Genomic DNA, 43,901 nt, shown 5'->3' with positions numbered 1-43,901 from the left:
CCCGCCCCCGCCCCGTCCCCTGGCGGATGCGGGATCAAAATCGCACCTCTGAGGGGCGTTTCACGTGCGAATGTGATCCCGCACCGGGAAGGACTCGTAAACGAGGGGAAATATCCTTCACAAAAGTCTTCCGCTGGTGCGGTCCGGGATGAAAGGATCGTGGCACGACCGGGGGGCGGCGTCGTCTTGCCGACCTCCCACATCCCTGCGAGGTTGCCATGTCCCGTTCTCCGCGCCGTGCCGCCGGATGGGTCGTCGCTGCCGTCCTGGTGGCTTCCGCCGTGTTCGCCGGCAGTGCGGCGACGGCGTCGATCCGTGCGGAGGCCGCCGACGACCCGGTGCCGCCGACCGGGGCCCCCGACCGAACGGTCTCGATCGCCCGCGCCTACGAGTTTCTCAACGCGCGCACCGACCAGTTCTGCGACGGCGACGGCATGTGCCTGCCCCGCAGCTACGAGGGCGGCTTCTTCACCACTCCCACGTGGGACTTCACCCCGTCGTTCGTCTACGACGACGCCCTCGTCGTCATCGCGTACACCGCACGCGGCCTGCCCGACGACATCCGCCGCGCCGAGTCGATCGGCGAGGCCCTGCTGTTCGTGCAGGCCAACGACCCCATCGGCGATGGGCGCGTGCGCACCCACTACGAGCCGCACGGCATCCGCGAGGGGCGCATGGTGATCACCGGGCCCGGCACCTTCACCGGCAACCAGGCATGGGCCGGCCTCGCCCTGACCCGGCTCTTCCACGCCACCGGCGACCAGAGCTACCTCGACGGCGCGCTGCGCATCGCCAACTGGATCCAGACGAACACCGCCGACATGGTGCGCGCGCCCTACGGGTACACCGGCGGGCAGACGGATGCCGGTGTCTCGCTCGAGTGGAAGTCCACCGAGCACAACAGCGACATCGCCGGTTTCTTCACGCAGCTCGCCCAGCTCACCGGCGACCAGGTCTGGGCGGAACGCGCAGCGGTCGCGGCCGACTTCGTCACCGCCATGCAGAGCGCAGACGGTCACGTCGACACCGGCACCCTCAACGACGGCAGCACGGTGAACATGCGTCCGATCCCGCTCGATGCCCAGACCTGGAGTGCGCTCGCCACCGGTGACCCCCGGTACTCCACGGCACTCGACTGGACGCTCGCGCACCTCATCGCCACGGACGGCCCGTACCGCGGCCCGGGCATCAGCAATGTCGACGTGTCGAAGGTGTGGTTCGAGGGGGCAGGGCACCTCGCCCTCGCCCTCAAGCTGCGCGCCCAGCCCGGTGATGCGGAGGAGGCCGAGTCGCTGCTGGCGAGCATCCGTCTCGGTCAGCGCGACGAGCCGAACGGCGACGGCAAGGGCATCACCGCCACGTCGACCGACGGGCTCGACTCGGGGTTCGGCGACCTCTACTACGCCAGCCTGCACACGGGCGCGACCGCCTGGTACCTGCTCGCCGAGGCCGGCGACAACCCCTTCACGCTCCCGGCCGACTGACGGCCCCCCGCGCCGGTCCGCGCGATTACGCGGTCTCGCAGGGTCAGGCGGCGACGCGGGCGACCGCGGCGATCGCGCTCGCGAAGAAGCCGACGCCGTCGATGCCCGAGCGCATCGCTGCGGAGGTGTTCGGGCCGAAGCCGGCCTCGGTGGCGTGCTCGGGGTGCGGCATGAGCCCCACGACGTTGCCCGCCTCGTTCGTGATGCCGGCGATGTCGCGCAACGATCCGTTCGGGTTGACGCCCGCGTAGCGGAAGGCCACGAGCCCTTCGCCCTCGATGCGGTCGAGGGTCTGCTCGTCGGCGATGTAGCCGCCGTCGGCGTTCTTCAGCGGGATGACGATCTCCTGCCCGCGGCGGAACTCGTTCGTCCACGCGGTGTCGGAGTTCTCGACGATCAGGCGCTGGTCGCGGCGGATGAAGTGCTGGTGGCTGTTGCGGATGAGTCCGCCGGGCAGCAGGTGCGACTCGACGAGCATCTGGAAGCCGTTGCAGATGCCGAGCACGGGCATGCCCTTCGCTGCCGCATCCTTGACCTCGGCCATGATCGGCGAGAGGGCGGCGATGGCGCCCGCGCGCAGGTAGTCGCCGTAGCTGAAGCCGCCGGGCAGCACGAGCGCGTCGACCCCCTCGAGATCGTGCGAGCCGTGCCACAGGGCGACGGGCTCCGCGCCCGCGATGCGGACGGCGCGCTGCGCGTCGCGATCGTCGAGCGAGCCCGGGAAGGTGACGACGCCGATGCGGACGGTCACTCGACGACCTCGATGCCCACGACGTCTTCGATCACCTGGTTCGAGAGCACCTCGTCGGCGATGCGGCGGGTCTCGGCGAGCAGTTCGTCGGTGACCTCGCCCTCGACCGTGAGCTCGAAGCGCTTGCCGATGCGCACATCGGTGAAGCCCTCGACGCCGAGTCGGGCGAATGCGCCGGTGACGGCCTTCCCCTGCGGGTCGAGCAGTTCGGACTTGGGCATGACGTCGACGACGATGGTGGGCATGAACGGCTCCAGAAGTCGCGGAAGGGCTGGCGCGATCAGTCTACCGTCCCGGGCGGGTCGCCCCGCCGCGCACTGCGGCGTCGGTCGGAGGGCTCAGGCGTGGAAGACGGTGTGCAGGTCGCCGATCAGATCGCGGCCTCCGAGGCCGTCGATCTCGAACAGCACCGAGATGCCGGCGACGTGGCTCCCGAGGCGCTCGACGAGCTGCCGCCCCGCGGCCAGCGTTCCCCCGGTCGCGAGCACATCGTCGATGAGCAGCACGCGCGAGCCCGCGGGCAGGTCGTCGTGCATCTCGATCGTCGCGGTGCCGTACTCGAGCGCGTAGTCGACGGAGGCCGCGGGCCGGGGCAGCTTGCCGGCCTTGCGGATCGGGATGAGCCCCACGCCGGCCGCGATCGCCGCCGCGCTCGCGAGGATGAACCCCCGTGCCTCGATCCCCGCGATCACGTCGAACTGCCCGGCGAACGGCTCGATGATCGCCTCGGTGGTGACGCGCAGCGCCTCGGCGTCGGCGAGCAGGGGCGTGATGTCGCGGAAGACGATGCCGGGCTCGGGGTAGTCGGGAACGCTGCGGATCAGGGCTTCGGCTCGGCGGAGGGCGGGGGAGAGTTCGGCTTCGGGCACCGAGCAAGGCTACCCCCCGATGCGCGGTCCCTCCCTCCACGAGCGGCTCTTGACACGTTTGGGAGCGCTCCCATACAGTGGCCGGAACGTCGTGGGAGCGCTCCCATCGTGAGCCGCCCCCACGCCGTACCATCGGCGCCGCACCATCAGCGCCGCACCTCCCGCACCATCACCTCGCACCACCTCACAAAGGAGTGAACAGTGAACGCACGCGCCCGCCACCGGGTCTTCACCACCGCCGCCGTGGCATCCGCCTCGGCCCTCGCCCTCGCCGGCTGCGCCGGAGGCGCGACCGACGGCCAGGCCGGAGCCGACGAGAAGATCACGCTGACCGTCACCACGTTCGGCACCTTCGGCTACGACGACCTGTACGACGAGTACGAGAAAGCGCACCCGAACATCACCATCGAGGCGACGAACATCGACACCGGCGGCAACGCCCGCACCGACGCCTTCACCAAGATCGCCGCCGGCTCGGGCCTCAGCGACATCGTCGCGATCGAGGAGGGGTGGCTCGGCGCGGTCATGGACGTGTCCGACACGTTCGTCGATCTGCGCGACTACGGCATCGAGGACCGCAAGGACGACTGGGTCGATTGGAAGTACGGCCAGGCGACGGATGCCGAGGGCCGGGTCATCGGCTACGGCACCGACATCGGCCCCTCGGGCATCTGCTACAACGGCGCCGCCTTCGAGGCGGCGGGTCTGCCGAGCGACCGCGAATCGGTCGCCGCTCTGCTCGAGGGCGACTGGGAGAACTACTTCCAGGTGGGCGCCGACTACACCGCGGCGACCGGCAAGGCCTGGTACGACCACTCCGGCTTCGTCTGGAACGCGATGGTGAACCAGCTCGAGGAGGGCTACTACACCTCCGACGGCGAGCTGAACGTCGAGGGCAACGCCGAGCTGCAGGAGCGCTTCGAGCTGCTGGGCGCCGCGACCGAGGGCGGTCAGTCGGCCGCGCAGACCGCGTGGGACTGGAACGGCGGCAAGTCGTTCGTCGACGGCACCTTCGCCACCTTCGTCTGCCCCGGGTGGATGCTCGGTGTCGTGCAGGGTCAGGTCGAGGCCGGCGGCGGCGACGCGTCGACCGGCTGGGACTTCGCCGATGTGTTCCCGGGCGGCGCGGCCAACTGGGGCGGCGCGTTCCTGTCGATCCCCGAGAGCTCGCAGCACAAGGAGGCGGCGGCCGAGCTCGCCGACTGGCTGACGCAGCCCGAGCAGCAGGTGAAGCAGTCCGCCGCGGCCGGCAACTTCCCCTCGACCGTCGAGGCCCAGGAGTCGCTGGCCTCCGACGCCACCCCGAACGCCTTCTTCAACGACGCCCCGACCGGCGCGATCCTCGCCGAGCGCGCGAAGGGCGTGGTCGCGCAGTTCAAGGGCGCGGACGACTCGGTCATCCAGGAGAACGTCTTCGGCCCGGCGCTCACCGCGCTCGACCGCGGCGAGACCGACACCGAGGGCGCCTGGAAGCAGGCTCTGTCCCTCCTCGACGAGCTGGTCGGCTGACCGGACCCCTTCCCGTCGCAGTTTCTGTCGGTCGCGCCCGCGCGAGCCGACAGAAACTGCGACCGGAACGTCACGAGGACACCCCATGACACTCACTGCACCGCCTGCGCAGGCGCAGACAGCGGCGGCATCCGGTACGACCCCGGATGCCCTCCCCCGGCGCTTCTGGCGCCACCGGGCCTCGCGGTTCGACCAGCGGGCCTCGCCGTACCTCTACATCTCGCCGTTCTTCCTGCTGTTCGGCCTCGTCGGCCTGTTCCCGCTGCTCTACACGGTCTACGTCGCCGTGCACGAGTGGGACCTGCTGAAGGGGGAGGGCGGCTTCGTCGGCCTCGGCAACTTCGTCGAGATCCTCGGCGACGGCATGTTCTGGAACTCGATCCGCAACACCCTGAGCATCTTTCTGCTCTCCGCCATCCCGCAGCTCGGCATCGCCCTCGTGATCGCCGCGCTGCTCGACCGCGGCCTGCGGGCTCCGACGTTCTGGCGCATGAGCGTGCTCATCCCTTTCGTGGTGACCCCGGTGGCGGTCGCGATCATCTTCTCGAGCGTGTTCAACGAGGCAGACGGGCTGGCCAACAATCTGCTCAATCTCGTCGGCATCGCCGATCAGCAGTGGAAGCACGACACCCTGCTGTCGCACCTCGCGATCGCGATCATGGTCAACTTCCGCTGGACGGGGTACAACGCGCTCATCCTGCTCGCGGCGATGCAGTCCGTGCCTCGCGACCTCTACGAGTCGGCGGCGCTCGACGGGGCGGGTGCGGTGCGCCGCTTCTTCTCGATCACGATCCCGACGATCCGCCCCACGCTCATCTTCGTCGTCATCACGGCGACGATCGGCGGGCTGCAGATCTTCGCCGAGCCCCGACTCTTCGACGTGTCGACCGCCGGCGGCATCGGCGGCAGCGATCGGCAGTTCCAGACGACGGTGCTGTTCCTGTGGGAGCTCGCCTTCTTCCGTCGAGACCTCGGTGAGGCATCCGCCGTCGCGATCCTGCTGTTCCTGCTGATCGTCGGCATCGGCGTGATCAACTTCCTCATCTCGCGGCGCATCGCCACCGGGGATGCCGCCACCAGCCGTCGCGCGCGCCGGCGCGCCGCACGCACCCGCGTCGAGGAGGACGCCCGATGACCGCGACCATGGCGCTCAGCGTCCCCGAGAAGATCCGTCGCCGCCGCGCGGCATCCGGCGGCACCGCCGGCATCGGCAGCCGCCCCGGCTTCCTCACGTACGGCCTGCTCACCGCCTTCGTGCTCGGCAGTGCCTACCCGCTGTGGTGGTCGTTCGTCGTCGCGAGCGGCACGAACGCGACCCGCGGCGAGACGGTGCCGCTGATCCCCGGCGGCAACTTCCTCGCCAACGCGGCGAAGGTGCTCGACGCGATCCCGTTCTGGCTGGCCCTCGGCAACTCCTTCCTCATCTCGGGCATCATCACGCTCTCGGTCGTGACGTTCTCGACGCTCGCGGGATACGCCTTCGCCAAGCTGCGGTTCCGCGGACGAGACGGGCTCATGGTGTTCGTGATCGCCACCATGGCGATCCCCACGCAGCTGGGCATCATCCCGCTGTTCATGCTCATGCGGGAGCTGGGCTGGACGGGGTCGATCGGCGCGGTGATCGTGCCGACCCTGGTCACCGCGTTCGGGGTCTTCTTCATGCGCCAGTACCTCGTGGACGTCATCCCCGACGAGCTCATCGAGGCGGCGCGCATGGACGGCGCGAACCAGTTCCGCACCTTCCTCACCGTCGGGCTCCCCGCCGCCCGCCCGGCGATGGCCATCCTCGGCCTGTTCACGTTCATGACCGCGTGGACCGACTACCTGTGGCCCCTCATTGTGCTCTCCCCGCAGAACCCGACCCTCCAGACCGCACTCAGCCAGCTGCAGTCCGGTTACTACATCGACTACTCGATCGTGCTCGCCGGCGCGGTGCTCGCGACCCTTCCCCTGCTCGTGCTCTTCGTGGCCGCGGGCAGGCAGCTGGTCAGTGGCATCATGGCGGGCGCGGTGAAAGGATGACCTCTATGACCCGTGCTTTCCCCCGGAATTTCCTGTTCGGAGCCGCCACGGCGGCCTATCAGATCGAGGGGGCGGCGTTCGACGACGGGCGTACGGCGTCGATCTGGGATGCCTTCTCGCGGGTGCCCGGAGCGGTGATCAACGGCGACAACGGCGATGTGGCGTGCGACCACTACCACCGCTACCGCGACGACGTCGCACTCATGAAGGATCTCGGGCTGCAGACCTACCGCTTCTCGACGTCGTGGTCGCGCGTGCGCCCCGACGGCGGCGCCGTGAACCCCGCGGGCGTCGACTTCTACAGCTGCCTCGTCGACGAGCTGCTCGCCGCCGACATCCTGCCCTGGCTCACCCTGTACCACTGGGACATGCCGCAGGCGCTGCAGGAGAAGGGCGGATGGACGAACCGCGAGGTCGTCGACCGGTTCCTCGAGTACGCCGGCACCATGCACGACGCACTCGGCGACCGCGTGAAGGTGTGGACCACGCTCAACGAGCCGTGGTGCTCGTCGTTCCTCTCGTACACGAGCGGGGAGCACGCGCCCGGTCACACGAGCATCGCCGAGGGTCTGCTCGCCTCGCACCACCTGCTGCTCGCCCACGGCGAGACGGTGCGCGAACTGCGCGGCCGTGACTCGTCGCTGAACCTCGGCATCACGCTCAATCACACGGTGGCCGACCCGGCGAACCCCGACGACCCGGCCGACGTTGACGCCGCGCGCCGCGTCGACGGCCAGTTCAACCGCTGGTTCCTCGACCCCATCTACCGCGGTGAGTACCCCGCCGACATCGTCGACGACATCCGGGCGGTGGATGCCGAGGCCGTCGCCGCCTTCGAAGCGGCGATCCACGACGGCGACCTCGCGACCATCGCGCAGCCGATCGACACGCAGGGCGTGAACTACTACCACGGCGACCTGCTGTCGGGAACGGCTCCGGCCGAGGCGGCGGTCGACTTCGTGCCCGACACGGAGCGCAAGACCCGCAGCCCCTACCCGTCGCACGAGAACATCTTCAACGTGGAACGCGGCCTGCCTCGCACCGCGCAGAACTGGGAGGTGCAGCCGGAGGGCCTCACGCGCCTGCTGCAGCGGGTGTGGACCGAGTACGCGCAGCCGGCGGGCACCGTGCTCTACATGACCGAGAACGGTGCGGCGTACGACGACGAGGCCGTGGTCGAAGACGGCGAGACCCGCGTGCACGACGCCGATCGCACCGAGTTCCTGCGCCTGCACCTGGGAGCGGTGCTCGACGCCGCCGAGGCGGGGGTCGACGTGCGCGGCTACTTCTACTGGTCGCTGTTCGACAACTACGAGTGGGCGTGGGGCTACGACAAGCGCTTCGGCATCGTGCGCGTCGACTACGACACCCAGGAGCGGAGTCTGAAGGACTCGGCGCGGGAGTACGCTCGCATCATCGCCGCTCGTTCCCTCTGAGCCCGCGGGCTCGTCCTTCGAGCACGGGCGGCGACGGCGGGTCGGGCATCCGATCCGCCGTCCGCCCGGAAGGAGAGCCGTGTCGTCGCGAGCCACGATCGAAGAGGTCGCGTCTGCCGCAGGAGTGTCGCGCTCGACCGTGTCGCGCGTCGTGAACGGGTCGACCGCGGTGAGCCCCGAAGCGCTCGCCGCGGTGCAGCGGGCCATCGAGCAGCTCAGTTACGTGCCCAACCGGGCGGCCCGCTCGCTGGCGTCGCGGCAGACCAGGGCGATCGCTCTCATCGTGCCCGAAGACACGTCGCGCTTCTTCGGCGACCCGTTCTTCGCGGCGATCGTCGCGGGCATCACGGGTGCGCTGCACAGTTCGGATTACCTGCTGAACCTGCTGATCGCGAGCGACGACCCGGGCGACAAGATGACCGGCTTCGTGCGCAACGGCGGCGTCGACGGGGCGCTCCTGGTCTCCCATCACACGAGCGACGCGTTCGTCGAGCGGGTCGCCGACGCCGTGCCCGTGGTCTACGGCGGGCGTCCGGTGACCTCGCGTCCCAGCGACTACGTGGTCGACGTCGACAACGTCGCGGGTGCGCGGGTGGCCACGCAGCATCTGCTCGACATCGGCCGCACCCGCATCGCGACCATCACCGGGCCGCTCACGATGGAGTCGGCGATCGATCGCGTGCAGGGCTACCGTGCCGCCTTGGCGGATGCCGGGCTCTCGCCGTTCGTCGAGGAGTCCGGCGACTACAGCGAGGCGAGCGGGGGCGAGGCCGCGCGGCGGATCCTGGCGGCCGGGCGGCCCGACGCGCTGTTCGTCGCGAGCGACCTGATGGCGCGGGGTGCGCTCACCGCGCTGCGCGCCGCCGGGGTGCGCGTGCCCGACGACATCGCCGTCGTGGGGTTCGACGACTCGTCGGTGGCCGTGAGCTGCGATCCGCCGCTCACCACGATCCGCCAGCCGATGTACGCGCAGGGCGAGGCGATGGCGCAGGTGCTGCTCTCGCGGCTGGCGGGGGAGGACCCGCCCCGCACGACGATCCTGCCGACCGAGCTCGTCGTGCGGGCATCCGCCTGACCTGGTTTCGCGGGCTGGGACCCGAAGCACCCACCACGCGGAACTGGTTGTGCGGCTACAGGCTGCTGCGCAACGTGGCGTGGCGCGGGTAGGGGCTGGAGGTGACCCGAGGTTTGACGTCGGGGATGTTTTGCAGCGCCACCTCGACGATCTCGGGCGGAGTGATCACCCCGTACTGCGCGTTCGAGGCGAACGCCGGTCGAGTGAGCTCATCGACATTCCGACTCGACTCCGCACCGTCGCTCTTGCGGATCACCGGACCCCACACGTCCACTGCTTCTAGAACCCACGAACCGTGTCCGAACCACCAGTGAATCTTCGCCTTCTTGATCCGCGCGGTACGACCTTTCACTCTCATCGTGAAATCGTCGAGTCGCAAAGGAGTGTATGCGTGCACCGAGACCTGAGTCGTGGTCTCGAGGTGGGTGACATTCACCGAAGGGCTTCCCGCCCGCTCCGACCGCGGGAGATCGGCACGAGCGGCCCGTGCCGCCGCCCGCCCCCCAGGCGTCTTCCGTGATCCTTTTCGTGCAGGAAGGAGGGTGCGCCAAGACCGCTGTGATGGTCCGATGAGGGAGACCTCCGGTGTCCAGTCCGGTGTGTGCGACAGTGCTCCCGCGGCGATCTCCGGCGGCGTGACCGTGCGATAGGCGCGCCCAGATCCGTCCTCGAGGTGGGTGGTCACATCGAGGCGCTGCCGGGAGTCCTTGCCATCCTTGTTCAGGTAGGCCCCCCTGAGCTGGATGAAGATGATCCGCCAAGACGCCCCCTCGAAGGCCCAGTACACCTCCGCTTCGGTGACGCGGGTGCCGCGGCCACGCACTTCGAAATCGATGCCCTCCACCCCCAGAGTCGTGTACGCGCTCACCGTGACTTCTGTCGTGGTTTCACCAATGGTGATCGTCATGCGTATCCTTCGTCGGTTCGGGATCGCGCTCGCGAGCAATCTCTTCTGTGGTCGACACACTCGGCCCACTAGATGACGATGAAGCTGTGAAAATCTGACGGTTTCTCGGGGTGGGACCCTTCGACAGGCTCAGGGACCCAGTGTCGAAACGGGTGTACCGAACCCGTCGTAGTCCCTGCCGCCGAAGATGGGTGCGGCCCTGTCGCCCCCTCGTGGACAGGGACGCACCCGTGGGCAGAGACGCCCGAACGTGTCGCTGCGACGCACCCTCCGGGGAAACTCGTAGCTTGAATGTACGTTCAGTGTTTACTCTATACCCCGGGGGGTGTGTTCCGACACACGCATCGGGGAATGGGAAGTGAACAGCACATGGCCCGATCAGAGGATCAGAACCGCCTGGCTCGACAGCGCGCCAAAGAGGTGATCGTGCAGGCCGCGATCGAGGTGTTCGAGGAGCGCGGCGTCTCGGGCGCGAGCATCGCCGAGATCACCAAGCGCGCAGGCGTCGCGCAGGGGCTGGTCAGCTACCACTTCGGCGGCAAGGACCAGCTCATCTCCGCCGTGATCGACCGGTGGTTCCAGACGCTGCTCGGTCTGCCGAGCGTCGAGGGCACGCCCGACGAGGTGCTGGCGTCGATCATCGACGCGGTGTTCATGGCCACGGCGTACGCGGTGCCCCTGCAGCGCGTGGTGATCGCGATGCAGCAGCAGCCGGCCACGCGACGGCTCTTCGCCGACTCCGAGGAGCGGCACGACGACGCAGTCACGGTGGCCGAAGACGCGGTGCGCGAGCTGTTCCGCGCCCGCGGTGCCGCCGACCCGGCACTCGAAGAGGTGATGCTGCGCAGCGTTCTCGAGGGTGTCTTCGTGAAGTACTCGGTGTACGGCGACACCTACCCGCTCGAAGACGCCCGCATGTGGGTGCACGATCTGTACCGGCTGCCGGCACCGACCGAGCCGCTGCCTCTCTCGGTCCCACGGCATACCGGCGAGCCGCGGCCGCGCGCCCGCGGCGCCGTCCGCGACGACACCGCCGGGTGACGCCTCGCCGGGTGACGCCGAAGGCCCCGGATGCTCGGGCGGAGCATCCGGGGCCTTCCTCGTCTGCCGGGCGCGGCCGTCAGGCCGGGTCGCCGCCCAGCGGGCCCACCGGCTCGAGCGGCTTCGGGTCGTCGGCGCCGGTCTTGCGCGCGCGGGCGATGAGGTTGCCCACGTGGTAGATCAGCAGCGCCGCGACGGTGCCGAGCACGATGCCGCCGAAGGCGAAGTCGCCCAGGTTCATCGAGAACCCGGCGATGCCGATCACGAGCGACACCGCCGCCGTGTACTGGTTCACCGGACGCGAGAAGTCGACCCGGCTGTCGACCCAGATCTTGATTCCGATGATGCCGATGAGTCCGTACAGCGCGGTGGTCGCGCCGCCGAGCACACCCGCCGGGATGGAGTTGAACACCTCGCCGACCTTGGGCGAGAAGGCCAGCAGGATCGCGAAGAGCCCCGCCACCCAGTAGACCGCCGTCGAGTAGACGCGGGTCGCCGCCATCACGCCGATGTTCTCGCCGTACGTCGTCGTGCCCGAACCGCCGAAACCGCCGGCGATCGTCGTCGCGACACCGTCGGCGATGAGCGCGCGACCGGTCTGCTTGTTGATCGCCGGGTCGTCGGTCATGGTGGCGACGCCGCGCACGTGCCCGATGTTCTCGGCGACCAGCACGAGAACCACCGGCAGGAACATGGCGATGGTCGACCACGTGCCCGGGTCGACGAAGTCGGGGAAGTGGAAGTCGGGCAGGCCGATCCACGGCGCCTCGTCGATGAGCTCAGCGGGGGTCTTGCCGCCGCGCAGGGCGTTCGGCACCTCGAACGAGCCGTTGAACGCGGCCCAGACGAAGCCGACGGCCACGCCGAGGAAGATCGAGATGCGTCCCAGGAAGCCCTTGAACAGCACCGCGAACAGGATGATCGCAACGAGAGTGATCGTCGCGGTCACCGGATCGAGCGCGAAGTTGTTCCACGCGGTCGGGGCCAAGTTGAAGCCGATGAGCGCGACGATCGCGCCCGCGACCACCGGGGGCATGAGCGCGTCGACCCAGCGGAGGCCGGCGAACTGCACCACGAGGCCGACGATCGCGAGCAGGATGCCGACGGCCACCACGCCGGCGAGCGCCGAACCGAAGTTTCCCGAGGCGGTCGCCGCCGTGATCGGGGCGATGAACGCGAACGACGAGCCCAGGTAGCTGGGCAGGCGGTTCTTCGTGATGAGCAGGAAGAGCAGCGTGCCGATGCCGCTGAAGAGCAGCGTGGTCGAGACGGGGAAGCCCGTCAGCGTGGGCACGAGGAAGGTCGCGCCGAACATCGCGACGACGTGCTGCGCACCGATCGCGATCGTGGCCGGCCAGTTCAGGCGTTCGGTCGGGCCGACGACGGCACCGGGCGCGACCGTGCGGCCGTTTCCGTGGATGTTCCACAGGGGCATGCGGGCTCCTCAAGAATCGGGGTGGGGGAGTGCTGGAGCCACACTACCGATTCCTGAGTGTTCCCTGGGTGCGCGGGAACCGATGCGGTCAGGCGCCGAGGCGTTCGATCAGCTCGCGGTAGCGGTCCGCCGTGCGGTCGACGACGTCGTCGGGCAGCACGGGGGGCTCGCCCTGCTTGTCCCAGTTCGCGGCGAGCCAGTCGCGCACGATCTGCTTGTCGAAGCTCGCCATCCGCTCGGCGGGGCTCGTGCCGGTGCGCCACGCCTCGGCATCCCAGTACCGCGACGAATCGCTCGTGAGCACCTCGTCGGCCAGGCGCAGCGTGCCCTCTGCATCCGTTCCGAACTCGAACTTCGTGTCGGCGAGGATCAGGCCCTTCTCCTCGGCGATCGCCGCCGCGCGCGAGTAGATCGCCAACGAGGCGTCGCGCAGCTCGGACGCGCGCTCGGCGCCGACCAGCTCGACCGTCTTCTCGAAGGTGATGTTCTCGTCGTGCTCGCCCAGCGGCGCCTTGTAGGCCGGGGTGAACAGGGGTTCGGGCAGGCGGTCGCCGTTCTGCAGACCTGCCGGCAGGGGGATGCCGCACACGGTGCCGTTCTGCTGGTACTCGGCCCACCCCGAGCCCGTGATGTATCCGCGCACGACGCACTCGATCGGCAGCATCTCGAGCGACTGCGCGAGCATGGCACGGTCTGCCACCGCCTCGGGGATCTCGCCATCGGCGAGGTGATTCGGGGCATCGAGCTGGGCGAACCACCAGCGGCTGAGGCGGGTCAGCAGCGCGCCCTTCTGCGGGATGCCGGGCTCGAGCACCACGTCGAAGGCGCTCACCCGGTCGCTCGCGACGACGAGGATGCGGGTGTCGGCGGGGTCCTCCGAGGCGTACAGGTCGCGGACCTTGCCCGAGTAGAGGTGACGCCAGCCGGGGATGCTCTGTGCCGTGCCTTCTGCAGGAGTGCTCACCCGCCCCATTATCCCGGTCGCGCGCCCCCGGCGGTGTCAACCCCTGGTGCGGGGACCGCGCGTGGGCGACTCTCGGAGAAAAGAGCGGAGGAATCATGGCGAAGGATCTTTCGAAGGGCGACCGGGTCAGCTGGAGCACCTCGCAGGGGCGCACGCAGGGCACGGTCGAGGAGAAGCGGGTCAAGGACTTCGAGTTCGCGGGGCAGAAGTTCACGGCATCCGACGACGAGCCGGCCTACATCGTGAAGTCCGAGAAGAGCGGCGACAAGGCCGCCCACAAGGGATCGGCGCTGCGCAAGCTGAAGAGCTGACCTTCCGCCGCAGCCGCACTCTGGCGCGAACTGCAGGCGCAGGTGCGAGATGCAGGCCGATTCCACCGGATGCCGCCTGCATCTCGCCACCGTGCCTGCAGATGGCCGGGCGGCGAGTCGGATGCCGAGGCGCATCCGACTTGCCGGACCGGGCTGCACGGGCGTATAGTCCACATGGACTAATCGAGGTGGAGCAGGTGGCGAAAGAACCGATCGACACGCTCACCCCCATGGGGGTGATGGTGCTCGCGCTGCTGCGCGAATCCGACATGCACCCCTACGAGATGGTGCGACTGCTGCGCGTGCGGCAGGACGACCGGCTGATCACGATCACCAACGGCACGCTGTACCACACGGTCGCGCGCCTGCAGCGGACGGGCCTCATCGACGAGGTGGGCACCGACCGTGACGGCAACCGCCCCGAGCGCACCACCTATACGTTGACGGAGACCGGCCGCGACACCGTCGTTGCCTGGGTGCGGCGCGAGCTGCCGCGCATCGACCGCGAGACCGACTTCCGCATCGCACTCGCCGAGGCGCACAACCTCGAGCGCGACGACACCGCCGCCCTGCTGCGGGAACGCCGCGATGCGCTCGCCGCCGCACACACCCGTCTCCGCGACGGGCTGCACGAGGCGCACGCGAAGGGCGTGCCGCCGCAGGTGCTCGTCGAGATCGAGCGCGAAGAGGCGCTCCTCGACGCCGAGCTGCGATGGCTCGACGCGTTCCTCCTCCGCCTCGACGGCGACGACCTCCCGTGGGGTCCCGATGCCTTCGACGACTCCGACCGCTACCTCGCTCAGCGAAAGGCTGCCCAGCAATGACCGAAACCCGTCAGACCGCGAATCCCGAGACCGGGCCGTTCGCGGCCGGGAACGAACCCAAGAGCCCCTGGCCCGCGCTGTGGGCGCTCGTCATCGGCTTCTTCATGATCCTCGTCGACACGACGATCGTCTCGGTCGCGAACCCCGCGATCAAGGCCGCACTCGACCCGAACACCAACAACCTCGACAACGTCGTGTGGGTGACCAGCGCCTATCTGCTCACCTACGCCGTGCCGCTGCTCATCACCGGGCGCCTCGGCGACCGCTTCGGTCCGAAGAACATCTACCTCATCGGCCTCGCGATCTTCACCGCGGCCTCGCTCTGGTGCGGTCTGTCGACCTCGCTCGAAGGACTCATCGCGGCGCGCGCCGTGCAGGGACTCGGGGCGGCGTTCATGACCCCGCAGACCATGGCGGTCATCACCCGCACCTTCCCGCCCGAGCGGCGAGGGGCGGCCATGGGGCTGTGGGGCGCGACGGCCGGTGTGGCGACCCTCGTCGGCCCGCTGCTCGGCGGCGTGCTCGTCGACGGGCTCGGCTGGGAGTGGATCTTCTTCGTGAACCTGCCCGTCGGCGTGATCGCGTTCGTCGCCGCGTGGATCCTGGTGCCGCGCCTCAAGACCCACCCGCATCGCTTCGACATCCTCGGCGTGGTGCTGAGCGCCGTCGCGATCTTCCTCGTGGTCTTCGGGCTGCAGGAGGGCGAGAAGTACGACTGGGGCGTCATCTGGGGCCCGATCTCGGTGTGGGGCATGATCATCGCGGGCATCGTAGTGCTGGCGATCTTCGTGCTGCAGCAGTGGAAGACGAAGAGCGAGGCGCTCGTGCCGCTCGAACTCTTCCGCGATCGCAACTTCTCGGGTGCGAACATCGCGATCGCCGCCGTCGGCTTCACGGTGACGAGCATGTCGCTGCCGCTGATGTTCTTCCTGCAGACCGCCCGGGGGCTGACCCCGACGCAGTCGGCCCTGCTGATGATCCCGACCGCCGTGCTCTCGGGCGTGCTCGCTCCGGTCGCGGGCAAGATCCTCGACCGTGTCGACCCGCGCCTCATCCTCGTCCCGGGTCTGCTCGCGGTCTCGGGCGGCCTGTTCTGGTACTCGTCGCTGGTGAACATGGACACCCCGGTGTGGATGTTCCTGCTCCCCTCCGCCCTCATGGGCATCGGCAACGCCGGCATGTGGGGTCCGCTCGCGACGACCGCCACGCGCCGCCTGCCGATGCGTCAGGCCGGCGCCGGTGCAGGCATCTACAACACCACCCGCACCATCGGGTCGGTCGTCGGATCCGCGGCGATCGCGACCTTCATGCAGGCGCGTCTCGAGGCCAACCTGCCCGGCATGGACGACGCGTCCGGCACGATCGGCGCCGGAGGCGGAACCCTGCCGGATGCCGTTGCCGAGGGGTTCGCCGCGGGCATGTCGCAGGCGATCCTGCTGCCGGCCTGCGCGATCCTCGTGGCGCTCGTGGCGTCGTTCTTCCTGCGCGGCGCGGACAAGCATCCGGCGTCCTGACCCCGCACCCGCTCCTGCCGTCGCGCAGGAGCGGGGCGGGGCTGCCCGCGAGCGGCGACTAAGGTAGGTGGGCGGCGATCGTCCGGTCGTCATCCCGACCCGAGGAGCACCCGTCGTGATGCGAACCCCCTCTTCCCTGCGCGAGCGGCTGCGGCAGCTCGGCCGCACGACGAGCGCGATCGCGCTCACGGCGCTCGTGGCGGGCGCGTCGCTGTTCGGAGCCGCCGCTCCCGCGAACGCCGCCGGCGACGGCGAGACGTACGTGATCGGCACCGACACGACCTTCGCGCCGTTCGAGTTCACGAACGCCGACGGCGAGCTCGTCGGCATCGACATGGACCTGCTGCGCGCGATCGCCGAGGACCAGGGCTTCGAGGTCGAGATCCGTCAGCTCGGTTTCGACGCCGCGGTGCAGGCGCTGCAGGCCAACCAGGTGGATGCCGTCATGGCGGGCATGTCGATCACCGACGAGCGCAAGCAGGCGTTCGACTTCAGCGACCCGTACTTCACCTCGGGCATCCAGCTCGGCGTGCTCGAAGCGAGCGACGTGGAGTCGCTCGACGACCTCGACGGCAAGACCGTCGCGGTGAAGACCGGCACGCAGGGCCAGACCTTCGCCGAGGAGAACCAGGAGAAGTACGGCTTCGACATCGCGCCGTACTCCGACACGACCGACATGGTCGACGCCGTGAAGGCCGGTCAGGCCGTCGGCTACTTCGAGGACTTCCCGGTGCTCGCCTACGGCATCCAGCAGGGCTCCGGCTTCCGCCTGGTGGGCGAGCCCGAGCTCGGCGGCGAGTACGGCTTCGCGGTGAACAAGGGGCTCAACCCCGAACTGCTCGAGATGTTCAACGCGGGCCTGGCGAACCTGCAGGAGTCGGGCGAATACGACGAGATCGTCGACACGTACCTGAGCGGCGAGGCATCCGAGCAGCCCACCGACATCGTCTCGGTCGCCGTGAAGTACTGGCCGCAGCTCATGCAGGGCCTGTGGCTGACGATCCTGTCGACGCTGGTCGCGCTCGTGGCCGCCTTCATCCTGGGCATCGTGTTCGGCTTCGGCCGTCTCTCGCGGTTCCTGCCGTTCCGGTGGCTCGCGACCGCGTACGTGTTCGTCTTCCGCGGTACGCCGATCCTGGTGCAGGCCTTCTTCGTCTTCTTCGCCATCCCGCAGCTGTTCCCCGGTCTCACGTTCAACCCGTTCGTGGCGGGCGCGATCACGCTCTCGCTCAACACCGGTGCGTACATGACCGAGATCATCCGCGGCGGCATCCAGGCCGTCGACCCCGGCCAGAACGAGGCCTCGCGCTCGCTCGGTCTCGGCCACTGGAAGACGATGCAGAAGGTCGTGCTGCCGCAGGCGTTCCGCATCATGATCCCGTCGTTCGTGAACCAGGGCATCATCACCCTCAAGGACACGTCGCTCATCAGCGTCATCGGCCTCGCCGAGCTGACCTTCCAGTCGCGTCAGATCATCGCCTCGACGTACCTGTCGGCGCAGGTGCTGACGATCGTCGCCATCATCTACTTCGTCGTGATCACGCTGCTGACGCTGCTCGCGAACCGCCTGGAGAGGACGTTCAACGCATGAGCAAGATCGCCGTGCAGAACCTGCACAAGTCGTTCGGGAGCAACGAGGTGCTCAAGGGCATCGACCTGACCGTCGACGACGGCGAGGTCGTCGCCGTGATCGGTCCGTCGGGGTCGGGCAAGTCGACGCTGCTGCGGTGCCTCAACAAGCTCGAGGAGCCCACCTCCGGCCACGTCGTGATCGACGGCGTCGACCTGACCGACAAGAGCGTCAAGCTCGACGAGGTGCGTCAGCGCATCGGCATGGTCTTCCAGCACTTCAACCTGTTCCCGCACATGACCGTGCTCGAGAACATCACCCTCGCCCCCATCGAGCTGGGCCGTCTGTCGAAGTCGAAGGCGCGCGAGCGCGCGCTCTCGCTGCTCGAGCGCGTGGGTCTGTCGGAGAAGGCGGATGCCAAACCCGCCTCGCTGTCCGGCGGGCAGAAGCAGCGCGTGGCGATCGCGCGCGCGCTCGCGATGGACCCCGAGATCATGCTCTTCGACGAGGCGACCAGCGCCCTCGACCCCGAGATGGTGGGCGAGGTGCTGCAGGTCATCCGCGACCTCGCCGAGGGCGGCATGACCATGGTGCTGGTCACCCACGAGATGGGCTTCGCCCGCGAGGTCTCCGACCGCACGGTGTTCATGGACGGCGGCGTGGTGGTCGAGGAGGCCGCCCCCGCGGAGCTGTTCGGCGCGCCGAAGAACGAGCGACTGCGGGAGTTCCTCTCGAAGGTGCTGTAGCCGCCGCGGCCATTTTGCATCGGCGGGCGCGACCTGATGGGGTGGGTCGATGACCGTTCGTCTCGTTCGTCCGACTGCCGACCTCTTCGACTCGTGGGCTGCGGCCGTGAGCGAGTTCGGCGACGGGCACGTCGACGGATCCGGTCTCACGGCGCCCGTGACGCCCGATCGCGCCACGCTCGCGGCGTTGATCGCGGACGCCGAGCGCCTGGCCGACACCGCGATCGCGCCGCCCGAGGATCTGGTGCACAACGACCTGTACTGGGTCGTCGACGGCGACGAGGTCGTCGGGTTCCTGTCGTTCCGCCACGCGCTCAACGAGTGGCTCGCCGAAGCCGGCGGACACATCGGCTACGCCGTGCGGCCCTCGCGTCGCCGAGAGGGAATCGCTTCGGCGGCGCTGCGTCTGGGCATGCAGCACGCTCGCGAGATCGGTCTCGACCGGGTGCTGCTCACCTGCGACGTCGACAACGAGGCGTCGTACCGCACGATCGAGGGCGCGGGCGGAGTGCTGCAGGACGTCAGCGATCAGTCGGCCCGCGGCATGGGGATGCTCCGCCGCTACTGGATCGCACTCTAGGTCCGCGCGCGCCCGCTCTGGCGCCCGCCCGACCGTCCGGACACGTTCGGACGGTGTCCGGGATCGTCCGGAAAGCCCCGGACGCGTCATCCGCTCCTCCGCGCGCTCTCTAGCGTGATTCCCGGCGCGCTCGTCCCACCCGGGACCCCGCGCCGCAGGAGCAGCGGCCGTGCCGCGGACGGAAGGGGCGACGGTGGGACGAGCTGTCGGCATTGATCTCGGGACGACGTACTCGGCGGTGGCCATCGTCGACGAGTCGGGGGAGCCCGTGATCCTGAGGGATGCCGGCGGTCGGTCGACGACGCCCTCCGTCGTGCTCTTCGAGACCGCAGGCGGGGCGGATGCGCCGATCGTGGGGCATGAGGCGAAGCACCAGGCGGGGGTGCGTCCGGACGACGTGGTGCAGCACGTCAAACGGCACATGGGGGACCCCAGCTGGCGGTACGACTCGCCGGGGGACGAGCAGTACCGGGCGGAGGAGATCTCGGCGATCATCCTGCGCGCACTCGTGCGGCAGGCCGAGGCGGCCCTGGGGGAGCCGATCGAGGACGTCGTCATCACGGTGCCGGCGTACTTCGACGACTCGCGGCGCACGGCCACGAAGCAGGCGGGGGAGATCGCCGGGCTCAACGTGCTGCGCGTGCTGAACGAGCCGACGGCCGCCGCACTCTCGTACGGCGTCGCGGCGCAGGCCGACGAGATCACGCTGGTGTACGACCTGGGGGGCGGCACCTTCGACGTGAGCATCCTGGGCATCGAGGGGAACGAGTTCGTCGTGCTGGCCACCGAGGGCGACCGCAACCTCGGCGGGTTCGACTGGGACAACGCGCTGATGTCGCTCGTCGTGACGGAGCTGGAGGAACGTCATGGCGCGAGCGACTTCTACGACGACCTCGACGCGGTGGCCGCGCTGCGCGAGGCCGCCGAGCAGGCGAAACGCGCGCTCTCGTCGGCGGAGTCGACGCAGATCGCCGTCGTGCACGGCGGCGTCGAGCGTCGCGTCGGGGTGACGCGCGAACAGTTCGAGACGGCGACGCGATCGCTGGTGCGGCGCACGCAGGAGCTCGTCGAGGACACCCTCGATGCGGCCGGGATCGGCTGGGGAGACGTCTCGAACGTGGTGCTCGTGGGCGGATCGACACGGATGCCCGCCATCCGGTCGCTCATCGAGCGCCTGTCGGGTCGCACGCCGGTGGAGGGCGTCGACCCCGACCTGTCGGTGGCGCTCGGCGCGGCGATCCAGGCGGCGCTGGTGGGCGGCCAGCCGCCCGCGGCGCTTGCCGACGTGCGCATCGCCGACGTCACCTCGCACGCCCTCGGCACGCTCGCGCTCGACGAAGACGAGAACGAGCGCAACTGGGTGCTCATCGAGAAGAACACCAAGGTGCCGGCGCAGGGCGTGAACGTGCTCTCGACGCGCGCCCCGCGCACGCGGCTCGTCGTCACGGTGACCCAGGGCGACGACCCCGACCCCGACTTCACGACCGTGATCGGCGAGGGCGTCGTCGAGCTCGACGAGGAGTGGCCGGCCGGCGTCGACTTCGCCGTGGTCTACCGCTACGACGTCGATCAGACGGTGACGGTGGAGATCTACCGCCTCCCCGACGACCTCTACGTGGGGGCCTTCTCGATCGAGCGCGTCGCGAATCTGACGGCCGAGAAGGTCGAGGAGGCGGTCGAGCGCATCGACCGCCTCGCCGAGCCGGCCCCCGTCGCGGCGCCCGCGTCCGCGGCTCCCGCCGTGGCGATGAAGCCCGCGGCCCTTCCGCGCACCATTCCGACCCCGCAGACGACCGCAGCTGCGACGTCCGCCACGCCCGCCCCCGCGCCGTCCGCGCGCTAGGGCCGACACCCACCCGAACTGAGAGAAGAAGCGCATGAGTGTGACTGCTCCTGTGGTCGACGACTACTACACGCTGTTCGACATCGACGCGGCCGCCGACGCCGACACGATCCGCGCCGGCCTGAAGGCGGCCCGACGCAAGTGGCGGCAGATGACCGGCTCGCCCGACAAGAACCGCGCGCGCACCGCCGAGCAGCGCATGGAGCAGATCGAGGCGGCCGAGAACACCCTGCTCGACGAGTCGTCCCGCGCGGCGTACGACCGTGAGCTGACGTCGGCCCGCAACGCACCCGCCCCGGCGGCACCCGCGGCCCCCGAACCCGTCGCGAGCGGCTGGGGAGAGCGCGCCAAGGCCTATTACGACGCCGGCGACGTGCGCAACGCCTTTCTCGCGGCGAAGAAGGGGACCGACGCCGACCCGGCGGGGCTGCTCGCCTGGTTCGTCTACGTCTGGGCGGCGACCGACCTGAAGCGGCACGAGGACGCCGACTTCGCGTCGGCCGAGCTGGTGCACCGGATGCCCGGTGACCCCGTGCCGTTGGAGATGCGCGCGGGTGTGCTCGACGGCATGGGGCGGTACGCCGAGGCCGAGCGCGCCTTCCGCGAGGCCGTCGCACTCGCCCCGGCGAACCCGTACTACCAGGGCCGGGTCGCCTGGGCGATGCTCGACCAGGGCCGTGTCGAGGAGGCGGTGCGCGAGGCATGGACCCTCGTCGACCGGTTCCCCGACGACACCTTCGCGCTCAAGGTGCTGCGCGCCGCCGCGGAGTACCTGCGCGACCGCAAGCGTCCGAAGGAGGCGCTCGCACTCGCCGGATCGCTCCTCGGACGCTTCCCGGGCGACCGCGACGCCGTGCTGCTCGTCGTGCTGGCGGTGCAGGACATCGAGGCCGCGGGCGAGATCCAGACCGCGGTCGCCGAGGCGTGGCGTCTGCACGATTCCTACCCCGACGACGAACGTGCGCAGCGGCTCATGCGTTACGTCATCGCCGGGCTGCGCCAGCGCGGGATGGCCCGCGAGGCGCTCGCCGAGTCGCGCCGTCTGCTCGCCGCCCACCCCGGCGACGAAGAGGTGCGGGCGGCCTTCGCGCTCTCGCGCATCGCCGAGGCCGAGACGCGCCTCAGCCCCGCGGGACCCCGCAGCCACATCATCCTCAACAAGGCCCAGGCGACGTACTACGACGAGGCCATCCGCGAGGTCGAGGCGATGGCGCCGCAGGATCCCGACGTGCGTCGGGCGCTCGCCGGGATGCGGGAGTACCACACCGCCCAGACCAAGACCAAGGTGCAGCTGGGCCTCGGCAAGATCGTCCTGGCGATCGTGGCCGTCATCCTCATCCTCGTCGGGCTCGCCAACATCGCCAGCGGAGGCTTCATCTGGCTGCTGTTCGGCGCCCTGCTCGGCTGGGCGTTCTGGGGACTCGCGTTCCGCAAGCAGTATCAGCTGAACTACAAGGCCGCCGACCCCGCGAACCGCACGAAGGGTCTGCGATGATCGAGCTGCTGCAGATCCTCGGGTCGGTGTTCGCGCTGATCGGCGGGTTCTTCCTGTTCCGCGCGCTCATCACGCCGCGTCGCTTTCGGGCGAAGCGTCCGTGGCTCTTCACCGCCGGCTGGGGCACCATGGCCATCGCCGCGTTGTGCTTCTCGCTCGCGGGCGGCTGGATCCCCGACCTGTTCGTGCCCGCCGAGGGGATGACGCCCCCGGTGGCGCCCTGAACGGCGGTCGGGTCGGAGGCGCAGGGGGCGCCGACGCCCGGTGGCGACGCGCGCAGTCGTGGGGCACGCTGCGCGCGGGCGACCTGATCCTCGCGCTGCAGAAGCTGGCGCCGGCGCGGTCCGACGACGCCTCGTCGCCGCAGAGCGGCACCATGCTGCACGCCTCGCCCGACGGTCTGGTGGCCTGGGCCGCGACCGACGCCGGGCTGGCGGTGATGACGGTGCCGGCGCAGATCGCCACGGGAGCATCCGGCGCGGCGGTCGTTCCCGAGGGGTGTGCGGCCGCCCTGCGCGAGGAGTTCGACCGCTCCGAAACCGTGGAGGTGGCCAGGGCCGACGGCGAGCTGCTCGTGCGGCGTCCGAACGGCCCGCGGGTGCTGGTGCAGCCGCTGTGGGACGAGCGGTCGGCGATCGACGCCTACAACGCTCTCGCGATCGTGGGCACCGCGACCGGGGCGCTGAGCCTCCGCGGCGACGACCTGCGGGCTGCCCTCCGCGAGCTGGCGTCGGCGGGACGCATCGCCCTGCGCATCCGCGACGACTCCCTCGACGTCATCGGAGCGGACGGACGGGCCGTCGCGGTCGAGGCCCGGTCGTCGGCCGCGGCCGAGGTGCCCTGCGAGCCGCGCGCGCTCGACGCCGCGGTCGCGACGGTGACCGACGTGAAGTTCCCCCGGGTGCAGATCGAGTTCGGTGCACCCGACGACGCCGTGCGCCTCTACGGGGCGAGCCGCAGCGAGCCGCCGACGTTCGGCGCCGTCGAGTTCCTGCTGCCCACGCGGCCGGGGTTCCGGCTGCCGATCGGTTCCGGCATCCGCCCGACGGCGCCTCCCGCCGCGGCGTTCGTCGACGAGCCGGAGCCGGTCGAGCCGGTCGACGTGATCCTCGCCGAGCTCGACGCCATCGTCGGCCAGGCGCAGCTCAAGCGCGAGGTGCGCGGCATCGTGCACCAGGTCGAGATCAACAAGCTGCGCGAGGCGCAGGGACTCAAGCCCAGCCGTGTCGGCAGTCACCTGGTCTTCGCCGGCCCTCCGGGCACTGGCAAGACCACGGTCGCCCGGCTGGTCGCGCGGCTCTTCCACGCGCTCGGCGTTCTCGAGGCGCCGGTCGTGCACGAGGTGTCGCGCCCCGACCTCGTCTCATCGAACGTCGGCGGAACCGACGAGAAGACCAGCCAGGTCATCGCCGACGCCATGGGGGGCGTGCTCTTCATCGACGAGGCGTACACGCTCGCCGAGGGAGGGGACAACGACTTCGGCACCCAGGCGATCGCCGTGCTCATGAAGGAGCTCGAAGACAAGCGCTCCGATTTCGTCTGCATCATCGCGGGCTACAGCGACCGCATGTCGGCCTTCATGAAGGCGAACCCGGGGCTCGCGTCGCGCTTCCGCCCGCCCGTCACCTTCACCGCGTACGCACCGGACGAGCTGCTGCGCATCGCCGTGCACATGGCGGCCGGCATGGACAACGAACTCACCGACGACGCGCGTGCGCGGCTCACCGCACGCCTCGCCGACGAGGAGCGGCGCGGCGGGCTGGAACGGGCCGACTGGGGCAACGCTCGCGCGATGCGCAACGTCGTCGAGGCCGCGATCACCCACCGCGACCTGCGCATCAGCATGTCGGGCGCGCGCGATCGCGCCTCGCTCGTGGAGATCGGCGCGGACGACGTCGACGCGGCATGCGACGATCTGGCGATCGGCCGCATCTCGGGCCTCGAGGAGTCGGTCGACGACGTGCTCGCCGAGCTCGACGCCCAGGTCGGGCAGCCGGCGCTCAAGCGACAGGTGCGAGCGATCCTCGCCCAGGCGCGGGTGCAGCAGCGGAAGATGGCGCACGGCGGGGCGGGGGGAGCCTTCCCGCTCGACCACATGCTGTTCGTCGGCCCGCCGGGGACGGGCAAGACCACGGTCGCGCGACTGATCGCGCGCCTGTACCGGGCGATGGGCATCCTGCCGCGCAGCGAGATCGTCGAGGTCGACCGGCAGGCGCTCGTCTCGGGTTTCGTCGGCCAGACCGCGACGAAGACCACCGCCGTGATCGACGACGCGATGGGCGGCGTGCTGTTCATCGACGAGGCGTACACCCTGGCCGAGGGCGGCGACAACGACTTCGGGCGCGAGGCCATCGCGACGCTGCTGCCACGGCTCGACAACGACCGCGGCAAGTTCGTCGCGATCGCCGCGGGCTATCCAGACGACATGGATGCGCTGCTCGCGACGAACGTCGGGCTGGCGTCGCGCTTCGTGACCCGTATCGAGTTCACGGCGTACACCGCGGCAGAGCTCGTGCGCATCGCCGAGGCCATGGCCCAGGCGCGCGGCGAGCAGCTGACGGCGGATGCCCGCGCGCTGCTGCTCGATCGCCTGACCGCCGCTGAGGCCGCCGGCGCCTTCTCGTCGAAGGACTGGGGCAACGGACGGTCGGTGCGCAACGTGCTCGACCGCGCCGTGCAGCAGCGCGACCTGCGGGTGGCCGATCAGGGCGGGCCCGACGACGCCCACCCGGCGATCGACGCGCTGTTCACGATCGAGGTCGACGACATGCGCGCCGCCTGCGATATCGAGCGCATCGCCGTCGTCGCCGCCGCCGAATCGGTCGACGACGTGCTGGCCGAACTCGACGCGCAGATCGGTCAGCCGGCGTTGAAGACGAAGATCCGCGAGCTGCTCGCTCAGGCGCGCTTCGACCTGCGTCGCCGCGAGGCGGGGATCACCGCCGGCCCCGTTCCCCTCGAGCACCTGCTGTTCGTGGGCCCGCCGGGCACCGGCAAGACCACGGTCGCCCGCCTGCTCGGACGCCTCTACCGCGCCCTCGGCCTGCTGCCCACCGGCGCGATCGTCGAGGTCGCGCGCGGCGATCTCGTCGGCGCGCACATCGGCAGCACCGCGCCGAAGACCAACGAGCGCATCGACGCGGCGATGGGCGGCGTGCTGTTCATCGACGAGGCGTACACGCTCGTCGGCGGCGGACCGCAGGACTTCGGGCAGGAGGCGATCGAGACGCTGATGCCGCGCATGGAGAACGAGCGCGGAGCATTCCTCGTGATCGCCGCCGGGTACCCCGCCGACATGGACCGCTTCGTCGCGTCGAACTCGGGGCTGGCATCGCGGTTCACCGACCGCATCGAATTCCTGCCGTACACGGTCGACGAGCTGGTGCGCATCGCCGAGAGCATGGGGCGTCGTGCCGGTCAGCACATCGACGACGACGCTCGTGCCGTGCTGCAGGAGCGGTTCGCCGCCGCCGAGCGCGCCGGAGCGTTCGCCGCCGAGGGCTGGGGCAACGCGCGGCAGGCGCGCATCGTGATCGAGGCGGCGATGAAGGCGCGCGACCTGCGATTGAGCCTCGGCGCGGAGGCGGGTGCGGACGACCTCGTCGCGTTGCGCGCGGACGACCTGCGCGCCGCCTTCGACCGCCACGGGATCGGGTGACGGCGGTGGCGATGGGGGAGCGGCTGTCAGCGGTTGCCGCGGTCGGACGCGCGCTCGCCGCGACGCCGCAGCAGGGCCGGAGGCATCCGCTCGGTTCCCAGGCCCCCACGCAGGAACAGGCCGGCGATCAGCAGCCCGACGGCTCCCGAGATCGTCTTGTCGACGATCGAGACGCCGATGTTCACGCCGAAGGTGCCCGCCCACGGGTCGCCGATCGCATGAGCGAGCGACGCGAGGAGGAACCCGGAGTGCAGCGACGGCCCTCCGTACATGAGCACGTTCAACGGGGCGCCGATGATCGAGCAGGCGAGGGCGACCGCCACCGTGAGCAGGACGAACCGGGGGAGCGTGTGCGCGAAGCGACGGATGCCGAATCCCCATACGAGCGCACCGGTGATGTTCACCAGCGCGAACACGATCGTCTCGGGGGTGGCGACGAGCGACCCGAGCAGATTCGTGGCGAGCGCGACCCCGGCGCCGAACCAGGGGCCGAACGCGAACGACGCGGCGGCCGTGCCGATCATGTCGAGGTAGAGCGGCACCTCGTGGCGGATGATGAGGGTGCCGAGGTACACGTTCAGCCCCACGCACGCGAGCAGCGCCCCGAGGAGCGCGCCGGGGTGCGCGCCGAAGCGCGACGCGCGCGCCGGGGTGTCGGCGCCATCGGCGGCGTCTCCTGCGGCGGCGGCCGGGGCATCCGTCGACCGATCGGGGCGTCGCGCATCGAGGTACCGCATCCGCCACCGCTCCGCCTCGTCGGCGTCGTAGCCGAGGGCGAGCACGATCTCGCGAACCAGCGCCGGGTTGATGCGGCGGCGACCGGTCTGGAAGGCGTCGAAGACCGTCGACCGCGCGATGCGCGCGGCGCCGGGATCGCGCCCCTCCGACACGCGGCGGGCGGCGATGCGCGCGGCGATCTCGGCGTACGAGACGTCGCCGGCGTCGAAGCGCAGCCGCCGGAGGTCTTCGGCGAGGGCGTCCAGACGCGCGGTCGCCGCCGCCTCCGCCGCCGGGGACGCGGCGCGTGCGGCCGCGCCGACCGGGTCTGCGTCGGTCATCCCGCGACGCGCGCCGCGATGTCGCTGCGGTAGTGCGCGCCCTCGAGCGAGAGGCGCGAGATCGCGTCGTAGGCGCGCTCGCGGGCCGTCGCGAAGTCGGATGCCGTCGCCACCACGTTCAGCACGCGGCCGCCCGTCGCGATGAGGTCGCCGCCCGGAGCGTCCGGTCCTGCGGTCGCGGCATGCACGATGCGCACACCCTCCACGGCCGCGGCGTCGGCGAGGTGCTCGATCGGGCGACCGGTCTGCGGCGCTTCGGGGTAGCCCTCGCTCGCGAGCACGACGGTGATCGCGACCTCGTCGGAGAACACGGGCTCGGGCTGGTCTTCGAGGGTGCCGGATGCCGCGGCGAACAGCAGCTCCGACAGCGGGGTGCGCAGACGCGGCAGCACCACCTGGGTCTCGGGGTCGCCGAAGCGCGCGTTGAACTCGATCACCCGCACGCCGGCCGGGGTGAGGATGAGTCCGGCGTACAGCAGCCCGATGAACGGGGTGCCCTCGGCGTCGAGCTGACGCACGACCGGCAGGGCCACGTCGCGGGTGACCTCGGCGACGAACTCGTGCTCGCTGCCGAACTGCTCGGCGAGCCACGGCAGCGGCGAATAGGCGCCCATGCCGCCGGTGTTCGGCCCGGCATCGCCGTCGAGCGCGCGCTTGAAGTCCTGCGCGGGGCTGAGCGCGCGCACCGTGTCTCCGTCGCTGAGGAAGAAGAGCGACACCTCGGGGCCCGAGAGGAACTCCTCGACGAGTACCGGACCGGCGGGAAGGTACTGCTCGGCGTGAGCGCGGGCCTCGGCGCGGTCGGAGGTGACGATGACGCCCTTGCCCGCCGCGAGCCCGTCGGCCTTCACGACGTGCGGAGCGCCGAGGTCGTCGAACGCGACCTCGACCTCGGCGAGGGTCGCCGCGCGCACGGCACGGCCCGTCGGCACCCCGGCGGAGTCCATGATGCGCTTGGCGAACGCCTTCGACCCCTCGAGCTGCGCGGCCGCCCTGCCCGGGCCGAACACGGGGATGCCGCGCTCGCGCAGCGCGTCGGCGACGCCCGCCACGAGCGGTGCTTCCGGGCCCACGACGACCAGATCCACGGCGTGCTCGTTGGCGAAGGCGGTGACGGCCCCGCCGTCGAGCATGTCGACCGACACCGTCGTCGCATCGGCGGCGATGCCGGCGTTGCCGGGGGAGACGAAGATCTCGTGCTCCGTCTGCTCTGCTCGCAGGGCGAGGATGATCGCGTGCTCACGGGCACCGGAACCGAGGACGAGGATCTTCACCCGTCCAGCCTATCGAGCAGCCCCGGCGCGTTTCGGGCGGATGCCGCGGGAGGGAAGGGGCGAGGTGCTCAGACGGGGCGCTCGTCCGCCGTGTTCCAGGGCACCGTCCAGCCCGCGGCGTCGAAGATCCCGTTCAGCACCATCGCGGTGAAGCCCCACACGATCGTCCCGTCGACGTCGAACGCCGGGGCGCGGAACGTGCGGTCGCCGAACATGCGCACCGACGTGTAGCGCGTCGCGGGGTCGAGCAGCGTCGCGACCGGCACCCGGAACACCTCCACCGTCTCGGCATGATCGACGGCGGCGACCTGCGACGGCATCCGCCACCATCCGAGCACCGGGGTGACGCGGTGGTTGCTCGCGGCGAGGGGCAGGGCGGGCAGCGTGGCGAGCACATCGACGCCGGCCGGGTCCAGGCCCGTCTCCTCCTGGGCCTCGCGCAGCGCGGTGGCGACGGCATCCGCATCGTCGGGCTCGGCACGACCGCCGGGGAACGACACCTGCCCGGGGTGCGACGACAGCGTCGACGCGCGCCGCTGCAGCAGCACGTCGAGATCGCGGGCGACGGCGGCGTCGGCGACGACCGCCGGTTCGCGGTCGAGCACGCCGAACAGCACCAGCACCGCGGCGTCGTGCGCGGTCTCGGGTTCGAGCAGTGCCGGGAACGGTGCGCCCCAGGAGTGCGCGCTCGCCGCGGCCAGCAGCTCGGCGCGCGCGCCGGCCGGATGCATGCTCATGCTGCGAGCCTACGCGGGTCGTAGGGTGGGGAGATGGCCAGGAAGATCGACATCGTCGACGGTCGCGCCGCCCTCGACGCGGTGAGACGAGCGGATGCCGCCGGCGAGAAGCCGCCCCGCACGGCGCTCGCGACGGCCGTGCGCTACCTGCTGCAGCTGCTCGACGAGAAGGCGCCGGGCAACAGCGTCGAGGTGCGCGTGCCGCCCTTCGGTGCAGTGCAGGTCATCCAGGGGCCTCGCCACACCCGGGGGACTCCGCCCAACGTGGTCGAGATGGATGCGGCGACCTGGCTCGCCGTCGCGCTCGGTGAGGAAGCCTGGGCGGATGCCGCGGCATCCGGTCGCATCGCCGCCTCCGGCACCCGCGCCGACCTCGTCGGCGTGCTGCCCCTGCGCCCCTGACCCCCTCGCCGCCCCGCCGTGCCGCGAAATGCAGGCACGGCGGCCATCTGCAGGCGGCGTGCGCCGGATTACCCCTGCATCTCGCTTTGGTGCCTGCATTTCGCCGCCCCGCAGGTGTGTCACCCACCCGCGGCACCGGGCCTCAGCGCCGCGCCACCACCAACGGAACCCCCGTGACCGGATGGGGGAAGACGTCCACCGGCTGGCCATAGACCTCCTCGATCCGCTCCGCCGTCAGGACATCGGAGGGGATGCCCGAGGCGATGACCCGCCCGCCCGAGAGCAGCGTCACGCGGTCGGCGTGCGCGAGGGCGGCGTTGAGGTCGTGCAGCACGATCGCCACGGCGGCCCCGCCTAGCGCCTGCGCCGCGATGAGGCGCATCACGTCTTCGTGATGCTTCAGGTCGAGGGCCGCGGTCGGTTCGTCGAGCAGCAGGATGCCGGTGCGCTGCGCCAGCACGCGCGCGAGCGCCACCCGTGCCCGCTCTCCGCCCGACAGCGAGGTCACCGCACGTGCGGCGAGCGGTGCCACCTCGGTCGCGGCGAGCGACGCGGCGACGATCTCGTCGTCGTCGTCGGCGGCCGCCGACCGCGCCCAGGGAGCGCGCCCCATGCGCACGACCTGCTCGACGGTGAACGGGAAGGTCACCGTGTTCTCCTGCAGAAGCACCGCGCGCTGCCGGGCGAGCGCGCGGGAGCGGATGCCCGTGACCGCCGCCCCGTCGAGGTCGACCGTGCCGGACTGCGGGGCGATGTCGCCCGCGAGCACCCCGAACAGGGTCGACTTGCCGGCGCCGTTCGGCCCGACGAGGGCGTGCACCTCTCCGGCGCGGATCTCGATGCCCGCGTCGTCGAGGATCGTTCGCCCCTCGCCGACGCGCACGGTGAGACCGGTGCCCCGCAGCCGTACGGTCATGCCCAGCCTCCCGCCCGGCGGCGCGTGCGCACCAGCAGCCAGAGGAAGAACGGGCCGCCCACGAGCGACGTGATCATGCCGATGGGCAGGTCGGCCAGCGGCACGGCGGTGCGGGCGACGAGATCGGCGACCGCGATGAGCAGGGCGCCGCCCAGGGCCGAGGCGATCACGAGGGGCAGGTGCGCCGGACCGATGATCATCCGCATGAGGTGCGGCACGACGAGGCCCGCGAAGCCGATGATGCCGGCGAAGGCGACCGCCGCGCACACGAGGAGGGCCACCGTGACGATCACGACGATGCGCAGCAGCTCGACATTGAGGCCCAGGTGGCGGGCCGTGCGCTCGCCCAGGGCGAAGAGGTCGAGCTGCGGGGCGACGATCAGAGCGACGACGATGCCGACCGCCACGAGCGGGGCGACCAGACCGACGTTCGACCACAGCGCGCCGTTGAGCGAGCCGAGCTGCCAGAACACGATCTGTTCGCGCGTCGACGTCGTGCCGATGAACGTGAGGAAGGCCATGCCGGCGCCGGCGATCGCGTTCACGGCGATGCCGGTGAGCAGCAGCGTGACGACCTCGGTGCGTCCGTTCGACCGGCTGATGAAGTAGACCGAGAGCACGGCGACGAGCCCGCCGAGGAACGCGAACGCGGGTGTGGTCCACACGCCGAACGTGGCGAGACCGAGCGTGATGCTCGCCGCGGCGCCGAGGGCCGCGCCCGATGAGACCCCCACCACGCCGGCGTCGGCCAGAGGGTTGCCGAAGATCGCCTGCATGAGCACGCCGGATACCGCGAGCGCCGCACCGACGAGCAGACCCAGCACCAGCCGCGGCAGGCGCAGGTTGTAGATGACGCCGTAGTCGGCGGTGCCGGCGGGCGCCCATGCGGTGTCGATGCCGATGCCGCGCAGCAGCACGCCGACGAGGTCGGTGGGCGCCAGCTGATACTGACCGCTCGTGATCGAGGCGATGCACGTGATGGCCAGGGCCGCGATGAGAGCGACGACGATCACCGCGAACCGGAGCCCGCGCCGGGTGGTCGGCGTGGGGGTGACGACCTCCGACGTCATCCGACGGGCTCGGGCGCGTACAGGGCGCGGGCGAGCGCGCGGATGATCTCGGCGGAGCGCGGTCCGAAGCTGAGGATCTCGCTGTCGGCCATGTCGATGACGCGCCGGTTCGCTCCGGCCGGCGTCTCGGCGAGCGCGGGGATGCGTTCGATGAGTCCGTCGATGCCGTCGACGGATTCCAGGCCGTCGGTCATCATCACGAGCACGTCGGGCTGGGCGGCCACGAGGGCTTCGGCCGTCATCGGCTTCATGCCCTCCCAGCCGATCTCCTCGGCGACGTCGACGCCGCCGACCGCGTCGATGAGCGAGTCCGCGCCCGAGTCCTCGCCGAAGATGTAGTAGACGTTGGCGCTGCCGCGCACGTACAGGAACAGCATCCGTGCGCGGTCGGATGCCTGGGCGGGGGCGACCTCCGCGATCTCGGCGAGCGCGTCGTCGAGTTCGCCGTTCAGTCTCTCGATGAGGGCGGCGCCGCGCGTCGGCACGCCGAGGGCGGCGGCGATCTCGGTGACGAGCGCGTCGGTGGTGTCGAGACGGCGGTCGCTGGAGATGACGACGACGTCGATGCCGGCATCGCGCAGCTGCTGCCGCACCTCTTTCGGACCGATGGTCGTGTCGGTGAGCACGACGGTGGGGGCGAGTTCGAGGATGGCCTCGGCGTTGAGGGTGTGCCCGGTCTGCGTGACGACGGGGAGGTCCTGCGTGCCGGCGAACTGCGTCGACGCGTCACGCCCGACCACCTGATCGCCGAGACCGAGGGCGAAGACGGTCGCGGCGATGGTGCCCGAGATGTCGATGGGCAGGATGCGGTCGGTGGAGTCCACGGTGACCGCGCGGCCCTCGCTGTCGGTGACGGTCACGGGCAGCGCGGGGGCGGTGTCGTCGGCGACGGGTGCGATGGCGTCGCTCGATAGGCATGCGGTCGATCCGCCCTCGACCGCCCGCACGTCGTCGACGAGGGGCAGATCGGTCAGGGCGACCGAGGCCTCGGGGCAGTCGCCGTCGGCGGATGCCGGCGCGGATGCTCCGGCCGGTGGCTGTGTGCACCCGGCGAGGCCGGCGGCCAGGACGGCGGCGAGAAGAACGGCGGAGAGGCGACGCATAAGGCAAGGCTAACCTAAAACTTGACGCGCATATCGCGCTCAGCCTACGCTCAGAAAGGGTCGCTGCTTAGTGCAGCCTAACCTAAACAAATCCGCCCGATCGCACAGTGGCTCCGCCGGCGCGCGTGCCTCGCGCGTGCCCGGGGTCCGGAGAGAAAACGTGAACGCCACAGCATCCCGCAGCTCAGCGAACAGACGCGTCCGCGCGCCGTTCGCCGCTCTCCTCTCGCTCTTCCTCGTCGTCACCGGCCTGACCGTCGCGCAACCCGCGCTCGCCGCGAGCGCCGCCGTCTCGACCACGGTCACCGCCGCGAGCGCCTCGGGGTTGACCGTGCAGACCACGGCGTCCGGGTTGCCCGACGGCATCACGGGCGCATATGCGGCGGTCATCGTGAAGGGTTCGGAGGGCGCGGTCTCGGCGGGCGGTGGTTTCGCGGGCATGCAGTTCGTGCGCACGGTCGCCGACGGCGGATTCGCGATCGACCTCGTCGCCGCCGCTGACGGACTCGACCGCACGAAGTCGTACGAGGTGATCGTGTGGCAGCAGCACACGAACCCGAGCGCCGCGACCATCTACGCCCGCAGCGACGTGGCGGTCTCGGTCGAGCAGTGGGATGCGGTATTCCCGCCGCAGACCGAGGAGCCGGGCACCGACCCCGGTACCGACCCCGGTACCGACCCGGGCACGGACCCCGGTACGGACCCGGGCACCGACCCCGGTACGGACCCCGGTACCGACCCGGGCACCGACCCCGGTACCGACCCCGGCACGGACCCCGGTACCGACCCCGGTACCGACCCCGGCACGGACCCCGGTACGGACCCGGGTACCGACCCCGGTACCGACCCCGGCACCCCGGCGCCGACCACGCCGGCTCTGGCCGTCTTCCTCGCCGACGGCACGACTCCCGTCGGGTCGTCGGCGCTGACCGCCGGTGACACCATCGTCGTGCGGGGCAGCGGGTACGACCCGGCCGCGAACGTCGGCGGGCGCGGGGTGCCGATCCCCGCCGACCAGCCGCAGGGCACGTACGTCGTGTTCGGCAACTTCGCCGCCACGTGGCAGCCGTCCGCCGGCGCCGCCGGATCGGCGCGTTCGGTGGGTGCGCAGGCATGGGCGCTCGCGGAGAGCGTGCTCGACAAGGTCCCCGCGCAGTACCAGGGCGCCATCCGTGCGCAGTGGGTTCCGATCGCGGCCGACGGATCGTTCACCGCGACCCTGACTCTCAAGGACACCCCGGCCACGCCCGGGCAGTACGGCGTCTACACCTACGCGGCCGGCGGGGTCGTGAACCCCGCGCAGGAGAAGAGCGTCCCCCTCGCGTACGCCGTGAAGCCCGTCGTCGCCGGCACGGTGAAGACCGCATCGGCGGACGGCCTCACCGTCACCGCGACCGGCTCGAAGCTCGGCGCGGCCACGGGGGCCTACGTCGCCCTGATCGCGGCGGGCACCGAGGCCGAGGTCACCGCCGGCGGGGGCTTCGTCGCGATGCAGTACGTCCGCGGCATCGCCGGGGGTGCGTTCACCGTCGACCTCTCGGCGGCGCCCCCGAAGCTCGACCGCGGTACCACGTACGAGGTGATCGTCTGGCAGCAGCACACGCTGCCGAGCGCCGCCACGATCTACGCCCGCAGCACCGTCGAGGTCTCGGACGTGCAGTGGGATGCGGTGTTCCCGCCGGCAGCCGGCCCGACGGCAACGACCACCGTCGCGGCCGCGTCGGCGACGACCGGGCTGACCGTCACGGCGCGCGCCACCGGACTCGGCGCCGCCACGACGGGCGCGTACGTCGCGCTGATCGAGAAGGGCACCGAGGGCGACATCACGGCCGGGGGCGGATTCCTCGCCATGCAGTACGTGCGCAACGTGTCGCTCGGCGCACTCGCGGTCGACCTGACCGCCCCGGCGAACACCCTCGACCGCGCGAAGACCTACGAGGTCGTCGTCTGGAAGCAGCACACGCTGCCCACGGCATCCACCATCTACGCCCGCTCGACGGTGACGATCACCGACGCGCAGTGGAACGCTCTGCTCGGCGAGCCGGGCACCCCGCCCACGACCCCGCCCACGACGCCGCCCACGACCCCGCCGACCGACCCCGGAACCACGCCGGCGGCGCCGGTCGCCACGGTGTCGGGCGGTTCTCTGCGCTGGGCGATCTCGACCTCGTTCCAGCGGTACATCGTCGGCCAGATCGCGAAGGGCGGCATCGAGGTCGGCGGCGGCGCCACCCGCTCCGGCGAGCAGTTCCAGTTCGGGCAGGCCGCCGGCAGCACCTACGACCCGGCGACCGGCCTCGGCGCCGTGTCGTACGTCGGAACCGTGCGCTTCACCGGCCACAACGGGGTGCTCGACGTCACCATCGCCGACCCGCTGATCCGCATGACCTCGTCGGCGTCGGCCACCCTCTTCGTGCGCAGCGGCGGAGCGCAGGTGCCGTTCGCCACGCTCGATCTGTCGCGGGCGGTGAAGACCACGGCGAACGGCGCGGTCACCTACGCCTCCGCACCGGCGTCGATCACGGCGGCCGGCGTCGATCGGGTGTTCCAGGGGTACTCGACGACCCTCGACTCCGTGTCGTTCACGGTCGGGTCGGCGGCGGCGGCTCCCGCGGGCGCCTCGGGCACCGTGGCCTCGGCCGCGGTCGCGAAGAAGCAGAGGCCTCTGCCGGCGACGCCGCCCGCGTCCCGCGGCATCGAGATCGACGACGAGAACCTCGCCGCCCTGCAGGCCGGGAAGCAGGCGACGATCAGCGCATCCGGATTCCAGCCCGGCGAGAAGGGCATCAAGGTCGTCGTCTACTCGACGCCCGTGCTGCTCGGCACGGTCGATGCGGATGCCTCCGGTACCGCCGCCTGGACGGGGGCGCTGCCGGCGACGCTCGAGAACGGCGCGCACACCCTGACGCTGCAGGGTTCGGTGACGCGCGGCCTCGAGTTCACGCTCGCCCGGGAGGCGGTCGCGATCGGACAGTGTGTCGTCGAAGGGGCCTCGTTGAAGTGGGGCTTCAAGGAGTCGTTCCGCACGTACATCGAGGGCATCGCGCAGGGCGGCTGGACGCTCACCGACGTGACCTACCAGTACCCCGACTTCGTGTGGGAGGACGGCTCGGGATCGTTCGACGACGAGACGGGCGCGGGCCTGGTGGCCTTCGGCGGCACGATCGAGTTCACCGGGCACGACGGGGCGCTCGACACGACGCTGTCCGACTTCCGCGTCGAGCTCGCCGGCGGGACCGGTTACATCGTGGTCGACGTCGCCGGAACCACCCAGACGGGCGAAGCGATCGACCTGCAGGACGTGCGGTTCGCGGAGTTCCCCCTCGGCGACGCGGCACCGGTCGACGGCGTTCTGACGATCGACGGCGTCTCGGCGACGCTGACCGAAGCGGGCGCGACCGCATTCGGCACCTACGGCGCGGGGGAGAAGCTCGATCCCGTCTCGGCCGTCATCCCGGTCGGGGCGGACTGCGGAGTCGCCGCGCCCGTCGAGGACGAGCCGGCGACGGACGGGGCGGATGCCGCGGCCTCCGTCACCGCAGCCCAGGCGCCGAGCGCGGAGCAGGGCGTGCCCGTGTGGGTGTGGGTCGTCGGCGGCCTCGTGGTCGTCGCGCTGGCCGGGGCGGGAGGCGTTCTCGTGGGCCGCCGCACGCGCTCCGCGTCGGAGGCGCCCGCGACCACGGAGGTCTGACACCGCGACGAGACCGCCCTTCCGCGAGAGGAGGGCGGTTTCGTCGTCCCGGCGTCCGGGAACGGTGGGACAATGGACGCATGTCCTCCTCCGAGACCCCGCAGACCGTCGAAGCGACCGTGCGCCACGTGCCGCGGTACGGCGTGTTCATGGGCCTCGGCGTGGTGCTCGGCATCATCGTCGCCGCGATCCTCACGTTCGCCGGCAGCTTCGAGAAGTCCGACGCCCTCGACGTCGTCTACCCGCCCAGCCAGGTCTTCGGATTCCTGCTGCTCTGGACGGTGCCGATCGGCCTCGCCCTCGGCGGCGTGGTCGCCCTGGTGCTGGAGCGCACCGGACGCCGCCACGACCGTGTGGTGCGCGTCGACCGCGAGACGATCATCGCCGTCGACGAACCGCGCGACGAGGCTCCGCAGACGACGCTGCCCGACGCCGTGTCGCCCTCCGCCCCCGCCCCGGCGAACGAGGTCGATCCGCGCACCGATCCGAACCGCGACACCGCTCCGCGCGGCTGACTCGACCACGCGGCAGACGCCGGTCGTGCCCGTGCGGCTGCCTCGACGCGGCTGACACCGCCCCCGTCACGCCAGCTCGGCGATCACCGGCCGGATGGCGGCGTCGAAGGCCACGATGTCCCGCCGCAACCCGTCGGTCACGGCGACCGTCAGATCGCCGATCCACCACACGCCCCGCTGCGTGAACGGCAGCACCTGCACATTCAGCTCGAACGAGTGCGCCCGTCGGCCGATGTCGCGCTCGAACTCGGCGATCGCGCTGGCGTACGCGCGGTAGGCGTCACCTCCGGTGTGGCTCTTCATCGACGAGAGGTAGCGGTCGTGCGCGGCGCGCGCGTAGCGCAGGGCGGATGCCGCGAACGGACCGACCGCGGTCGTCAGCTCCTCGGCGCCCGAGGCGGGTAGGGCGACGAGGGTGTCGAAGCCCTCGATCAGCTCGAGCGGCACCTCGGACCGGTGTGCGCGGGGCTCGACCGTCATGTCCCAGTAGTCGCGCCACTGCTCTTCGAGTGCGGCGGCGGCGTCGGGGGCATCCGCCGCGCGCAGCGGCAGATCGCGCAGACCCGGCAGATCGAGGGGCGAGCGGATGCCGAGAGCCTGCCGCAGCACGAGCGCGACGAGCACCGGGATGCTCGCGTCTTCGCGGATCAGCCACTGCGGCTTGTCGGCCATGGCCCCATCGTAGGGCGGCGGCCCGCCGTCGTGTCCTGCCCGATGACAATCCGCGAACCGCGTGATATCGGGCCTCGCCGACGTGGAACGGTGCCGTCTCGCGCGGGCGCCCACGGTAGCCCCCGGCGAGAGCCGCGTCAACCCTGGCGAATCCTCCGTAGTCGAGGCGTAGACCTTCCCTCACGCCGACGAACCGTCGGTCGCAGTCGAGAGGAAGAACGATGTCGCACAGTCAGGAAGAGGGCTCCGTGAACAGCGGTTCGGCCGGGCCGTCGGGCACCGTCCAGACCGCCGCGCACGAGGCCGCAGGTGTCGCAAGCACCGCGAAGGACGAGGCCGTCGGAGTCGTCGAGACGGCGAAGGCCGAAGCAGGCGCGGTCGCTCATGAGGCCAAGGATCAGCTCCGCGATCTGTACCACCAGAGCACCGCGCAGCTGAAGGACCAGGCCGCGCAGCAGCAGCGCCGCGTCGCAGACGGTCTCCGCTCCGTGGGCGGGGAGCTCGAGAGCATGTCCCAGAACTCCGAGGGTGGGGTGGCCGCCGATCTGGTGCGCCAGGCATCCACCCGCATCCAGGGCATCGCCGGCTGGATCGGCGACCGCGACCCGGGCTCGCTCCTCGGCGAGGTCAAGTCGTACGCCCGTCGCAAGCCCGGAACGTTCATCGCGGTCGCGGCGCTCGCCGGTCTCGTCGCCGGACGTCTCACCCGCGCTCTCACCGAGGGCGGCTCCGGGGGGAGCGGCACCTCGGGCTCGGTGCAGAACACCACGACGGGCCCCGAGTACGGCACGCGTGCGAGCACTCCGGTCACGGGCGGATACGCCGGCACGGCCGCAGGCGCGGGCATCTCCGGTCAGGCCACCGCAGTCGGAGCGGATGCCGCACTCGGCTCCAGCGCCGACGGCGGAGCGGGCACGCTGGGTGCCGCCGACACGTCGGTCGGAGCATCCGCCGCCACGGAAGCCCATCGCCAGCCGCCGCTGCCCTCCGACGGGAGCATCCCGGGCGCGCACGACGGCATGAGCGGTCTCGACACCGGCACCGCCCCCTGGGGCGTGCACGGCGACGGCGACGCGCGCGACGGTGAAGCCGCCGACACCGACACCCCGCTGTTCGACCGCACCGACGCTGCGCGCGGCGCGCAGGAGGAGGGACGACCATGACCGATGCCGGTGCCACACCCAGCGAGCAGAAGGCCGAGTCCACATCGCTCGGCGAGCTGCTCAGCGAGGTGACGTCCGACCTGTCGACTCTGATGCGGCAAGAGCTGGAGCTGGCGAAGGCCGAGCTGAAGCAGTCGGCCACGCGCGCCGGCCGCGGTGCCGGGATGCTCGGCGGTGCCGGGTACGCCGCCCTGATGGCGGTGTTCTTCCTGTCCGTCGCCCTCTGGTGGGCGCTCGGATACCTGACCGGCCTCGGCTGGTCGGCCGTCATCGTCGCCGTGATCTGGGCGATCGTCGCCGCCGTCCTGTTCGTGACGGGTCGTAAGCAGTTGAAGAGCGTGGAAGGGGCGCCGCGCACGGTCGATTCGATCAAGCGCATCCCCAACGCCGTGAAGAGGAATGAGGAGAACCGATGAGCGATTCACCCGACGCGATCCGCGCCGACATCGAGAGGACCCGGGCGGAGTTCGGCAGAGATGTCGACGCCCTGGCCGACAAGGTCACGCCCTCGAAGGTCGTGCACCGCCAGACGCAGAAGATGAAGGGCGCCGTGCGCGGGGTCGTCGACCGCGTCATGGGCGCGGCCGAGGATGCGGGCGACGCCGTGTCGCACGCCGGATCGTCGGTCGCCGACGCCGTCGGCGGCGCGGGCGGACGCACCGTGTCGAAGGCGCAGGGCAACCCGCTCGCCGTCGGGCTGATGGCTTTCGCCGCCGGCCTCGTGATCGCCGCCGTCATCCCCGCCTCCGAGAAGGAGAAGGAGCTGGCGGCCGAGGTCAAGGACAAGGCGCAGCCGCTGGTCGACGAGGCCACCTCCGTCGCGAAGTCGCTCGGCGAGGACCTCAAGGAGCCGGCGCAGCAGGCCTTCGCCGCGGTCAAGGACGAGGCGACCGGCGCGGCCGAGCACGTCCGCGACGAGGCGACCCAGGCCGCCGGGTCCGTGAAGGACAGCGCCGACGAGGCCCGGACCAACGTCACCGGTTCCTGACCCCGTCGCATCCACAGCTCCCGTCGCACTTTCTGTCGGCATCCGACCCCCCGGCCGACAGGAAGTGCGACGGGAGCGGATGCCCCGCCCGCGCGTCTCGACGCGTCCGGCGGGCGGTAGGCTGATGGCGTGGCTGCCTCCCCCACCGATCCCTATTCCGCTGCCGGCGTCGACACCGCTGCCGGCGACCTCGCCGTCGAGCTGATGAAGTCGTCCGTCAAGGCGACGCACGGCCCCGAGGTCCTCGGAGGCGTCGGCGGCTTCGCCGGCCTCTTCGACGCCGCGGCGCTGCGCGACTACCGACGCCCGCTGCTCGCGACGAGCACGGACGGCGTCGGCACCAAGGTCGCGATCGCCCAGGCGATCGACAAGCACGACACGATCGGGCAGGACCTGGTCGGCATGGTCGTCGACGACATCGTCGTGGTGGGCGCGAAGCCGCTCTTCATGACCGACTACATCGCCTGCGGCAAGGTGGTGCCGCAGCGCATCGCCGACATCGTCCGCGGCATCGCCGAGGCGTGCGCCGCGACCGGCACCGCCCTGGTGGGCGGCGAGACGGCCGAGCACCCCGGACTGCTGGGCCCGCGCGACTACGACGTCGCCGGCGCGGCGACCGGCGTGGTCGAGGCCGACGCGATCCTCGGGGCCGAGCGGGTGACCGACGGCGACGCCGTCATCGCGATCGCCTCGAGCGGCCTGCACTCGAACGGCTTCTCGCTGGTGCGCCACATCGTCACCGGCGCCGGCATCTCGTACGGCGACAACGCCGCCGACCTCGGCACCACGTGGGGCGAGGCGCTCCTCGAGCCGACCCGCCTGTACACCCTTCCGCTGCTGCGCCTGATCGACGCGATCCCCGGCGCCGTGCACGCCCTCAGCCACGTCACCGGAGGCGGGATCGCCGCGAACCTCGCGCGCGTGCTGCCGCAGGGCAGCTGGGCCGAGGTCGACCGCAGCACCTGGTCGCCGAGCCCGGTCTTCCGCGTGCTCAGCGACATCGCCGGCTCGACGCTCGAGTCGGCCGAGGGCACCTGGAACCTCGGCATCGGGTTCCTCGCGGTCGTGTCGGAGACGGCGAAGGATGCGGCGCTCGCGGCCCTGTCGGCGGAGGGCATGCCCGCGTGGCAGGTCGGCACGGTGCACGTCGGCGGCCGTCCGGCAGGAGAATTCGAACAGGGCGCCAAGGGCGTCGACGGCGGAGCGGTGCGCCTCGTGGGCGCCTACGCGGACGGAGCGAAGTAACCCCCTATGTGCGGCATCGTCGGAATGGTCGGGACGGCCCCGGTCAATCAGGACATCTACGACGCTCTCCTCCTGCTGCAGCACCGCGGCCAGGACGCCACGGGCATCGCCACGGCAGAGGCGAACGGCGTGATGCACAACGCCAAGGCGCAGGGCATGGTGCGCGAGGCGTTCCGCACCCGTGACATGCGCGCGCTGCTCGGCAACGTCGGCCTCGGCCACGTGCGCTACGCCACCAAGGGCACCGCGTCGAGCGAGGAGGAGATGCAGCCGTTCTACGTGAACGCGCCGTACGGCATCATCCTCATCCACAACGGCAACCTCACCAACACGCGTGAGCTGACCGCCGACATGGCCAAGCGCGACCGTCGTCACCTCAACTCCTCCAGCGACACCGAGCTGCTGCTCAACGTGCTCGCCGGCGAGCTGCAGAACACCACCTCGACGGTCGACCTCGACCCCGACCGCGTGTTCGAGGCTGTCGCCCGCACGCACGAGCGCATCGAGGGCGCCTACGCCGTGATCGCCGTCATCGCGGGTTACGGGCTGCTCGCGTTCCGCGACCCGTTCGGCATCCGTCCGCTCATCCTCGGCCGTCGCCCCTCGACCGTCGCCGGTTCGGAGGGCAAGGACGAGTGGGTCGTCGCGAGCGAGTCGCTCGTGCTCGAGAACGGCGACTACGAGGTCGTGCGCGAGGTCGAGCCGGGCGAGGCCGTGTTCATCACCACCGACGGCGAGCTGCACACGCAGCAGTGCGCCGCCGAGGTGCAGCTCTCGCCGTGCGCGTTCGAGTACGTCTACCTCGCGCGCCCCGACTCGGTCATGAACGGCATCTCGGTCTACGAGTCGCGTCTGCGCATGGGCGAACGCCTCGCCGACACGATCGCGAAGCACGTGCCGATGGACAAGATCGACGTCGTCATGCCGATCCCCGACTCCGCCCGTCCCGCGGCGATGGAGGTCGCCCGCAAGCTCGGTATCGAGTACCGCGAGGGCTTCTACAAGAACCGCTACGTGGGTCGCACGTTCATCATGCCGGGGCAGGCGGTGCGCAAGAAGAGCGTGCGGCAGAAGCTCAACGCGATGTCGACCGAGTTCCAGGGCAAGAACGTGCTGCTCATCGACGACTCGATCGTGCGCGGCACGACCTCGAAGCAGATCATCCAGATGGCCCGCGATGCCGGGGCCACCTCGGTGACCTTCGCCTCGGCGGCTCCGCCGGTGCGGCACCCGCACGTGTACGGCATCAACATGCCGTCGCGTCAGGAGCTGATCGCCCACGGCCGCACGATCCCGCAGATCGCCGAGGAGCTCGGCTGCGACCACCTGGTCTACCAGGAGGTCGACGACCTCAAGGCCGCGATCACCGAGGGTTCCTCCGTCGACGACCTCGACATGAGCTGCTTCGACGGTCGGTACGTCACCGGCACCGTGAGCGACGAGTACCTCGCCTGGGTCGAGGGCTCGCAGACCTCCTGACATGGGCGGCCCGCTGCCCGTGACCTCGGCCCGCTCCCGCCGGAGCACGCCATGACGGCGCCCCGTCCCCTCTGGCAGGGTCGAGCCCTCGCGCTCCTCGGCATCGTGCTGGTGGCGTTCTCGCTGAGGTCGGCCGTCGCCTCCCTGTCGCCCGTGATCGACCACGTCGCCCGCGATTTCCCCGTGCCTTCCGTCGTGGTGGGACTGATCGGTGCGGCGCCGCCGGTGTGCTTCGCGGTGTTCGGCCTCGTCACGCCGCTGGTCGAGCGCCGCTTCGGACTCGAGCGGGTGGCGGTCGGGGCGCTGGCGCTGGTGTCGCTGGGGCTCATCCTGCGCGGGTTCGCCGGCGATTCGATCACGCTCCTGGCGGCAACCGTCGTCGTCTTCGCGGGGGTCGGTGCCGGCAACGTGCTGCTCCCGCCGCTCGTCAAGAAGTACTTCGCCGATCGCCTCGGCGTCATGATGACGCTCTACTCGACGATGATGGCGGTGTCGACGTTCGTGCCGCCGCTCGTGGCCGTGCCGATCGCCGATTCGCTCGGCTGGCGGGTCTCGCTGGGCGTCTGGGGCGTGTTCGCGGTGCTCGCGCTGCTGCCGTGGATCGCACTGCTCGTGGCAGAGAGAGGGCGCGCCCCGGCATCCGCCCCGTCGTCTGCGCCGGCGCCCGCCGTGACGGAGCGCACTGACGACCTGACGGATGCCGTCGCGGCGGCCACCGGTCCGATCGCCGTCGTGCCGGCCAGCCCGAAGGTGTTCGGGCGATTGTGGCGGCTGCCGCTCGCCTGGGCCCTCGCGCTCGTGTTCGGCACGTCGTCGACCATGGCCTACGTGGCGTTCGCGTGGTTGCCGACCGTTCTCGTCGACGTGGCGGGCGTGAGCCCCGCGACGGCCGGTTTCCTGCTTTCGTTGTTCGCCCTCGCGGGTCTGCCGTGCGGACTGCTCGTGCCCATTCTCGTGGTGCGGTTCCAGGCGACGCGTCCGCTGTTCCTCTTCGCGGTCGCCGCCGGTCTCGTCGGCCTGGGGGGACTGATGGTCGCCCCGACCCTCGCCCCGGCGCTGTGGGCGATCGTCTACGGCCTCACGGCGGTGATGTTCCCGCTGAGCCTCGTGCTGCTGAGCATCCGCGCGCGCACGCCCGAGAGCGCCGTCGCGCTGAGCGGATTCGTGCAGAGCATCGGATACGCGATCGCCGCCGTCTTCCCCCTGCTGGTGGGGCTGCTGCACGACACGACCGACGGATGGCAGCTGCCGCTGGCGGTCGTGATGGCCGTGCTGGTGGTGTCGATCCCCGCCGGGCTGGTCGCCGGGCGTCGACGCACCATCGAAGACGAGTGGGAGGCGCGGCACGGTCGCTGGTGATCCCCGGCAGGTGCGGGGCATCCCGGGCGGATGCAGCGCGAGGACGACGAAACCGGCTCTTCACGAACGAGGGTGTAGCGCGGGCCTGAAGCCTCCGGCCTCGAGCAGCGATCTTGCGGCGTAGTGCGTGAGGTTCCGGAAGCCGAGGGCGGAGCCCCGGAGGTGCTCGAGGCGGCCGTTGATCGCCTCCGTCGG

The 43,901-nt window shown here is 70.9% G+C and carries 39 protein-coding genes and 1 pseudogene; 26 read left to right on the top strand and 14 right to left on the bottom strand.

The genetic code is table 11. From position 1 onward, the window contains the following. Nucleotides 1-218 precede the first annotated feature (218 nt). On the top strand, nt 219-1,484 hold the full coding sequence (locus AC3A3J_RS00425; protein WP_487670381.1) for a hypothetical protein: 1,266 nt from the start codon (nt 219-221) through the stop codon (nt 1,482-1,484). Between the two features lie 43 nt (nt 1,485-1,527). On the opposite strand, the gene purQ is transcribed toward AC3A3J_RS00425, so the two are convergent. The 3 genes from purQ to AC3A3J_RS00410 all read right to left on the bottom strand — a co-directional run bounded on the left by purQ (nt 1,528) and on the right by AC3A3J_RS00410 (nt 3,104). Continuing rightward, on the bottom strand, nt 1,528-2,235 hold the full coding sequence (purQ, locus tag AC3A3J_RS00420; protein ID WP_487670380.1) for a phosphoribosylformylglycinamidine synthase subunit PurQ: 708 nt from the start codon (nt 2,233-2,235) through the stop codon (nt 1,528-1,530). Next, nucleotides 2,232-2,480: a phosphoribosylformylglycinamidine synthase subunit PurS gene (gene purS, locus AC3A3J_RS00415; RefSeq protein ID WP_314649076.1), complete on the bottom strand. Its 249-nt coding sequence runs from the start codon at nt 2,478-2,480 to the stop codon at nt 2,232-2,234. The genes purQ and purS overlap by 4 nt, the downstream gene beginning before the upstream one ends. Nucleotides 2,481-2,573: 93 nt before the next feature. Then, nucleotides 2,574-3,104 carry an adenine phosphoribosyltransferase gene (locus AC3A3J_RS00410; protein ID WP_487670379.1) on the bottom strand — a complete coding sequence of 177 codons (531 nt, stop codon included), beginning with the start codon at nt 3,102-3,104 and terminating at the stop codon, nt 2,574-2,576. Nucleotides 3,105-3,305: 201 nt separating this feature from the next. Here AC3A3J_RS00410 and AC3A3J_RS00405 point away from each other — a divergent pair, with 201 nt between their 5' ends. The 5 genes from AC3A3J_RS00405 to AC3A3J_RS00385 all read left to right on the top strand — a co-directional run bounded on the left by AC3A3J_RS00405 (nt 3,306) and on the right by AC3A3J_RS00385 (nt 9,146). Then, the gene (locus AC3A3J_RS00405) at nt 3,306-4,613 is read left to right on the top strand and encodes an ABC transporter substrate-binding protein (RefSeq protein WP_487670378.1); all 1,308 of its coding nucleotides are present in this window, start codon (nt 3,306-3,308) and stop codon (nt 4,611-4,613) included. A gap of 85 nt (nt 4,614-4,698) precedes the next feature. Next, the gene (locus AC3A3J_RS00400; RefSeq protein ID WP_487670377.1) at nt 4,699-5,748 is read left to right on the top strand and encodes a carbohydrate ABC transporter permease; all 1,050 of its coding nucleotides are present in this window, start codon (nt 4,699-4,701) and stop codon (nt 5,746-5,748) included. Continuing rightward, nucleotides 5,745-6,635, top strand: a complete 891-nt coding sequence (locus tag AC3A3J_RS00395; protein WP_487670376.1) for a carbohydrate ABC transporter permease — start codon at nt 5,745-5,747, stop codon at nt 6,633-6,635. The genes AC3A3J_RS00400 and AC3A3J_RS00395 overlap by 4 nt, the downstream gene beginning before the upstream one ends. A 5-nt stretch (nt 6,636-6,640) precedes the next feature. Continuing rightward, nucleotides 6,641-8,071, top strand: a complete 1,431-nt coding sequence (locus tag AC3A3J_RS00390; protein ID WP_487670375.1) for a GH1 family beta-glucosidase — start codon at nt 6,641-6,643, stop codon at nt 8,069-8,071. A gap of 79 nt (nt 8,072-8,150) precedes the next feature. Further along, nucleotides 8,151-9,146 (top strand): LacI family DNA-binding transcriptional regulator, encoded by a 996-nt coding sequence (locus AC3A3J_RS00385; RefSeq protein WP_487670374.1) that lies wholly within the window; start codon nt 8,151-8,153, stop codon nt 9,144-9,146. Between the two features lie 55 nt (nt 9,147-9,201). Here AC3A3J_RS00385 and AC3A3J_RS00380 read toward each other — a convergent pair whose 3' ends face one another. Further along, nucleotides 9,202-10,053 (bottom strand): hypothetical protein, encoded by an 852-nt coding sequence (locus AC3A3J_RS00380; RefSeq protein ID WP_487670373.1) that lies wholly within the window; start codon nt 10,051-10,053, stop codon nt 9,202-9,204. Nucleotides 10,054-10,422: 369 nt separating this feature from the next. Here AC3A3J_RS00380 and AC3A3J_RS00375 point away from each other — a divergent pair, with 369 nt between their 5' ends. Continuing rightward, nucleotides 10,423-11,094 carry a TetR/AcrR family transcriptional regulator gene (locus AC3A3J_RS00375; RefSeq protein ID WP_487670372.1) on the top strand — a complete coding sequence of 224 codons (672 nt, stop codon included), beginning with the start codon at nt 10,423-10,425 and terminating at the stop codon, nt 11,092-11,094. Between the two features lie 79 nt (nt 11,095-11,173). On the opposite strand, the gene AC3A3J_RS00370 is transcribed toward AC3A3J_RS00375, so the two are convergent. Beyond that, nucleotides 11,174-12,529 (bottom strand): uracil-xanthine permease family protein, encoded by a 1,356-nt coding sequence (locus AC3A3J_RS00370; RefSeq protein WP_487670371.1) that lies wholly within the window; start codon nt 12,527-12,529, stop codon nt 11,174-11,176. 88 nt (nt 12,530-12,617) lie between these two features. Next, nucleotides 12,618-13,502 carry a phosphoribosylaminoimidazolesuccinocarboxamide synthase gene (locus AC3A3J_RS00365; RefSeq protein WP_487670370.1) on the bottom strand — a complete coding sequence of 295 codons (885 nt, stop codon included), beginning with the start codon at nt 13,500-13,502 and terminating at the stop codon, nt 12,618-12,620. A gap of 86 nt (nt 13,503-13,588) precedes the next feature. On the opposite strand from AC3A3J_RS00365, the gene AC3A3J_RS00360 reads away from it, so the two are divergent. The 10 genes from AC3A3J_RS00360 to AC3A3J_RS00315 all read left to right on the top strand — a co-directional run bounded on the left by AC3A3J_RS00360 (nt 13,589) and on the right by AC3A3J_RS00315 (nt 26,034). Continuing rightward, nucleotides 13,589-13,804: a hypervirulence associated TUDOR domain-containing protein gene (locus tag AC3A3J_RS00360; RefSeq protein ID WP_487670369.1), complete on the top strand. Its 216-nt coding sequence runs from the start codon at nt 13,589-13,591 to the stop codon at nt 13,802-13,804. Nucleotides 13,805-14,001: 197 nt separating this feature from the next. Beyond that, on the top strand, nt 14,002-14,628 hold the full coding sequence (locus AC3A3J_RS00355; protein ID WP_487670368.1) for a PadR family transcriptional regulator: 627 nt from the start codon (nt 14,002-14,004) through the stop codon (nt 14,626-14,628). Further along, a complete protein-coding gene (locus AC3A3J_RS00350) occupies nt 14,625-16,142 on the top strand; it encodes a DHA2 family efflux MFS transporter permease subunit (RefSeq protein WP_487670367.1) in 1,518 nt (505 codons plus the stop codon). The genes AC3A3J_RS00355 and AC3A3J_RS00350 overlap by 4 nt, the downstream gene beginning before the upstream one ends. A gap of 118 nt (nt 16,143-16,260) precedes the next feature. Next, nucleotides 16,261-17,733 carry an amino acid ABC transporter substrate-binding protein/permease gene (locus tag AC3A3J_RS00345; RefSeq protein ID WP_487670382.1) on the top strand — a complete coding sequence of 491 codons (1,473 nt, stop codon included), beginning with the start codon at nt 16,261-16,263 and terminating at the stop codon, nt 17,731-17,733. Beyond that, nucleotides 17,730-18,458, top strand: a complete 729-nt coding sequence (locus AC3A3J_RS00340) for an amino acid ABC transporter ATP-binding protein (protein WP_487670366.1) — start codon at nt 17,730-17,732, stop codon at nt 18,456-18,458. The genes AC3A3J_RS00345 and AC3A3J_RS00340 overlap by 4 nt, the downstream gene beginning before the upstream one ends. Nucleotides 18,459-18,507: 49 nt before the next feature. Further along, entirely contained in the window at nt 18,508-19,038 is a 531-nt protein-coding gene (locus tag AC3A3J_RS00335; protein WP_487670365.1) for a GNAT family N-acetyltransferase, read from the top strand. Nucleotides 19,039-19,231: 193 nt separating this feature from the next. Continuing rightward, nucleotides 19,232-20,881 carry an Hsp70 family protein gene (locus AC3A3J_RS00330; protein ID WP_487670364.1) on the top strand — a complete coding sequence of 550 codons (1,650 nt, stop codon included), beginning with the start codon at nt 19,232-19,234 and terminating at the stop codon, nt 20,879-20,881. 34 nt (nt 20,882-20,915) lie between these two features. Continuing rightward, nucleotides 20,916-22,376 (top strand): tetratricopeptide repeat protein, encoded by a 1,461-nt coding sequence (locus tag AC3A3J_RS00325; protein WP_487670363.1) that lies wholly within the window; start codon nt 20,916-20,918, stop codon nt 22,374-22,376. Continuing rightward, nucleotides 22,373-22,600, top strand: a complete 228-nt coding sequence (locus AC3A3J_RS00320; RefSeq protein WP_314649116.1) for a hypothetical protein — start codon at nt 22,373-22,375, stop codon at nt 22,598-22,600. Before AC3A3J_RS00325 ends, AC3A3J_RS00320 begins: the two co-directional genes overlap by 4 nt. A 152-nt stretch (nt 22,601-22,752) precedes the next feature. After that, on the top strand, nt 22,753-26,034 hold the full coding sequence (locus AC3A3J_RS00315; protein ID WP_487670362.1) for an AAA family ATPase: 3,282 nt from the start codon (nt 22,753-22,755) through the stop codon (nt 26,032-26,034). A gap of 26 nt (nt 26,035-26,060) precedes the next feature. Here the strand turns inward: AC3A3J_RS00315 and AC3A3J_RS00310 are convergent, their stop codons facing one another. The 3 genes from AC3A3J_RS00310 to AC3A3J_RS00300 all read right to left on the bottom strand — a co-directional run bounded on the left by AC3A3J_RS00310 (nt 26,061) and on the right by AC3A3J_RS00300 (nt 29,103). Further along, nucleotides 26,061-27,092 carry a hypothetical protein gene (locus AC3A3J_RS00310; protein ID WP_487670361.1) on the bottom strand — a complete coding sequence of 344 codons (1,032 nt, stop codon included), beginning with the start codon at nt 27,090-27,092 and terminating at the stop codon, nt 26,061-26,063. Beyond that, nucleotides 27,089-28,366 carry a phosphoribosylamine--glycine ligase gene (gene purD / locus AC3A3J_RS00305; RefSeq protein ID WP_487670360.1) on the bottom strand — a complete coding sequence of 426 codons (1,278 nt, stop codon included), beginning with the start codon at nt 28,364-28,366 and terminating at the stop codon, nt 27,089-27,091. Before purD ends, AC3A3J_RS00310 begins: the two co-directional genes overlap by 4 nt. A 68-nt stretch (nt 28,367-28,434) precedes the next feature. Then, complete coding sequence (locus tag AC3A3J_RS00300) at nt 28,435-29,103, bottom strand: NUDIX hydrolase (protein WP_487670359.1); 669 nt, start codon at nt 29,101-29,103, stop codon at nt 28,435-28,437. A 33-nt stretch (nt 29,104-29,136) separates the two neighbouring features. On the opposite strand from AC3A3J_RS00300, the gene AC3A3J_RS00295 reads away from it, so the two are divergent. Continuing rightward, nucleotides 29,137-29,505 carry a sterol carrier family protein gene (locus AC3A3J_RS00295; RefSeq protein ID WP_487670358.1) on the top strand — a complete coding sequence of 123 codons (369 nt, stop codon included), beginning with the start codon at nt 29,137-29,139 and terminating at the stop codon, nt 29,503-29,505. A gap of 142 nt (nt 29,506-29,647) precedes the next feature. Here AC3A3J_RS00295 and AC3A3J_RS00290 read toward each other — a convergent pair whose 3' ends face one another. The 3 genes from AC3A3J_RS00290 to AC3A3J_RS00280 are packed head-to-tail and all read right to left on the bottom strand — an operon-like array spanning nt 29,648 to nt 32,594. Next, nucleotides 29,648-30,421, bottom strand: a complete 774-nt coding sequence (locus AC3A3J_RS00290; RefSeq protein ID WP_487670357.1) for a heme ABC transporter ATP-binding protein — start codon at nt 30,419-30,421, stop codon at nt 29,648-29,650. Continuing rightward, a complete protein-coding gene (locus AC3A3J_RS00285) occupies nt 30,418-31,491 on the bottom strand; it encodes a FecCD family ABC transporter permease (RefSeq protein WP_487670356.1) in 1,074 nt (357 codons plus the stop codon). Before AC3A3J_RS00285 ends, AC3A3J_RS00290 begins: the two co-directional genes overlap by 4 nt. Then, nucleotides 31,488-32,594, bottom strand: a complete 1,107-nt coding sequence (locus tag AC3A3J_RS00280) for a heme/hemin ABC transporter substrate-binding protein (protein WP_487670355.1) — start codon at nt 32,592-32,594, stop codon at nt 31,488-31,490. Before AC3A3J_RS00280 ends, AC3A3J_RS00285 begins: the two co-directional genes overlap by 4 nt. Before the next feature lie 160 nt (nt 32,595-32,754). On the opposite strand from AC3A3J_RS00280, the gene AC3A3J_RS00275 reads away from it, so the two are divergent. Continuing rightward, complete coding sequence (locus tag AC3A3J_RS00275; protein ID WP_487670354.1) at nt 32,755-36,285, top strand: HtaA domain-containing protein; 3,531 nt, start codon at nt 32,755-32,757, stop codon at nt 36,283-36,285. 80 nt (nt 36,286-36,365) lie between these two features. Beyond that, nucleotides 36,366-36,800: a potassium transporter Trk gene (locus AC3A3J_RS00270; RefSeq protein ID WP_487670353.1), complete on the top strand. Its 435-nt coding sequence runs from the start codon at nt 36,366-36,368 to the stop codon at nt 36,798-36,800. A gap of 66 nt (nt 36,801-36,866) precedes the next feature. Here the strand turns inward: AC3A3J_RS00270 and AC3A3J_RS00265 are convergent, their stop codons facing one another. Then, a complete protein-coding gene (locus AC3A3J_RS00265) occupies nt 36,867-37,472 on the bottom strand; it encodes a zinc-binding alcohol dehydrogenase (protein ID WP_487670352.1) in 606 nt (201 codons plus the stop codon). A 221-nt stretch (nt 37,473-37,693) separates the two neighbouring features. On the opposite strand from AC3A3J_RS00265, the gene AC3A3J_RS00260 reads away from it, so the two are divergent. The 6 genes from AC3A3J_RS00260 to AC3A3J_RS00235 all read left to right on the top strand — a co-directional run bounded on the left by AC3A3J_RS00260 (nt 37,694) and on the right by AC3A3J_RS00235 (nt 43,706). After that, nucleotides 37,694-38,635, top strand: coding sequence for a hypothetical protein (locus AC3A3J_RS00260; protein ID WP_487670351.1), 942 nt, complete (start codon nt 37,694-37,696; stop codon nt 38,633-38,635). Next, nucleotides 38,632-39,051 (top strand): phage holin family protein, encoded by a 420-nt coding sequence (locus tag AC3A3J_RS00255; RefSeq protein ID WP_487670350.1) that lies wholly within the window; start codon nt 38,632-38,634, stop codon nt 39,049-39,051. The genes AC3A3J_RS00260 and AC3A3J_RS00255 overlap by 4 nt, the downstream gene beginning before the upstream one ends. Beyond that, complete coding sequence (locus AC3A3J_RS00250; protein ID WP_314649151.1) at nt 39,048-39,623, top strand: DUF3618 domain-containing protein; 576 nt, start codon at nt 39,048-39,050, stop codon at nt 39,621-39,623. The genes AC3A3J_RS00255 and AC3A3J_RS00250 overlap by 4 nt, the downstream gene beginning before the upstream one ends. 129 nt (nt 39,624-39,752) lie before the next feature. Further along, nucleotides 39,753-40,868, top strand: coding sequence for a phosphoribosylformylglycinamidine cyclo-ligase (gene purM / locus AC3A3J_RS00245; protein ID WP_487670349.1), 1,116 nt, complete (start codon nt 39,753-39,755; stop codon nt 40,866-40,868). A 6-nt stretch (nt 40,869-40,874) separates the two neighbouring features. Next, complete coding sequence (purF, locus tag AC3A3J_RS00240; RefSeq protein ID WP_487670348.1) at nt 40,875-42,347, top strand: amidophosphoribosyltransferase; 1,473 nt, start codon at nt 40,875-40,877, stop codon at nt 42,345-42,347. Between the two features lie 51 nt (nt 42,348-42,398). Continuing rightward, on the top strand, nt 42,399-43,706 hold the full coding sequence (locus AC3A3J_RS00235; protein ID WP_487670347.1) for an MFS transporter: 1,308 nt from the start codon (nt 42,399-42,401) through the stop codon (nt 43,704-43,706). 60 nt (nt 43,707-43,766) lie between these two features. Here AC3A3J_RS00235 and AC3A3J_RS00230 read toward each other — a convergent pair. Further along, nucleotides 43,767-43,901 (bottom strand): annotated as a pseudogene (locus tag AC3A3J_RS00230) (ISL3 family transposase); the annotation flags it as partial.

The organism is Microbacterium sp. Soil_N32, from assembly GCF_057655505.1.
Note: the sequence above shows the minus strand (reverse complement) of the source record. Positions and strands in the feature narration are given on the sequence as shown.

Excerpts from the sequence above, each read along its gene's own strand:
- AC3A3J_RS00425 (WP_487670381.1), top strand. The coding sequence starts at position 219 with ATGTCCCGTTCTCCGCGCCGTGCCGCCGGATGGGTCGTCGCTGCCGTC.
- purS (WP_314649076.1), bottom strand. The coding sequence starts at position 2,480 with ATGCCCACCATCGTCGTCGACGTCATGCCCAAGTCCGAACTGCTCGAC.
- AC3A3J_RS00400 (WP_487670377.1), top strand. The coding sequence starts at position 4,699 with ATGACACTCACTGCACCGCCTGCGCAGGCGCAGACAGCGGCGGCATCC.
- AC3A3J_RS00395 (WP_487670376.1), top strand. The coding sequence starts at position 5,745 with ATGACCGCGACCATGGCGCTCAGCGTCCCCGAGAAGATCCGTCGCCGC.
- AC3A3J_RS00390 (WP_487670375.1), top strand. The coding sequence starts at position 6,641 with ATGACCCGTGCTTTCCCCCGGAATTTCCTGTTCGGAGCCGCCACGGCG.
- AC3A3J_RS00380 (WP_487670373.1), bottom strand. The coding sequence starts at position 10,053 with ATGACGATCACCATTGGTGAAACCACGACAGAAGTCACGGTGAGCGCG.
- AC3A3J_RS00375 (WP_487670372.1), top strand. The coding sequence starts at position 10,423 with ATGGCCCGATCAGAGGATCAGAACCGCCTGGCTCGACAGCGCGCCAAA.
- AC3A3J_RS00370 (WP_487670371.1), bottom strand. The coding sequence starts at position 12,529 with ATGCCCCTGTGGAACATCCACGGAAACGGCCGCACGGTCGCGCCCGGT.
- AC3A3J_RS00365 (WP_487670370.1), bottom strand. The coding sequence starts at position 13,502 with ATGGGGCGGGTGAGCACTCCTGCAGAAGGCACGGCACAGAGCATCCCC.
- AC3A3J_RS00360 (WP_487670369.1), top strand. The coding sequence starts at position 13,589 with ATGGCGAAGGATCTTTCGAAGGGCGACCGGGTCAGCTGGAGCACCTCG.
- AC3A3J_RS00350 (WP_487670367.1), top strand. The coding sequence starts at position 14,625 with ATGACCGAAACCCGTCAGACCGCGAATCCCGAGACCGGGCCGTTCGCG.
- AC3A3J_RS00345 (WP_487670382.1), top strand. The coding sequence starts at position 16,261 with ATGCGAACCCCCTCTTCCCTGCGCGAGCGGCTGCGGCAGCTCGGCCGC.
- AC3A3J_RS00340 (WP_487670366.1), top strand. The coding sequence starts at position 17,730 with ATGAGCAAGATCGCCGTGCAGAACCTGCACAAGTCGTTCGGGAGCAAC.
- AC3A3J_RS00335 (WP_487670365.1), top strand. The coding sequence starts at position 18,508 with ATGACCGTTCGTCTCGTTCGTCCGACTGCCGACCTCTTCGACTCGTGG.
- AC3A3J_RS00325 (WP_487670363.1), top strand. The coding sequence starts at position 20,916 with ATGAGTGTGACTGCTCCTGTGGTCGACGACTACTACACGCTGTTCGAC.
- AC3A3J_RS00320 (WP_314649116.1), top strand. The coding sequence starts at position 22,373 with ATGATCGAGCTGCTGCAGATCCTCGGGTCGGTGTTCGCGCTGATCGGC.
- AC3A3J_RS00315 (WP_487670362.1), top strand. The coding sequence starts at position 22,753 with ATGCTGCACGCCTCGCCCGACGGTCTGGTGGCCTGGGCCGCGACCGAC.
- AC3A3J_RS00310 (WP_487670361.1), bottom strand. The coding sequence starts at position 27,092 with ATGACCGACGCAGACCCGGTCGGCGCGGCCGCACGCGCCGCGTCCCCG.
- AC3A3J_RS00300 (WP_487670359.1), bottom strand. The coding sequence starts at position 29,103 with ATGAGCATGCATCCGGCCGGCGCGCGCGCCGAGCTGCTGGCCGCGGCG.
- AC3A3J_RS00295 (WP_487670358.1), top strand. The coding sequence starts at position 29,137 with ATGGCCAGGAAGATCGACATCGTCGACGGTCGCGCCGCCCTCGACGCG.
- AC3A3J_RS00290 (WP_487670357.1), bottom strand. The coding sequence starts at position 30,421 with ATGACCGTACGGCTGCGGGGCACCGGTCTCACCGTGCGCGTCGGCGAG.
- AC3A3J_RS00285 (WP_487670356.1), bottom strand. The coding sequence starts at position 31,491 with ATGACGTCGGAGGTCGTCACCCCCACGCCGACCACCCGGCGCGGGCTC.
- AC3A3J_RS00280 (WP_487670355.1), bottom strand. The coding sequence starts at position 32,594 with ATGCGTCGCCTCTCCGCCGTTCTTCTCGCCGCCGTCCTGGCCGCCGGC.
- AC3A3J_RS00270 (WP_487670353.1), top strand. The coding sequence starts at position 36,366 with ATGTCCTCCTCCGAGACCCCGCAGACCGTCGAAGCGACCGTGCGCCAC.
- AC3A3J_RS00265 (WP_487670352.1), bottom strand. The coding sequence starts at position 37,472 with ATGGCCGACAAGCCGCAGTGGCTGATCCGCGAAGACGCGAGCATCCCG.
- AC3A3J_RS00260 (WP_487670351.1), top strand. The coding sequence starts at position 37,694 with ATGTCGCACAGTCAGGAAGAGGGCTCCGTGAACAGCGGTTCGGCCGGG.
- AC3A3J_RS00255 (WP_487670350.1), top strand. The coding sequence starts at position 38,632 with ATGACCGATGCCGGTGCCACACCCAGCGAGCAGAAGGCCGAGTCCACA.
- AC3A3J_RS00250 (WP_314649151.1), top strand. The coding sequence starts at position 39,048 with ATGAGCGATTCACCCGACGCGATCCGCGCCGACATCGAGAGGACCCGG.
- purF (WP_487670348.1), top strand. The coding sequence starts at position 40,875 with ATGTGCGGCATCGTCGGAATGGTCGGGACGGCCCCGGTCAATCAGGAC.
- AC3A3J_RS00235 (WP_487670347.1), top strand. The coding sequence starts at position 42,399 with ATGACGGCGCCCCGTCCCCTCTGGCAGGGTCGAGCCCTCGCGCTCCTC.